Origin of the sequence: Paractinoplanes lichenicola, from assembly GCF_016785085.1 — a bacterium.
Classification (GTDB): domain Bacteria; phylum Actinomycetota; class Actinomycetes; order Mycobacteriales; family Micromonosporaceae; genus Actinoplanes; species Actinoplanes lichenicola.
Genome location: NZ_JAENHO010000011.1, coordinates 339,609 through 395,487 on the forward strand (window position 1 = coordinate 339,609; position 55,879 = coordinate 395,487).

Sequence of the window (55,879 nt, forward strand, 5' to 3'; positions counted from 1 at the left end):
CGGTGACCTCGCCGTTGCCGGGCAGGTTGTCGCAGGACACGACGGCCAGCGGGCCCGAACCGGCCAACCGGCGCGCGGCCAGCCCGTTGACCAGCCGGTCGGCCACCACCCCGGACGGCGCGTAGGCGGCCTCGGTCATGGTGAGCGTGACGATCGCCGTCGACTGCGCGGAGATGAGCGTTCGCCACGTCGCGGCGTCGCTTCCCGGATGCGCGGACACGAGCGATTCCTGCACCTGCAGCTCGTCCGACGACGGCCCGCGCACAACGAGCGTGTAGCGACAATCCTGCGCACTCAAAGCGTCCGCCAGCGCGGCCGAGCGGCCGGTGAACGCCGCGATCCCCCAGCCGTCGGAGCCGGAGTCAGTGTCAGAGTCGGCGCCGGAGTCAGCGGCGGCGCCGGTGTACCAGGCCTGGTGGGCGCGGAAGAACCCGCCGAGCCCGAGGTGCACGATGCGGATCGGCGGCCTCACAGCTTGAACACCTCCCGGGGCTGGGTGACGACGAGCGCGGTGAGCGTTTCGAGCGCCTCGTCCTCCGCCAGCCGGTGCGTGGCGACCAGTTCGGCCAGGAAGCCCGCGTCGAGGCGGCGGGACATGTCGTGCCGCGCGGGAATCGAGCAGAACGCGCGCGTGTCGTCGATGAACCCGGACATCCGGCTGAACCCGGCGATCTCGGTGACCGCCCGCTGGTACTGCCGGATCTCGCTCGGGTTGTCGAGGAACCACCACGGCGCCCCCGCGTAGACGGCGGGGTAGAAGCCGGCCAGGGGCGCGATCTCGCGGCTGTAGACGTCCGGGTCGACGGTGAACAGCACGAGGTGCAGGTTCGGGTGCGTGCCGAAACGCTCGAGCAGCGGCTGCAACGCGGCCGTCAGTTCCACCTGTACGGGGATGTCGTGCCCGGTGTCCGGCCCGAAGTCGGCCAGCGTGGCCGGGTGGTGGTTGCGCCACACGCCGGGGTGCAGGGTCATGACGAGGCCGTCGTCGCACGACATGCGGGCCATCTCGAACGTCATGTGCCGGCGGAAGGCGGTCGCCTCGGCCGGCGTGATCGTGCCGTCGACCGCGGACCGATAGATGCGCTCAGCTTCGCTCAGGTCGAGCGGCTCGGTTCCGGCGTCGAAGTGCCCGTGATCGGCCGACACCGCGCCGAGCGAGATGAAGTAGCGCCGGCGCTCCTCCAGGGCCGCGATGTAGCCGCCGTAGCTGCCGACGTCGCCGGGCAGTTCCTTGATCAGCTCGGGCCAGCCGGGACGGCCCAGCTCGAGGTAGCGGTCGGGCCGGAACGTCGGTGCGATGCGCGTCCGCACGCTGTCGTCCTCGCGCAGGGCCCGGTGGGCCGCGAGGTCGTCGGCCGGGTCGTCGGTGGTCGCCAGGAAGTCGATGTTGAACCGGGAGAGCAGCGCGCGCGGGCGATGGCTGTCCTGGCCGAGCTGAGCGGCGATGGCGTCGTACAGGCGGTCGGCATTGCCGGAGCTGGGCCGCTCGGTCACGCCGAACACCTCGCTCAGCGACGACTCGAACCAGAAGCGCACGGGCGTGCCGCGCAGCAGGTGCCAGTGGGAGCAGAACAACCGCCAGGCCTCGCGCGACCGCTCCGAGGAGAGCGGCCCCTCCCCCACGCCGAGCGCCGTCAGCGGCACCCCGCCCGAGTGCAGCAGCCGCGTCACATAGTGGTCGGGCTGGATGAACAGCGAGGCCGGGTCGGCGAACGGCTCGTCGTCGAGGATCAGCCGCGGGTCGACGTGCCCGTGCGGGCTGATGATGGGCAGGCCCTTCACCTGCTCGTAGAGAGCGCGGGCGATCGAGCGGACCCCCGGTTCGGCGGGCAGCAGCCGATCGGGGTGCAACGTCAGGGCAGCCATGCGCCCGAGCCTGTGCGCAGACATTCACCCCAGGCAATCAGTTGCCAATTGTTGCCTGCACGTCGCGGCAACAACTGGCAACTGATTGCGCTCCGGTTAACGGGAGACACACAGTGACCCCGATCACTCCCTACCGCAAGCGGCTCAGAGGAGACAACTTTCATGAATGCGAAACGGTTGACTGCGCTGGCCGCGGTGACGGCTTTGGCGCTGGGTGTGGCCGCGTGCGGCGGCGACGACGAGGGTGGCGAGGGCGGGGCCGGCAAGACGCTCAACGTGCTGATCGGCGCGAACACCCAATACCCCGACGAGTTCCAGGCCTGGCAGAAGGACATCAGCGCAAAGTTTAAGGCGGCGACCGGCGCCGAGGTGAAGTTCGAGACTTTTGCCAGCGCCAACGACGAGCTGACCAAGATTCAGACCTCGGTGGTGTCGGGTTCCGGGCCCGACGTCTACGCGGTCGGCACCACGTTCACCCCGACGGCCTATTCGACCGGCGCCTTCGTCAAGATGGGCGACGAGGAATGGCAGAAGATCGGCGGCAAGGAGAAGTTCAACCCGGCCACGCTCGGCATCTCCGGCCCGGACGAGCAGAACCAGGTCGGCATTCCGTGGGTCAGCCGCCCGTTCGTCATGGCCTACAACACCGACCTGCTCAAGGCGGCCGGCATCGAGAAGCCCGCGACCACGTGGGACGAGCTGACCGCGCACGCCAAGCAGCTGACCAAGGGCGACCAGTACGGCCTGGCGATCGCCTACAAGGACAACTTCGACCCGTGGAAGTTCGTCTGGGGCATGTCCACGCAGGCCGGCAACCCGCTGGTCGACGGCAAGACCGCGAAGCTGCAGGACCCGGCCGTGCAGAAGGCGTACCAGACGTACTTCGGCTGGCTGGCCAGTGACAAGGTGGTCGACCCGGCCGCCGTCGGCTGGACGAACCCGCAGGCCGTGGCCGCGTTCGCCAAGGGCAAGACCGGCTACTTCCTGCTCACCACGACGACCGCGACGAACTCGCTCGATCAGGGCGCGGTCAAGGGCAAGTGGAAGTTCGCGCTGCTGCCGACCGTGCCGCCCGGCGCGACCAGCCGGCCGGCCAACGGCGTCGAGGCCGCGAGCATCCTCTCCGGTGACAACCTGCTGATCGCGGACTACTCGAAGAACAAGGACCTCGCCCTCGAGTACGTCAAGCTGGTCACCGATCAGGACGCGCAGCTCGACTACTACAAGAAGTTCGGCAACCTGCCGGCCAACGCGGCCGCCCTGCAGACCCTCGCGTCGGACCCGCAGCTCGAGCCGGTCACCGAGGCGGCCAAGAAATCGGTGGCGACCCCGTTCACGGGTGCCTGGGCCGACATCCAGCTCGCGCTGACGAACGTGGCCGTGCAGACCCTGCCCGAGCTGACCAAGGGTCCGATCAACACCGGACAGCTCGACTCGCGCATCGCCGACGCGCAGAAGGCCGCGCAGAGCTCGCTGGACAGGGCCAAGTAAATGGCCACCCTCGCGCCACCCGAGCAGAAAACGCCAACCGAGCGCGTACGCCGGAAGGGGGTGACGGAGCAGCAGCGCCCGCTGTGGCTCCTCACCCCCGGCGGGGCGCTGATGACCGTGGTCATCGTTCTGCCGCTCATCCTGGCCCTGTGGATCTCGATGATCGACCTGGACCAGTACACGCTGCGCCGATGGGTCGAGGCGCCGTTCATCGGGCTGGACAACTACGTCGAGTCGTTCAGCTCGGGCCTGCTCAACTCGATCTGGATCAGCGTCTCGTTCGCCGTCATCTCGACGATCGCGACCGTGCCGATCGGCATCGCGGCCGCGCTCGTCACGCAGAACAAATATCGGGGCCGCGGCCTGGTCCGGGCGGTTTTCCTGATCCCGTACGTCCTCCCGTCGTTCGTCGTCGCGTCGGTGTGGCGCACCATGCTGCAGCCGGACGGCATCGTCAACGCCTGGCTGGCCAAGGTGGGCATCGACGGCGGGCTGTGGCTCAGCGGCCCCACCTCGTACTGGACCCTGATCCTGGTCGAGATCTGGGCGGCCTGGCCGTTCATCTACCTGATGTCGCTCGCGGCCCTGCAGTCGGTCGACCACGAGGTGCACGAGGCGTCGGCGGTCGACGGGGCGCCCTGGTGGCCGAAGCTGCGCCGGGTGATCCTGCCCTACCTGCGCGGCCCGGTACTGCTCGCCTGCCTGCTGGCCACGCTCAACCACATCAACAACTTCACGTTGCCGTTCGTGCTGTTCGGGGCGCCCGCCCCGGAGGACGTCAACGTGATGCCGATGATCGTCTACGTCACCAGCTTCCAGAGCCTGCGGTTCGGGCTCAGCGCGGCGATGGCGGTGCTGTCGCTGGTCCTGATCGCGATTCCGCTGTTCATCTACCTGCGCGCCGTGCGGCTGGACGTGCATGAGGAAGGAGGCCGCAAGTGAGCACCACTTCCGCTTCGGCCGAGGCCACCCGGCTGCTGCCCCGCTGGATGTTGTTCGTTTTGACGGCCGTATTGGTCGCCTTGGTGCTCGTTCCGGTGCTCTACATCGTGCTCGCCTCGCTCAACAGCGACGTCGGCGTGGCGTCGGGCGAGTTCTGGCCGAGCTCGTGGAGCCTGGACAGCTACAGCCGCATCTGGACGACCGCCGACCTGTCCACGGGCATCCTGAACAGCCTGATCGTGTGCGCTTTCACCGCGGTGGCGTCGGCCGTCCTCGGCACCACCACCGCGTACGTGCTGGTCCGCTACACGTTCTTCGGCCGGCTGACGATCCTGCGCGGTCTTGTCGGTTTGCAGAGCATTCCGGGCACGCTGATGCTGCTGCCGGTGTTCGTGCTGTTCTCGTCGGCCGGCAACTATCTGGGCGTCACCGTCATCGGCACCCGCTGGGGCCTGTTCATCGCGTACCTGACGTTCGCCCTGCCCTTCTCGACCTGGGTGATGGTCACCTATCTGCGCGGCCTGCCGCGCGAGCTGGAGGAGGCGGCGCGCACCGACGGCGCGTCCACGCTGGTCATCCTGTGGCGGATCATCTTCCCGCTCAGCCTGCCGGCGATCGTGGTGTCCGGGATCTTCGCGTTCCTGCTCGGCTGGAACGACGTCCTGTTCGCCTCGGTGCTCACCCGGCCGGAGACGCACACCGCCGCCGTCGCCCTGCAGATCGTCGGCTCGTCGCAGGAGGGTGGCGCGCTTCCCGTCTATTCGCAGATCATGGCCGCCTCGCTCATCTGCGCGGCCCCGGTCGTCCTGCTGTATCTGGCGTTCCAGCGCTACCTGGTCGGCGGCCTGACCGCGGGCGGCGTGAAGTGATCGCTCCGCCGAGGGTTGCCGTCGTCGGGCTCGGGGATGTCTCCGTGGTGCACCTCGCCGCGATCGAGAAGCTGGGCGCCCCGCTCGTCGGGGTGTGCGACTCGCGCGGCGACTATCGCGCGCTGCTCGACGAGGTGCGCCCGGACGTCGTCCACATCTGCACGCCGCACGACCAGCACGTGCCGGTGGCGCTGGCCGCGCTCGAGCGTGGTGTGCACGTTCTGCTCGAGAAGCCGGTCGCGAACACGATCGAGCAGGCCGACCTGCTCGTGGCGGCGGCCAAGGACCACCCCGCGCTCAAGGTCGGCGTGTGCCTGCAGAACCGCTACAACCTGACGTCGCAGGCCGTCCACGAGCTGCTCACCTCGGGCGAGATGGGCCGCGTACGGGGTGCCTCAGCGTCCGTCCTGTGGCACCGGGACGCAGCCTACTACGCTGCGCGACCCTGGCGGGGTGTGCGCGAACGCTCGGGCGGCGGCGTGCTCATCAACCAGGCCATCCACACGCTCGATCTCGTGCAGTGGCTGCTCGGGGAAGTCACCGCCGTGCGCGGGCACGCCGGGCAGTACGGCGGAGCGTCCGGGGACGTGGAGGACACTGCGCATTTGGTGCTCGACCATGCGGGCGGCGCGCGCAGCGTCTTCTTCGCCACGACGACCAACGCGGTCGACTCGCCGGTCACGATCGAGATCACGGCCGAGCGGGGCACGCTGCTCATCCGCGGCGACCTGACGGTGGCGTACGCCGACGGGCGGGTCGAGACGATCGCCGAGCTCGCCCCGGAGGGAGGCGGACGCGCGTACTGGGGCGCCTCGCACGAACTGCTCATCGCCGACTTCTACCGATCCCTGAACGACCCCGGACCGTTCTGGATCGGACTCGAGGAGGCGCTCAAGAGCCAGCACCTGCTTGACGAGATCTACCGCCAGCACACCTGAGCTGCAAGGAAGGGCACCGCCCATGTGGACTCTCTCCGGATTCTCCGACGAGATCTCCCCCGACTTCACCGAGCAGTGCGAGGTCGTCTCGGGGCTCGGCATGAAGTACGTCGAGGTGCGCAGCGCCTGGGACGTGAACATTCTCGACCTCTCCCCCGATCAGCTCGACACAATCAAAAAGACCCTTTCCACGTACGGGCTCAAGGTGTCCTCGATCGGGTCGCCGATCGGCAAGATCGCCGTCACGGACGACTTCGCGCCGCATCTCGAGCGCATGAAGCACGCCGCCGAGGTGGCCAAGCTGCTCGAGGCCCCGTACATCCGCATCTTCTCGTTCTTCATGCCCGCCGGCGACGACCCGGCCACCCATCGCGCGGAAGTGATCGATCGAATGCGCGCACTTGTGCGCGTGGCCGAGGACGCCGACCTGATCCTGCTGCACGAGAACGAGAAGGAGATCTACGGCGACGTGCCCAGCCGCTGCCTTGACCTGATCCGCTCGGTCGGCTCGCCGTACCTGCGGCTGGCCTGGGATCCGGCCAACTTCGTGCAGGTCGGCGTGCGGCCGTACACGGACGGATACGCGCAACTTCGGCCACACGTCGAATACGTGCAGATCAAGGACGCCCTGCTCGCCGACGGGACCGTGGTGCCGGCCGGGCAGGGCGACGGCGAGGTGGCCGCCACCCTGCGGGCGCTGCGGCACGACGGGTTCGACGGGTTCTTCTCGCTCGAGCCGCACCTGGCCGCGGGCCACACCACCGGCGGGTTCTCCGGGCCCGAGCTGTTCACGACCGCCTGGCGGGCCTTCACCGGCCTGCTCGACACCGAGGAGATCGAGTACGCATGAGTGTTCCGAGGATGGCCCTGGTCGGCGCGGGCGTGATCGGAAAACACCACGGCCGGGTCATGAGCGAGCTCGCCGACCGGCTCGAACTGGTCGCCGTCGTCGACGTGGTGCTCGATCGTGCGCGTTCGCTCACCGGCGAGCGCGGCGGGCGGCCGTACGGGTCGCTCGAGGACGCGCTGGCCGCCGAGCAGGTCGACGTCGTGGTCGTGTGCACGCCGACCGGGCTGCACGGGGCGGTCGCGATCGAGGCGCTGGGCGCGGGCAAGCACGTCATCATCGAGAAGCCGGCCGAGACAACCGTGGCCCGTACGGACGAGATCATCGCCGCTCGTGACAAGGCGGGCCGGCTCGTCACCGTCATCTCGCAGCACCGGTTCGACCCGTCCACCGAGCAGACGCTGGCCGCGATCAGGGCAGGCGAGTTCGGACGGGTCAGCTCGGGGATCGCGGCCATCGACTGGTGGCGTGGGCAGTCCTACTACGACTCCGGCGACTGGCGCGGCACCTGGGAGCTCGACGGCGGCGGCGCGCTCATGAACCAGGGCGTGCACACGGTCGACCTGCTCGTGGCCGCGCTCGGCAAGCCGGTCGAGGTGTTCGCCTACGCGGGCACGCTCGCGCACGAACGCATCGAGGTCGAGGACGTGCTGGCCGGAGTTGTGCGGTTCGAGTCGGGCGCGCTGGGTGTGCTGCACGCTTCCACTTCCGCCTATCCGGGGCTGAGCGCGCGGCTGCAGGTGCACGGCGACCGGGGCTCGGCGGTCATCGACAACGACCAGCTGGCGTTCTTCCACTCCACGCCGGTCGGCGCGCCGATCGAGGAGAAGCTGATGGGCAAGACGCAGGTGGTGTCGGGCGGCGGGACGGACACGGCGAGCAGCAACCCGGGCATGCTGTCGGACGCGCACCGCCTGCAATACGTCAACTTCCTGGACGCCCTGGACGGAAACGCGCAACTCCGGGTCGACCTGGAGACGAACCGTCAGTCGATCGCGGTGATCACCGGCGCGTACGAATCCGCGCGAACCGGGAAGCCGGTGACCCTCGCATGAGCCGGATCGCCGCCAACCCCATCCCCTACTGGGCCTCGGCGGGCAAGACCAAGGAAGTGTTCGACGAGGCGTTCGCCGACTTCCACGCGATCGGCTTCACCGCGGTCAAGGCGGACGTCCCCGAGGGCATGACCGCCGGCGACTATCGCGCGTGGATCGGCGGGTACGGCCTGTCGCCGTCGCTCAGCCTGTTCAACTCGCCGTTCGACGACACGGTGACGGTGGAGGGCGAGGTGGAGAAGGCCAAACGGTTCGCCGCCGACCAGGTCGCGCTCGGTCTCGACCGTACGATGGTGTCGTCGATGGCCGTTGCTGCGCGTTTGGAGCGTCCGGCCGTCGGCGCCGAGCTCGACGAGGGCAGGCTGAGCCGCGCGATCGACATGTGCGGCGAGGTGTGCCGGGCGCTGGCCGCCGAGGGGCTGCGGCCGCTGCACCATTCGCACATCGGCGGGGTGTTCGAGACCGAGCACGAGATCACCCGGCTGCTCGACGAGCTGGGCCCGGAGGTGATCGGTTTCGGCCCCGACACAGGTCACCTGCGCTGGGCCGGCATCGAGCTGGCCGCGTTCATCCGGCGCTACGCCGACCGGCTGGGCGGCATCCACATCAAGGACGTCTTCCCCGACCATCTCGAAGGCTCGACGCTGTCGTACCGCGAGGCCACCGCGTCCAAGCGGCTGTGGGCCGAGCCGGGCCTGGGTGTAGTCGACTTCGAGGCCGTCCTCGACGCCATCCCGGCCGGCTACGACGGCGACTTCATGATTGAAGTGGACGAGCCGTCGGTCGAGTCGAAGCTCGAATCGCACGAGATGTCGTTCGCCTGGGCGAGGCGCGCACTCGCGGGCAGGGTTGTCGAGTAATGCGCATAGTCGTCCGTGGCGCGCAACCGAGCATCGCGTCCGCACAAAACGCGCAACCGAGCATCGCGGCTGGCTATCGCGCGCAACCGAGCGGCGGGGCCGGCCTCGGCGTGCAACGATTCTGAGCGACGAAGGGACCAGGCCATGACTTCGACGGTTGCGGGGCAGGCGGCGCGGCTCGGGGGCGCCGATCGGGTGCTCACCGAGGAGGAGGTCACGGCCTTCGTCCTCGAACAGCTCGGCCCGCTCGACGTGGACGGGCGCAGCGTGTGTGTGCTCGTGCCCGACGCGACCCGCACCTGCCCGCTGCCGTTGCTCGTCAGTGCCGTGCACCGCGCGCTGCACGGCCGGGTGTCGCGGCTGACCGTCCTGATCGCCTTGGGCACGCACGGCGCGATGACGGACGAGGCCCTCGCGGCCCACGTCGGCGTCTATCCGGACACCGAGGTGATCAATCACGAATGGTGGAAGCCGGAGACGTTCGCTCACCTTGGAACAATCCCGAGTGAGCGGATCGCCGAGCTGTCCGGCGGGCGGATGAGCGGAGACGTGCCGGTCCTGCTCAATCGCGCAGTCGTCGAGCACGACATCGCGATCGTCGTCGGGCCGGTGTTGCCGCACGAGGTGGTCGGCATGTCCGGCGGCAACAAATACTTCTTCCCCGGGGTGGCCGGCCAGCAGATCATCGACGTCTCGCACTGGCTGGGCGCGCTGATCACGTCCGCCGAGATCATCGGAACGACCGGGCTCACCCCCGTACGGGCCCTGATCAACGACGGCGCCGCGCTCATCCCGGCCGAGAAGTACGCGTTCTGCGTGGTCACGGCCGAGCTGCCGCCGGACGGCACGGACAGCGACAAGAGCAGCGCCCTGCACTCGATCTCGTTCGGCGACTGCATCTCGTCGTGGTCGAGCGCGGCCGAGATCAGCGCGGCCACCCACGTGACCTATCTCGACCGGCCCCGGCGGCGGGTGCTGTCGCTCGTGCCACAGATGTACGACGAGATCTGGACCGGCGCCAAAGGCTTCTACAAGGTCGAACCGATCGTCGCCGACGGCGGCGAGGTGATCCTGTACGCGCCGCACATCCGCGAGATCGCCACCAGTCATCCGCAGATCCACGAGATCGGCTACCACTGCCGCGACTACTTCGTGAAGCAGTGGGACGCGTTCAAACACGTGCACTGGGGAGTGCTCGCGCACTCGACACACTTGCGCGGGGCGGGCACCTACGACGCGCAAACGGGCATCGAGAAACTGCGCGTTGATGTCACTTTGGCGACCGGCATCCCCGAGGACGTGTGCCGCGCGGTCAACCTCGGCTACCGCGACCCCGCCACGATCGACATCGCCGAGTTCGCCACCGACCCGAACGCACTCGTAGTCCCCCGAGCCGGCGAGGTCCTCTTCCGCCTGAGCTGAGACGGCCGGGCTGCCCTGACTTGCGGGAGCCCTGACGCGGGCGGCCTGACACGCGGAGGTGCCCTGCCCTGACTGCGCGGTTGCCTGACTCGAACGGCTGTCCCGGCGTGGGCGGCTGTATCAGCGTGGGCGGCTGCCCGGGGCCGTGCGTTGGCGGGGCACAGCCGTGGCGCCGCGGGGTGGGGCGGTCGACTTGCGGACCACCAGCCGCACCGGGAGCACGAGGGGCCGGCCGCTCGTCCGGGCGCCCTGGGCCACCGCGATGCAGTTCTGCATGCCCGTGAAGCCCATCCGGTAGAGCGGCGACGCGATCGTCGTGAGCTGGGGCTCCACCAGCTCGTCGAAGATGATGTTGTCGAAGCCGACCACGCTGACCTGCTCGGGAACGGCTACGCCGAGGCGGCTCAGCCCCTTGACGATGCCGATCGCGAGCTGATCGTTGTAGGCCTGCACGGCCGTCGAGTCCGTCTCGGCCACGCGCAGCGCCGCGCTGATCCCGGCCAGCACCGTCGGCTCGTTAGGTCCGAGCCTGCGCGCCTCCAGCCCGAGGTCGGCCGCGGCCTGCCGCAACGACCGCCACCGGACGCCGTCCGACCAGCTCGTCTCCGGCCCCGCCACGTACGTGATGCGCTCATGACCGAGAGCCGCCAGATGCTCGACCGCGCGCCGGATGCCCCGCTCGGCGTCGTTGAGCACGCAGTTCGCCTCCGGGATGATCCGGTTGAGCAGCACGACGGCCTTCTGCTTGGCGACCATCCGCAGCGCCGAGTCGGTCATCCGCGAACTGGCGATCACCACCCCGTCGACCTGGGCCAGCTCCTGCTCGATGGTCTGCCGTTCCACCTTCGGCGACTCGTTCGTGTGCGACAGGATCAGCTGATAGCCGGCCTCGCGCGCCGCCTCGTACGCCCCCTTGATGATGTCGCCGTAGAACGGGTTGGTCACGTCGGCGACCACCAGCGCGATCGCGTTCCGCACGACCCCCGGGCCGGGCCGCCGGGCCTGCGCCCCCGTCCGGTAGCCCAGCTTCTCGGCCGCCTCGAAGATCTTCTGCGCGGTCTCCGCGTTGACCCGGCCGGGCCGGGCGTAGGCCCGCGAAACGGTGGAGGCGGCCACCCCCGCCTCCCGCGCCACGTCGTAGATAGTCGGGCGGTTCATGTCCAGGATGTTAAATCCGCGGGCCCTCACGAAACAGCCCCGCCGCCCGTCGCGGTTGTCCCCCGGTGGTTGATCCCTGACATAGTCGGGTCCAGCGGTTTGGTTCCAGGAGGTTGAATCGGTCATCGTGCGCGTCCTCACAGTTGCCGTCCTGGCCGTCCCGCTCCTCGCCGTTCCCGCTCCTGCCGCCGTCGCCTCCAGCCGGCAGGCGGCGACGGTCTGCACCGTGCGTGACGAGCGGCTCGACGAGCTGTCCGGAATGGTGGCCGTCGGCTCCGGCTACGTCGTCGTCAACGACGGTTCCGACTTCGCCGAACGCCGGAAGGTCTTCTTCCTGAACGCGGCCTGCAAGGTGACGAGGACGGTGTCATATCCGTCGCGCCCGCGGGACACCGAGGACCTGGCTCGCGGCACCGACGGCACGCTCTGGGTCGGCGACATCGGGGACAACAGCGGCAGCCGCAGCTCGATCGCGGTCTGGAAGCTGGGACCCGGGGCGAAGAGCCCGGCCCTGTTCCGCATGTCGTACCCGGACGGCGCCCGCGACGCCGAGGCCATGCTGGTGACGGCCGGCAACACGCCCGTCGTCGTGTCGAAGGAGGGCGGAACGGCCGGCCTCTACGTGCCGACCGGCCCGCTGAGCCGCAAATCCACCACGCCGATGCGCAAGGCCGGCGAAGTCACCCTTCCCACCACCACGACGAGCAACCCGTTCTCGTTCCTGGGCCGCGCCGTGATCACCGGCGCCGCCGCCTCACCCGACGGCCGCCACGTGGTCCTGCGCACCTACGCCGACGCCTTCGAGTTCGACGTCCCCGACGGCGACGTGATCCGGGCCCTGACCACCGGGCAGCCCCGCCAGATCCCGCTGCCGGACGAGCCCCAGGGCGAGGCGATCACCTACAGCGCGGACGGACGCTCCCTGCTCACCGTCTCCGAAGCGTCCGGCGAGTCCGCGGCCAAACCCCAGATCCTCCGGTACGCCCTCCCGGACCGCCCCGCCGTTACGTCGGAGCAACCCGCCGAAGCGCCGTCCCCGACGCCCAGCGGCGGCCCTCGCACGGTCGCGGCCGAGGACTCACCACCGTTCGACTACATCACCGTGGTGGTCGGCCTGATCGCCGTCCTGGCCCTGCTCCTGGCCGGGATCGCCTTCGCCCTGTCCCGCCGAGCACGACGCGGCCGGTGAAAGGGGGCGGCCGGTGAAAGAGGGCAGCTGGGAAACGAAGGGCGGCCGGTAGAAGAGGGCAGCTGTTAAAAGAGGGCAGCTGGTAAGAGGGCAGCCGGTAAGGGTAGGAGGCGCCAGTAAGGGTAGGAGGCGGCTCACGCAGCCTCGCGCAAGGTGTGACCTGCGACGACGGAGGGCGGTTCGGACTCAGTCGGGCTTGGTGCGGCGGATCCTGCGCATGAGCATGGACAGCACGCCGTAGCCGGAGCCGATGTTGCCCGTCGCGACGCCGGCCGCGGTGCCCATGAAGAGCGCGTTCGCGCAGTCCGGGCAAACCTCGCGGCCCGTCACCGTCTTCTGGAACGGCTGCTTCACCCGTCGCTTGCAATCCGGACAGTCACGTCCTCCGAACGCCATGCGCCACCTCCGAACGTGTGATGTGAGAGCCCGGCGCGGATGGCCGGCTCGTTCAGCCCGGCGAGCGGCATCCGGAACCGCAGCTCGCCACGAAGGCGCTTGCAGGGTGCACGCCGGCCGGCCCGGTCGACGGGCACGATTCGCGCACCTTCGGACGCGCTGACGAACACGTCGAGCATTGTGATCGGCCACCAGGCGCGCATCCGGATGCGCGTCACCGCGTCGTACGGCACGACGACTCCGTCGCAGCGTGCGGCGGCCAGCTCGATGCGGTCCGGCGCGAAGGTCAGCACCGGCGGCCGCTTGCGGGCCGCGAGGAACGAGAAGCCCGTGAAGAAGACCGTGTAGGTGACCGGGTAGACGACCGCGAACACCACGGACGGAAGGTTCCACCGGCCGAGCACCGCGGAGTAGAACAGCCAGATGGCGATCAGTCCCAGCGCGGAGGCCAGGACGGCCAGGCCGACGCAAGCGAGCAGGAAACGCCAAGGTGACCACGCACGCCCGGCCGATTGCCACTCATCGCTGCTCACGGTCAGATCATGACAGCCTCGCGCACGTATGAGCATCGGCCTCCTGTCGGATCCGGGACACGGGAGGCTGATTCGACCGACTTCGCTCACCGGCTCACAGCGGACTCACAGGCTTACGGCTTCGATGGGCGAACGTCCATTCGGAGCGCACTGGGGGGTTTGTTGTGGGACGGGCACGTAGGTGGGGGCTCGCCGCCGTCGCGGGAGTCATGCCGGCGGCGCTGGCGTTCGCCGGGATCCAGGTGGCCGACGCGGCCACCAACGACGGCGTCAAGCTGGTGTCGGCGGGCAAGAACATCAAGGCCGAACGGTACGACAACGGGGACGGCTTCGCGGTCGACCTCGACCTCGGTCTCAACATCATCGCAGGTCAGGAGCCGCTCGAGATCAGGGCGAGCCGGAAGTCGTACGCGGATCCGATCGTGGCCCACCTGGTCACGAAGAAGGGGAACGTGACGCTGCCCAAGGCGCTCGTCACGGACCTCTACACGCTCAAGCAGTTCACCACGGTGACGATCAAGAACGCCAAGGGCGCCGTGGTCAAGCGCTACTGGACGAACTTCTGCCCCAACTCGTACGACTCGGTGCGCACCCGCCCCGACGCGCCGGCCCAGTCGCCGTACCCGATGGGCTGCCCCTCCGGGAACCCGTTCACGCTCGGCACGGTGTGGGGCGTGCAGGCGGGCTGGAACGCCAAGACGAGCGATGTGCCCACTCATGGCAAGGCGTTCGACCTGCCGCCCGGGAAGTACTCGGTCGGCGTCACCGTCAACCCCCCGTACCAGAAGCTCTTGAATCTGACCGCCAAGGACGCGACCGTCGCGCTCAACTTGACCGTGGTCAAGGGGTCCGTCGAGAAGGAAGCGCGCACAAACGCGCATCAGCACGGTCAGCAGGTGTCCGAGACGCACTCCGAATATCGGGTGCCGGCGAAGCGGCCCACCGCCCGTGCGGCCGCGCCGGCGAGCGGTCCGCGGCCCGACCTGCGCTCGCTGCCCGCCTGGGGCATCTCGATCAGCAAGGGCGCCAAGAGCAAGTGGTACGTCAACTTCGGCGCGACGGTCTGGAACGCGGGCGACTCGCCGCTGCTGGTCGACGGCTTCCGGCGTAGCGGGCAGGGCCTGATGGACGCCTACCAGTACTTCTTCGACGCCCAGGGCAACCAGGTCGGCGCCGTGCCGGCCGGGACGATGGAGTGGGACCCGCGCGCCGGGCACAACCACTGGCACTTCACCGACTTCGCGCAGTACAACCTGCTCAAGTCCGACCAGAAGCAGGTCGCGCGCAGCGGCAAGGAAGCGTTCTGCCTGGCCAACACCGATCAGGTCGACTACACGATCCCGCTCGCGAAGTGGCGTCCGTTCAACACCGATCTCGAGACGTCGTGCGGCATGCAGAACTCGGTAGGCGTGCGCGAAGTGCTCGACATCGGCAACGGCGACACCTACACGCAGGATCGGCCGGGACAGTCGTTCGACGTGACGTCGCTGCCCAACGGCACCTACTACATCCAGGTCAAGGCGAACCCGGCCGGCAAGCTGAGCGAGCGGAGCACCGGGAACAACACGTCCGTCCGCAAGATCGTGCTCGGCGGCACGGCGAAGAAGCGGACTCTCACCGTGCCGCCGGTCAACGGCATCAAGGGCTGAGGGTTCAGCCGGCCCGCGGTGGCTGGTCCGGGTCGAATCCCTCGACCCGGGCGGCACCGCGGGCCGACGACGAGCCGTAGACCGTGCCTCCCGCCGGGCGGGCGGGCCCGGCCTGGGGAACAGCTTGCCGGGGTGCCTCCGTACGGAGGCTGGGGTTGATCTCGGTGTTGATCGGGACGGCGGGACCGCCCGCGCCGGCCAGCGCGGGAGTGGCGAGCCGCGGCCACAGCGACGCCTTGCGCTTCGCCGACACGTCCTCGACCCAGCCGAAGACGAGCACCGCCCCGAGCACCATGACCGTCTCGAGCACGAGCATCCAGACGATGTACTGGAACGTCGCCCACGGCACCTGGTAGTGCTCGAGCACGGCCGCCCCGACGGTGATGAGCGGGAAGTGCCACAGGTAGATCGTGATGGCGCGCGCGTTGATGACCCGGACCGACTCGGACAGCCACTTCACCTTGTCGAGCACGGCCATGGTCGGACGGAAGCGCAGCACGATCAACACAAAGGCGAGAGACCACAGCGTACGGGCGATGGGCTCTTCGTTGAGGTCGAAGCCCCACGCCGTCGGGTGCGTGAACAACCAGTACAGGCCGATGCCACCGATCACCGCGGTGACCGCCACCCAGACCGCGACCGGCAGCCGGTGCAGTCGTCCGTCGCGATGCGCGAAGCCGGCCATCCAGCACGCGGCGTAGGTGACGAAGTCCCACATGATGCCGTCGATCGGGTCGGGCAGGCGGAAACCGGTCACGTGCAACACGGCGAGCACGGCCAGCGGCGCGGCCACGACGACCCAGCCGAGCTTCTTGTACGCGAAGTACAGGATCGGCGAGACCAGCACGAAGATCAGGTAGGCCCGGAGATACCAGAGGACCTCCCAGAACGGCTCGCCCCACGAGCTGCCCGGCGGGTCCTCCAGCGGGAACAGCCAGAAGACCAGGTTGAGCTTGTGCAGCGGGTGGTCCGGGTCGCTGGTCGACCAGCCGTGCCAGAACATCAACGGCAGCGCCACCGCGGCGAACGTCCAGAGCGCCGGCAGCAGCCGCCGGATGCGCGACCAGACGGCCTTGCGCGCACCGCCCTTGGCGAGCGACGCGGCCATGAGCGAACCGGCGATGGCGAACATGACGCCCATCGCGGGCAGCACATACGTCAGCCAGGCCCAGCCGAATGCGTGGTAGACGACCACCCGGACGATCGCCAGTGCGCGCAGACTGTCGATGTAGCGATTGCGGTTCGACGCCGGAGCCGGGGGCTTCTCCTGGACAGCGGGCGCCGCTGTGACGGGACTTGCAGACATGGATGAGGCCTCCGCCACGGTCGCGCTATTACACAGCCTTCGTACAGGATCATGGAGTATAGGGACGCGTAAACCACCCGTCCGGTCAGGCCTGGTGGGCCGACCGGGGGCCTATTTCCAGAAGCCTCTATGCACGTCAGCAGCACTGGCGAGCGCGGCCGGCCCGTCGATCACAATCGGCCGTCCGCCACGAGCGAAGACTTCCCGCGACGACAGCCGCAGCGGGGGCACGCCGTCCTCGTCGTCGACCATCGCGCCGAGCTCGTCGGACGAGAAGGCGAACACCATCCGCCCGATTCCGGACCAATAGATCGCACCCGCGCACATCGCGCACGGTTCGGTGCTCGTATAAAGGGTGCTTTCGCTCAGCACGGCCAATTCCCAGCTGCCGGTCACCCGGACCAGATTGGTCTCGGCATGTCCGGTCGGGTCGGCCTGGGTGACCGTCGAATTCATCGCCTCGGCCACGTTTCCGGCCGGCCCCACGAGCAGGGCGCCGAAGGGATGGTCCCCGCGTTTGCGGGCGTCCCAGGCGAGGGCCACCGCCCTTTCCAGATACGACTCGTCGATCGCCGAAATGGCACTGGACGTCACGAAAGTCATCCGACCTCCCCGTTCTCTCGCACTCTAGCCAGTTCCGCGATCAAGTCCACGGCCGTCGCCGCGCCGCACGAGGCCGGCCGCGATCCCCGCCGACGACCGTGACGAGCAACGCGCGCATCGACCCACTCCTCCGGCGGAACGTGTCGTACCCCCGGACTAGCTTGAGCGACGAGTCCCGAGGGGCGCATCGGCTCACCGGTCGAGAGCGTCCGCCGAAGGAGGCGAACATCCATGGCAGTCACCGGACGCATGATCGCCGAGGGCCTGCGGCCCGGCGCCGAGTTCGCGCCGCCGCACACGCGCATCGTCAAGGTGCTGCGGGTCGACGTGGGCGACTCGGCCGGTCCGGGCCAGCCCCGGTTCTGGACGATCATCGACTTCGCGGCCGACGACGCCGACGCGGTCGCCACCGCCCTGGCCGAGACCCTCGACCCCCGACGGCGGCTGGTATGCCGACCTTCAGGACGGCGACGACCACGTGGTGGTGTTCGCGCACAAGGTGTTCCGCTACGCCCCGGCCGACCGCGCGACGTATGAGGCCGCGGTCGCCTACGGGCGCAGCGTGGGCGTCCCCGAGCATCAACTCGACTGGGAGGGATGAACTCGTCGGGCAGGCGACACCACGGCTCGCCCGGGGCCGCCACACTGACCGCATGGGTGTGGATCTGGGCAGTGTGGAGTTCTACGCGGGGCCCTCCGTTCTCGGCGGGCCCGACGATCTCGACGCGGTGATCCGGGAGTTCATCGCCGGTGCCACCGACACGTTGCTGATCGCCGTGCAGGAGGTTGACTCGCGCGCGGTCGCCGAGGCGATCCTGGCGGCCAAGGCGCGCAAGGTCAGCGTGCAGATCATTCTCGAGGGTGACTATCTGGTCGAGGATCCGCCGATCGCCGACCCGTGGAGCCTCAGCGGCGACAACGAGAACAACCGGGTCATCCACTCGGCGCTGCTCCGGGCCGGCGTCGACCTGGTCACCGACCTCAATCCGAAGATCTTCCACCAGAAGTTCATCGTGCGGGACCCGGGCGCGCCGACCGCGGCCGTGCTGACCGGGTCGACCAACTTCACGCTCACCGACACGGGCCAGAACCCGGTCGGCGGCCGGTCCGGCGGCAACAACCTCAACCATCTGCTGATCCTGCGCGGCCAGACGGCCACCAGCCTGTATCTGCGCGAGTTCGAGCGTCTGCGCAGCGGCACGTTCGGCGAGTTGCGGGAGCGGCGCGAGCCCCGGCCGCGCGAATTCCGGCTCGGCGGCATCCGGGTCAAGCCCATCTTCGCGCCGCATCAGGGGCCCGAGATGGAAATCATGAAGCAGATGCTCAAAGCCGAGCATCGCGTCGACTTCGCCATGTTCACCTTCGCGCAGTCGTCAGGCATCGACGACACCATGTTCTGGCTGCTAAAGGCCGGGATTCCGGTGCGCGGCGTGCTCGATCGGGGGCAGGGCAGCCAGGCGTGGTCGGCCACGATCCCGCTCAAGGAGCGAGGCGCGCAGCTGTTCGAGAACACGCCCGGCAACGGTGTGCGCAAGGTGCACCACAAGCTGATGGTGATCGACGAGCAGCTCGTGATCGTGGGCAGCTTCAACTACACCGCGCCCGCGGCGACCCTCAACGACGAGAACATCGTGGTGCTCGGCGACCTGGAGGAGAAGGACCCGGAGGCGATCGCCGCGCAGCGCCGGCTGGCCGCATACGTGCTCGAGGAGATCGACCGGATCATCGCGAAGCTGTCGCGGCCGGTCACCGCCGCCGGGGAGCGATGAGCCCCGACTCGTAGGCCCAGACGACCAGCTGGGCGCGGTCGCGGCAGTGCAGTTTGGTCATGGCCCGGTTGACGTGCGTCTTCGCCGTCAGCGGGCTGATCACCATGCGCGTGGCGATCTCGTCGTTGGTCAGGCCCCGGGCCACCAGCTCGACGATCTCCTGCTCGCGCCCGGTCAGCACATCGCGGCCGGCCGCGGGGTCGGGCGGGGGTGGCCCGGTCACGAACTCGCTGATCAGCGTGCGGGTGACCGCGGGCGCCAGCAGCGCGTCGCCCCGGGCCACCACGTCGATCGCCTGCAGCAGATCGCCCGGGTCGGCGTCCTTGAGCAGGAACCCGCTGGCCCCGGCCCGCAGCGCGGCGAACACATAGGAGTCGAGCCCGTAGTTGGTCAGGATCAGCACGCGCACCCCGGCCAGCCCCGGTTCGGCGGCGATGCGGCGGGTGGCCTCGATCCCGTCGAGCCCCGGCATCTGCACGTCCATCAACACGACGTCGGGCCGCAGCACCCGGCATTGCCGCACGGCATCGGCCCCGTCGGCGGCCTCCCCCACCACCTCGACACCGTCCTCGGCCTCGAGCAACGCCCGGAACCCGGCCCGCATCAGCGCCTGATCGTCAACCAGCAGAACCCGGATCAACCCGCCCCATCCCCCGCCGCCCCGCTCAGACCCGCACCACCCCGCACCGCGCCACCCGCCGCCGCGTTGTCCGACGCCGCACCGCCATCCGCCGTGTTGTCCGCCGCCGGGCTATTGAGCGCCCCGCTGCCCTCTGGGGAGCCGCCTGCCGATCCGCCACCCGCCGTGGTGCTGCCTCTCGCAATGCGACCATGCGCCGACCCGCCCAGCGTCCCGCCGTCCAGCGTTGCGCCGTCCAGCGTTGCGCCGTCCAGCGTTGCGCCGTCCAGGGTTGCGCCGTCCAGGGTTGCGCCGTCCAGGGTTGCGCCGTCCAGGGTTGCGCCGTCCAGGGTTGCGCCGTCCAGGGTTGCGCCGTCCAGGGTTGCGCCGTCCAGGGTTGCGCCGGCGATTGGGAATGTTGCCCGCACGGCGAAGCCGCCGCCATCGCGCGGAGTTGCCTGCAGGGCGCCGCCGAGGCCGGTGACCCGCTCTCGCATGCCGCGCAGGCCCACGCCCGGCGCCACCGGGCAGTCGGGTGACGCCAATCCGTCGTCCGTGACTGCGACCGCCAACGATTCGGACGAGTAAGCGATGTGGACCTCGGCGGCCGCCCGGCCGGCATGGCGGGCCACGTTGGTCAGCGCCTCTTGCACGACGCGGTAGCCCGCCTGGTCGACCTCGGCCGGCAACTCGACGGGATCCCCGTCGACCACAACGCTCACGGGGAAACCGGCCGCTCTGGTCCGCTCGGCCAGCTCCTCCACCAGCGCCAGCCCGATGCCCTCCACATCGGAAGGAGTGCGCAGCACCTCGAGTGTCTCGCGCAGCTCCCGCATCGCCGCGCCGCCCGCCTCTTGGATCGCGAGCAGCGCGGCCGGTGGCTCCTCGCCGCGCTTGCGGGCCAGATGCACGGCTATCCCGGCCTGCACCTTGATCACCGAGATGCTGTGCGTGAGCGAGTCGTGCAGGTCTCGGGCGATCCGCAGGCGCTCCTCCCCCGCCCGGCGCAGCGCCACCTCCTCGCGGGTGCGCTCCGCCTCGGCCGCTCGCTGCTCGACCTGCTCGAGATAGGCCCGGCGCTGCCGACCGACCACGCCCGCGACGTTGGCCGCCACGAACCAGCCCAGCAGCAGCGACGTGCGCTCGACCAATTGCTGCGCGGCCTCCCCCGCAGGGGCCGCGGAGATGTCGCGCGCGAGGAAGCCGCCGAGGAACACCAGGCTGGTCAGGGCGGCGGGCAGGCGATGACCCCGCCAGGCGGTGAGATAGACCAGGCCGAGCACCGGGAACGCGGCGGCCACACCCGCATGCACTCGCAAGTGGAGCGCGAGCATCGAGGCGGTCACGACCAGGAGCGCGGGCACCGGATAACGCCTGCCGACGGCCACCCCCGCGGCCATGACGACGATCAGCAGCACCCCGACGGCCCCCACCGGACCCGAGTCGGGCGCGAGGGCGGCGTTGGCCAGCAGCAGCCCTCCCAGGAGGAGGCCGCCGGCGAGATAGGGCAGGTCGAGTCGCACGTTGGCACTGTAGGACGGCGGCCCGCCGGCAGGCATCCCCTCAGCGCGGTAGTTAGGGCGTACTGCGAACGCAGTATCAGGCGGTGCTCAGGTGCCTGCGCCGGCGGGACGTCTCGGCGCCACGGCCACCCGAGCATCGGACCATGACGTATCGCTTCTTCACCCCGCCCCGGCCCACCGGCCTGGCCGCCGAGGTCAACCGCCAGCTCCGCGAGGACTTCATCGGCCCGCTGCCGACGTTCCAGGCTCTGTCCGCGGTGCCGGAACTGATGGCCGCGACCTGGTCGTTGCTGCGCGAATCGCTGCTCGCCGACGCCGATCCGCCGGTCGGCCGGGTCGAACGCGAGCTGGTCGCGGCCGTCATCTCCCGGGCCAATCGCTGCCGGTTCTGTGTGGACGCTCACGTGACGTTGTTGCACGGCCTCGGCGAGCACGATCTGGCCGAGACGATCGCCCGCGGCGACCCACCACCGGGCTTGCGGCACGCCGAGCTCTCCGCCTGGGCCACGGCCAGCCGCACGCCAAGGGCAAAGACCTGGAGCAGCCCGTACGCTCCCCAGCTGACCGGCACGCTGCTGGCGTTCCACTTCATCAACCGGGTCGTGTCCGCGCTGCTGACTCCGGATCTGCTCCCCGGCGGCCTGCAGCGCTTCCCCGCCGTGCGCTCAGCCGGTGGACGGCTCGTCGCCCGGACCACCCGCGACCCCAGAGATCCCGGCCGCAGCCTGGCGCTGTTGCCCGCCACGACCCCGTCACCACCGGCCTGGGCCGCCGGAAGTCCCATCGGGACGGCGTACGCGGCCCTGATCGACGCGGCCGCGGGCGGTGGCGCCCTGCTGGGTGAGGCAGCCCGCGAGACCGTCGTGGCCACCGTGCGCTGGGAGGACGGCCGGCACCCCGAGCGTCCCGCCGATTGGGCGGCCGATCTGGTGCGCGAGCTGCCCGCCGCCGACCGGGTGGGCACCCGCATCGCCCTGCTGGCCGCCTTCGCCCCGCACGCGATCAGCCGGGGTGACGTGGGCCTGTGGCAGCTCTCCCGCCCCGCCGACGCCGATCTGGTGCGGCTGGTCGCCTTCGGCGCTATCACCGCCACCGCCCACGTAGCCCGGGCCCTGAACCCGGCTCACCGTTAGGACCGTCATCATGCGCAAGGCCTTCGCCGTCGTCAGCACCGCATTGCTGATCGTCTTCGCCCTGCAGTTCGTCTTCGCCGCCGTCGGCGCCTTCACCAAGCCCCAGGCCGATTCCTCGTACGCCCTGCACAGCCTCACCGGCATGGCGGTCATCCCGCTGCTCACGTTGCTCACCACGCTGTTCGCCTATCTGGCCAAGGCCCCCGGCCGGCTGATCGGCCTGAGCATCCTGCCGCTGGGCCTGACGATCCTGCAGGCCCTGCTGGCCATGCTCGCGAACGCGTTCACCGACGCCTCGGGCGGCAGCACGGTCGCGGGCCTGATCGTCGGCGGCCTGCACGCGGTGAACGGCATCGTCGCCGTGCACATCGTGGTCGCCGTAGTGCGCGGAGCGCGCAAACTTGCGCAGTCACCGAACGCAGTTGAGCGGGAGTCGGCGGCTGCCCCGTCCGTGGATGTCGCATGACGACCGGTTCGCTGCTCGCGGCCGATCTCGTCGTCGCGGTGCTGGTCGCCGCGGGGTGGCTCGCCGCCGGTGCCGTGGCGGCGGCCGGGCGGCGACGGATCGCGCTGGGGTTGGCCACTTGCGCACTAACGGCCACCATCGGTCGCGCGATAACGATCGTTGCGCTCAGCCGGGACGGGTGGTGGTTCGCGGCGGAGAAGGTGCTGATCGCCGGGCCGCTGCTGGTAGCCGGAGTGGCTGTCGCCGCCCTTGCGTTGTTGCGCAAACGGACAGAATCCGTCGCGCTTCTGTTCGCCGGGTACGCATCAACCGCCGCAGTGCTCGTAACGGTTCTGCACGGTTATCCGGTGTCGGGCGGGGTGGCCCTGTACGCGGTGTCGGGAGTTGCCGCAGCCACCGCGGTGACGTGGCGCGTTCTCGGGCCCCGGCCATCACCAACCGTGTCGCGCGCGGCCGTCGTGGTGGCGATCGCGGCGCTCGTGGCCGGCACCGGGCTGGCCGCGTCAGCGGGTGCGACCCCGGCTCCGCAGCATCAGCACGCGCCGGTGGCCGGGCCGGCCGTGAGCGAGCCGGCCGCGAGCGAGCCGGCCAGGCAGTTCACGCTCACGGCCGGAACCGCCACGGTCGAGGCCGGCGGCAAGAAGGTCGAGGCATGGGCGTTCAACGGCCAGGTGCCGGGCCCGGAGATCGCGGCCACGGTCGGCGACGTCATCGAGGTGAAGTTGCGCAACCGCGACATCGATCGGGGCGTGACCCTGCACTGGCACGGCTACGACGTGCCGAACGATCAGGACGGGGTGCCGGACGTGACCCAGGCCGCGGTGCTGCCGGGGCAGGAGTTCGTCTATCGGTTCCGCGCGGACCAGGCAGGCACGTACTGGTATCACACACATTCGGCCTCCGACGTCGGCGTCCGGATGGGGCTCTACGGCGTGCTCGTCGTTCGTCCACGCCCGGTGAGCGGCCTCGACGTGATCGTGCCGGTGCATACCCTGTCGGGCCAGATCCTGCCCGCACCGGCGGTCACCGCGGCCGCGCCCGGCTCCCCCGTGCGGCTCCGCCTGATCAACACCGACAGCACAACCCACCGGTACGCCGTCGCGGGCGCACCTTTCCGCGTCGCGGCGATCGACGGGATGGACCTCCGACATCCCTCCCCACTCTCCGAGCAGGCACTGCTGATTCCGGCCGGCGGCCGGTACGACGTGCTGACGACGGCACCCGCGGTGCTCTATGTCGACGGTCGCCAACTTTGGTCGACGGGCGCGCAGCCGGTCGAAACCGCGCACTGGCCGGTGTTCGATCCGCTCACTTATGGCACCGCTGAACCCGTGCCGTGGTCGCGGTTCGACCGCTCGTTCACGCTCGTGCTCGACCGTGGACTGGACCTGCGCGGTTTGCTGCCCCGATACGCGCATACGGTCAACGGCGCGGCCGACCCGGACATCCCCGTGCAGTTCGTCCGGCGCGGCGACATCGTCAAGTTCACGATCGTCAACCGCTCCTTGGTCGTTCATCCGTGGCACCTGCACGGTCACCATGTGCTCGTTCTTGCGCGCAACGGCCAACCGGCGACCGGAAGCCCGCTGTGGCTGGACTCGTTCGACGTGCGGCCCGGCGAGGTGTGGGAGGTGGCGTTCGAGGCGAACAACCCCGGCATGTGGGCCAACCACTGCCACAACCTGCCCCACGCCGGCGCGGGCATGATGCTGCACTTGGCCTACGAGTAGCCGCGGCGTGCCCTACCGTGGTGCGGTCACCAAGCCATCGGGGAGGCAGGCATGACGGAGTCCGGCTGGTCGCGCTTCGGATACGGGTCGTGGTCGGATCTCGCCTGGGTGCGGGCCCAGCTCGCGGCCGGCGCCGATCCGAACACCCTCGTACGGGGAAACGGCCGGCCGCTGCACCATGCCGCGCGGGAGGGCTCGGCCGAAGTGGTGGCCGAGCTGGCCGCGCTCGTCGACGACGTGGATGCCGTCGGCGACGGGCACACCGCGCTCTGGCTCGCCGTCCAGGCCGGCCGGCCCGCCAACGCCCGCGCACTCGTGGCGGCCGGCGCGGACCCCGAGCGGCCGATGATGGCCGGCTGGTCACCCGCGCGGCTGAGCCTGGCCGGCGCGACGCCCGACCTGTTCGAGACAAGCGCGGCACTGACCGACGCCGAGGTCTCCGCGGTCGCCGAGGCGCGCGAGCTCATCGATGCGCTCGCCGCGATCGACGGCGACGGCATGAGCCTGTGCTGCGTCGCGGGCATCGACGCCGCCGAGGCGGTGCGGCGCCTGGACGCCGCGGCGGTCCAGGAGTCGATCGCCGCCGAGGACATGTGGGACGCCACGGACGACGAGTCCATGCGAACGCTGGGTGTCACCGATGTGCCCGGTGGCTGCGTGGTCAGCCAACCGTGGGCTTACGGCGCGTCCATGCCGCTGGTCGCGCTGCTGCTGTCAGCCGGCACGACCTGTTACGGCATGTACGCCAACCCCAAGAGCGGCAACCAGGGCGCGTCGGTCCACGACGGGGCGATCACGGGTTGGGATCTGCATCCGGGCGGCGGCTGGTCCGCGGCCGACGCGACCGCCACCGAGATCCTGCGCGATTTCCTGTATCAGCATCACGCCGTCGCGTATTGCTGCGCCTACGCCGGAGTGCGGCCGGCCGGCGCTCGCCCGTTCACCGACCCCGACCGCTGGATCCGGCTCCCCGTACGCGACTGGTGGGCGACTTCGGCGAGCTAGTGGGCGTACGGGGAAAGGTTTTGCCGAAGGCCGCGGGGGAAACGTGGCGGGAATGCAGAAGCCGCAGGTAGTGACGGTCGAGGAGTGGGAGCGGGAGCGCGCGGACCTGCTCGTCGCGGAGAAGGAAGCGACGCGGCAGTTGGACGCGATCGCGGCACGACGGCGCCGGCTGCCCATGGTTCTGGTGTCGAACCACTACGTCTTCGACGCCAGCGACGGCAAACGCTCGCTGCTCGAGTTGTTCGAGGGCCGTCCGGAGTTGGCCGTTTACCAGTTCATGGACAACGGGCCCGAGCACTTCTGCCCGGGGTGCACGGCGTTCACCGACAACGTGCCCGGTCATGCGCTGGAGATGCTCGCCGCGCACGGGATCAGCTGGGCGACGGTGTCGAACATGCCGATCGAGCAGATCGAGTGGTACAAGGCCGAGCGTAAATGGACACTTCCGTTCGTGTCGTCGCGCAACACGACGTTCGCGGACGACTGCGGGGCCGGCGGCGGCTTCCTGTTCAGCATGTTCCTGCGCGACGGTGACGACGTCTATCGGACATACAGCACCACTCGGCGCGGCGTCGACCGGCTGCTGTTCTCGAACAACGTGAAGGATCTGAGCGCGTACGGGCGGCAGGAGGACTGGGAGGACTCGCCCGCGGGCTGGCCGCAGCACCCGACGTACGGGTGACGACGTCATGACTGCGGGCTAACCACGCGGCCGCGCAGCAGAAATTGTCGTACCCCGGGGCTAACTTGGCGATGAGTTCTCCGCACACCACTGGTCTTATCTACGGAGAGTGTCAGACGAAGGAGGAGATCCTCATGACCACCACCGCCCCGATCCTGACCGTCGCCCGCGCGGAAGCGCTGTTCACGAGCCACTTGTCCACCGGCAGCAAGCCCTCCTACGTCGCCGTCGAGCAGGCGATCCGTCACGCGGTGCGCATGCACGGCGGCGTCCGGGGATGCGCGGCCGACGTCGCCGGGGAGTACGGCGACCATCCCGAGTCCGCCGCTCCCCGCATGCGCTGGGCGCGCGGTGTCGTCGAGGACCTGTACGGGTCACGCTGGGTCCTGGCCGCCTGAAACACCCGGCGTGGCGAGCTTCACCGCTTGATCGCCACCCGGCCGGGGTAACGTTGCTACTCACCAGTAACAAGGGTGGAGGCGACATGCTCAGCGAACGACTCCAGGACGTTCTCGACGGCAGGTGGGCGCACGTTCGCAAGGCCGCGCGCACCGAGCTGGCCGGTGACAAGTTCGTCACCGTGTACGGCGAGACGATCGACGAGGCGCGCGAACGCGTCACCCGGCTGCTGCGTGAGTTGCCGTCCGACCCGGGCGTCGCGGCGGGCTTCCCGATCGAGTACGGCGGCCAGTCCGATCCCGGTGGCTCCGTGGTCGCGGCCGAGATGCTCGCGCAGATCGACCTGTCGCTCATGGTGAAGGCCGGCGTGCAGTGGGGCCTGTTCGGCGGGGCAGTCACCGCGCTCGGCACGAAATACCACCACGACCGCTACCTGCGAGACATCATCTCGGCCGACCTGCTGGGCTGTTTCGCCATGACGGAGACCGGTCACGGCTCCGACGTGCAGCAACTGCGCACCACGTGCACCTATGACCCCGCGACGCAGACGTTCGACCTGCACACCCCGCACGAGGCGGCCCGCAAGGACTACATCGGCAACGCGGCGCGCGACGGGCGCCTGGCGGTCGTGTTCGCCCAGCTCATCACCGGCGGCAAGCGCTATGGCGTGCACGCCTGGCTGGTCCCGATCCGCGACGAGGACGGCAACCCGATGCCGGGCGTGTCGATCGGCGACGACGGGCACAAGGCCGGCCTGCTCGGCGTCGACAACGGGCGCCTCGCGTTCGATCACGTCAGCGTCCCGCGCGAGATGCTGCTCGACCGCTATGGCCAGGTCGGGCCCGACGGCTCGTACACGAGCACGATCGACAACGACGTCCGCCGCTTCTTCACCATGCTGGGCACGCTCGTGCGCGGCCGCGTGGTGGTCGGCGGTTCGGCCGCGAACGCCGCCAAGAGCGCACTCACCATCGCCGTACGGTATGGGGAGTCGCGCCGTCAGTTCGGCGCGCCGGGCGAGGATCGCGAGATCGCGCTCAACGACTACCTGGCCCACCAGCGCATCCTCACGACGAACCTGGCCAACGCGTACGCGCTCCATTTCGCCCAGGACGAGCTGGTCAACGCGCTGCACGAGGTGCAGACGGCCGACGGCCCGGTCGACGAGCACCGGCAGCGCGAGCTCGAGTCGCGCGCGGCCGGCCTCAAGGCGGCCCAGACGTGGCACGCCACCCGCGCGATCCAGGCCGCGCGCGAGGCCTGCGGCGGCGCCGGCTATCTGGCCGAGAACAGGCTGCCCGGGCTCAAAGCGGACACCGACGTCTTCACCACGTTCGAGGGCGACAACACCGTACTGCTCCAACTGGTCGCGAAGGGCCTGCTCACCGGGTATCGCGACGCGTTCGGCTCGCTCGACGGCTGGGGCCGGGCCACGTTCGTCGCGGACCAGGTGCGCTCGATGGTCCTCGAGCGTACGGCGGCCCGGGGTGTGATCCAGAGGCTGATCGACGCGGTGCCCGGCCGGGACGAGGAGGTCGCGCTGACCCACCGCGGCTGGCACCTGGCGCTGTTCGAGGATCGCGAGAAGCACCTGCTCGAAGGCGCGGTGCGGCGGCTGCGCAGCGGCGCCGCCCAGAAGAAGGACCGCCAGTTCGACATCTTCAACGACGTGCAGGATCACGTGCTCGAAGTTGCTCGCGCGCACATCGACCGGATCGTGCTCGAGGCGTTCGTGGCCGGCCTCGACCGCACGGCCGACGACGAGGTCCGGGCGCTGCTGAGCAAGGTCTGCGACCTGTACGCCCTGACCACGATCGAGGCGCACAAGGGCTGGTATCTGGAGCACCAGCGGCTGACCCCGGCCCGTTCCAAGGCGGTCACCGGCATGGTCAACGACCTGCTCCGGCAGCTCCGGCCGCACATGACGACGCTGGTCGACGCGTTCGCCGTGCCCGACGAGTGGCTGAACGCGGCGATCCTGCGCGAGGAGCCGACCCGCCAGGACGTGATGGCCGAGCACGACGCGCACTGAAAGGGGCGGCGCGGTCGCGCCGCCCCTTTCGATCAGTTGCTGCCGTTGTTGTCGCCGCGGCCCCTGGCCCAGTCGCGAGCACCGCGCGCGGCCGAGCCCACCAGGTCGGCCGCCCCGCCCGCGGCCTTGCGGGCGAAGGTGACCAGCGGGTCGGGGGTGTCGCGGATCGTGTCGCGATAGCTGGCGGCCGCGTCCTTGATGTCGGCGGTCACCGAGGCGTCACGGTCGTCGTCGCGACGCGGGTAGTCGCCGCCCAGGATCCGGGCGTACTCCCCCGAGTCGACCCACTTCTGCAGCTCGGAGGCGCGCGCCACCGGCACCGGCTGGTCGCTGAACGCGGTCATGCCGATCTTGTGAATGCTGTCGCGGATGTCGCCGCCGCCCTCGTACTCCGCGGCCTGCTCCAGGAACGCCACGGTGTCGATCTGCGAGAGGTCGCCGCCGCCGGCCATCTTCATGAACAGGCGCAGCGACGCCGCCGGATCCTGCGCGGCGAGCAGGCCCGCCCGGTCGGCCGACAGCTCGGCCTTGCGCCACCACTCGTACATCGCCGCGATGATCGCCCGCATCGCGATCACGCCCACCGGCACCCAGCTGATGTTGGTGACCCAGCGGGTCAGGATCGTCATGATCGTCTGGTAGACGGCGTGGCCGCTGCGGACGTGGCCGATCTCGCGGCCGAGCAGCGTGCGCAGCTCCTCGTCGTCCAGCTTGTCGACCGAGCCCGTGCTGATCACGATGAACGGCCGGTCCATCCCGATCGCCTTGCCGCTGATGATCGGCGACTGGCTCACGAACAGCTCGGGGCGCTCGGCGACGTCGAGCGCGTCGGCGGCCTCGGCGAACAGGCCGTGGACGCGCGGATACTGCCGGTGGTCGACACGGATCGCGCCGGCCAGGTACGACAGGCGGAACCCCCGCTCGTTCCACATGCCGAACAGGCCGCGCACCACGTCGTCGAAGCCGCGCAGCTCGCGCAGCGCCGTCAGCGCGCCCCGGTCGGCGGGATGCTCCCAGGCCCGCGAGCTGATGCCGGTCAGGGCGACCCGCTGCCGCGCCGGCCGGTTGTCATCCTCGATAGTCATCGTGACCCTCCCGTGGTCGGTTCCGGAGTAGAGAATCCCGGAGCCGCAGGCATTCTCGCATCGGCTGTGAGCCGGAAACGTACCCGATCGACTGCGACTTTCGGCTGATGTCGAGGTACCGCCGGAGAAAGCCACGATTTCTTCCGGCGGCACCGATGAGTTCGGGCGGCACGGCAGGTCATACCAGCAAGACTTGAGCGACGAGAGGCACTGAAGTGACTGCTGAGACGCACACCCTGACCACGGACGGCGCCGAGATCACGTACGACGTGCGACCCGGCGACGGCCCCACCCTGCTGCTGATCGGCTCGCCGATGGATGCGAGCGGCTTCGCCACGCTGGCGAGTCACTTCCCCGACCGCAAGGTGGTCACCTACGACCCGCGCGGCATCACCCGCAGCACGTTCACCGGCGATCAGCGCACCGCGACGCCCGAGCAGCACGCCGACGACCTGAGCCGCTTGATCGACACCCTCGGCGACGGCCCGGTCGACGTGTTCGCCAGCAGCGGCGGCGCGGTCAACGGCCTGGCCCTGGTCACCGCCCACCCCAAGCAGGTGCGCACGCTGGTCGCGCACGAGCCGCCCGCCCTGACCACGCTGCCCGACCGGGAGAACGCGCTGGCCGCCGTGCAGGGCATCTACGACCTCTACCAGAAGTCGGGCTCGGGCCCGGCGATGGTCAAGTTCATCCTGAGCACCAGCTTCAAGGGCGAGTTCCCGGCCGGCTGGATCGACCAGCCCGGCCCCTCCCCCGAGGAGTTCGGCATGTCGTCGGAGGATGACGGCTCCCGCGACGACATCCTCATCGGGCAAAACCTCATTCCCTGTACGCACTACGAGCCCGACTTCGACAAGCTGCGCTCCGCCTCGACGCGCATCGTGGTCGGCGTCGGCGAGGAATCGCAGGGCGAGCTCGCCCACCGCGCCGGTGAGGCCGTGGCCGCCCGCCTCGGGCTCGAGCCGGTGACGTTCCCGAGCCACCACGGCGGCTTCCTGGGCGGCGAGTTCGGCCAGATGGGCGACCCGGACAACTTCGCGGCCAAGCTGCGCGAGGTGCTTGACGCGAAGTGATCCCCACGCCCGCCCGGGGCCGAGGAGACGGGGGTCCGGGCGGGCGAGCGGGTCAGCGTCGGGCGCGGGCCAGGGTGTCGCGCAGGGCGTAGTAGGCCGGCTTCTTGGCGAAGTCGTCCCACATCACCGTCGCGGCGCCCTCGGCCGGGAAGAAGACCGGCACCCAGGAGTATTTGTCGGTGAAGCCCCAGATCGTGAACGAGTTGCAGTCGTCGACCGCGAGGCACGCGTCCAGCACGGTCTTGTAGTACGAGGCCTGCGTGGTCAGCTGCTCCGCGGTGGGCACGCCGCCGGCGGGCAGGTCCATGCGCACGTCGAGCTCGGTGATCGCGGTCTCGAGGCCGAGGTCGTCGAAGCGCTGGAGCACGCCCGCGAGCTGGTCGGGCGCGCCGTAGCGCATGCTCAGGTGGGCCTGCGAGGCGAAGCCGTGCAGCGGCACCCGCGCGGCGAGCAGCTGCTTGGCCAGGGTCTCGTAGGCGTCGACCTTCACCCCGGGCCACTCGACGCCGTAGTCGTTGAGGAACAGCTTGGCCCGCGGGTCGGCCTGGTGGGCCCAGCGGAAGGCGTCCGCGACGATGCCCGGGCCGAGCTCACGGATCCAGATGTTCTCCTGGCGGTATTCGCCGTTCTCGTTGAAGATCTCGTTGGCCACGTCCCACTGCTGGATCTTGCCCCGGTAGTGGCCGACGACGGTGAAGATGTGGCTCTTGAGGATCTGCCTCAGCTCGGCCTTGGTGAAGGTGCCCTCGTTGAGCCACGCCGGGTTCTGGCTGTGCCACAGCAGCGTGTGCCCGCGCACGACCTGCCCGTTCGCCCGGGCGAAACGCACGATCGCGTCGGCCGGCCCGAAGTTGTATCTGTTGCGCTCGGGGTGGATGAACTCCCACTTCATCTGGTTCTCGGGCGAGACGGAGTTGAACTCCTTGGCCAGCACCCGCCGGTACGGCTTGTCGTTGGGGAACGGGTCCGGATACGGCTGGTCGACGTGATGACCGCCGCCGGCGACCGCGGTGCCGATCCGCAAGTCTCGGGGAGCTACCGAGCGAAGCGATCGGTCCTTGCCACCCGCCTGCACGGGTTGGACAACAAAACTGAGAGTTGCCGTGGCGGCGAGGACGGCCACCACGGCACGGGTTGCTCTCTTCACGTGGAACTCCTTCGAGGAACGTCGGTGGATTCGCTCCCGCAACTTCCGGAGGTTCCTCGTAAGTTATTTCGATCGAGTGGCGTACGTCAATGTTGTCTTTCCCGGACGATCGTGGTTCCGCTCTCCCCCGGCGCCTCCACCTCGCGGGGCGCGCGGCGCACCTCGGCGAACCCGGCCTTGATGGCCACCGCCGCCGACGGCTTGTTGGCTTCGTCGTGCTGGATGGCCACCCGGGTGATCCCCGGCAGAGTCAGCGCCACCCGCGTCAGCGCGTTGACCGCCGCCGTCATGTAGCCGCGCCCCGCGTAGGGCGACCGCATCCAGTAGCCGATCTCGAGCACGCCCGGCCCCATCCGGGTCATCAGCCCGATCGAGCCGACCAGCTCCCCCACGCTGGTGAAGATCGCGTAGTTGAACTGCTCGCCGTCGGCCCAGCCCTCCCGCGACCGCGTGATGTAGTCGACCCCGTCATCCAGGTTGTAGGCCTCGGTGGCCCAGGGCAAGAACTGCCGCAGCTCGGGCAGCGACTCCTTGATCGCGACCAGGAGCTCCGGGGCCCAGGCCGGCTCCCAGCGTTTGAGCACGAGCTCACCGGCGTTGATCATCTCGGGTGGTTCCATGCCGAGAGCCTCCCCGGACGACACGACTGACGCAAACGACATAGCCCGCGCCGGATTCACGACAGCGCCCGGCGGCGGCACCGCGTACGTTCGAGGTCCATGGTGGACATCGAGAGGCTGGACGGCCGGCCCGCCGAGGCGGAGGCGCTCACGGCCCCGCTGATGCTGGAATACCTGGCCTGGTGCGGTGAGCGGCTCACGGCCGAGCACGGAGTGATCTTCGACGACTCGGCGGCGTCCGTCGCGGCGCACCACGCCGAGTTCACGCGCGAGCTGCCGCACCTGCTCGGCCCGCGCGGCCGGCTCCTGATCGCCCGCGACGACGATCGGACCCCGGTCGGCGTGGGCGCCCTCAAACCCGTGGACGCCGGCACGGCCGAGATCAAACGCATGTACGTACGCCCGCAAGCGCGCGGGCAGGGTGTCGGCCGGGCGATCCTGTTGCGCCTGCTGACCGACGCGCGAGCGAACGGCTACGCCACCGCCCGCCTCGAAACGGGCACCTTCATGCGCGAGGCGCACGGGCTCTACCGGTCGGTGGGCTTCCGCGACCGGCCGATCTTCGACAACACCGAGGCCGCCCTGTCCGGGCTCGGCAAGTTCATGCTGCACATGGAGATCGACCTGGTCACTCGAGGTTGATCCGGGCCACCGTGGCCACCTGGCCGTTCCGGATCGTCACCAGGGACGGGCGCGGGGAGATCTCGGACGACACCGTCACATAAGTGTCGAACGAGACCGCGCACGTGCCGGCATGGGTCTTCGGGTCGAGGCACTTGGCCGGATCGTGGCGAAAATCGAGGTAGCGCGGCTCGGCCACGATCGGCAGGCTGACCCGGGTCCCGCTGTTCACCGGCACCAGCTTCTTCGCGCACTGCGGCGAGGTCGCCGGCAGCGCGAAACGCTCGCAGTACTCGGCGCCGGTCACGTATTCGGCGGGCTCCAGGATCGCCACCTTGCCCCGGTCGTAGAGCATGTGCATCCCGGCCGTGAGCTGGGCGTCACCGGTCATGAAGGCCGGCTCGCCGGTGGCGTCGCCCGAGCGTAACTGCGCGTCGGTGAACGTGACGGTCGCCCGTCCGCCGCCGGTCGAGACCGCCCCGAGCAGCACTCGCCCGCCGGTCAGGGACGACTCGGTGAGCGGACCCCGTACGGCCTCCTTGCCGTCGACGGCGAGCGTGGCCTGCTCGTCGTCGGCGACCAGCCGCAACTCGTGCGCCGTCCCGGTCGTCGTGGCGACCGGGGCCGTGGCGATGACCGTCTCGAGGCCGTCGATCAGGCTGGCCAGCCGGACCGCGCCGGGGCAGACCGCGGCCCGGTAGCCGTCGGCGTACTCGTCGTTCTCCTTGTTCTCGGCGCGGAACGAGATGGTCGCGCACGACCGCGCGTTGCCCAGGGTGGCCGTGACGGCGACGCTCTGACTGGCAGGGAAGACGGTGTCGGTGTAGGGCCCGCATACCGAGGCCTTCGCCGCCTCCACGCGCAGCCCGTTGCGGTACGAGCAGTAGTCGGTCGTCTGGAAGATCGACTCCTTGCGCAGCGGGTCGAAGATGCTCGGCCCCGGGACGACCGGAGGCGCCACGGCGGACGAGGCCGGCGCGGGCGCGGGAGCCGGCGCCGCGGCGGGCGAGAGCGTCCGGAACCCGACGCCGGCCAGGGCGGCCATCGCGGTCGCCCCGGCCGCCAGCAGGACGACGGAGCGGCGGGAACGGCGCTTGCGTGACGACGTGGTGGAGAACCGGCCGGACTGCTGGGCGGCCGCCTCGGCCGAGCGCTGCAGCGGAGCGGGCAGCGGCGGCCCGCTCGGCGCGCCCGTGACCAGCAGCCGGTCGAGCAGCTCGCCCGCCGTCGGCCGGTTCTCGGGCTGCTTGTCGAGCGCCGCGTTGACCATCTCGGCCAGATACGGCGGCAGGTTCTCGACACGCGGCGGCTGGGTCAGGATCCGGGCCGCAGTCACGGCCGGGGTGTCGCCGCCGAAGGGGGTGCGGCCGTTCCCGGCGTACGCCACCACGGCGCCCCACGCGAACACGTCGACCGCCGGGGTGAGCTGCGACTCCGTGTCCGGGTCGAGGCGCTCGGGGGCCATGTAGGCCAGGGTGCCGACCACCTCCTCGGCGCGCGTGTGGAAGCTGGTCGGCTCGAGCGGCCGGGCGATCCCGAAGTCGATCACCTTGGGCTGGCCCAGGGCGAACAGCACGTTGCGCGGCTTGAGGTCCCGATGGATGACCCCGGCTCCGTGAATCGCGGCCAGCGCGGTGGCCACCCCGACGGCGACACCGTGCAGGCTGCCCCCGTGCAGCGGGCCGTTCTCGGCGACGACTTCGCTCAACGTCGGACCGTCCACGTATTCGACGACCAGGTAGGGCGTCGCGTGGTCGGGGTCGGCGTCGAGCACCTCGGCCGTGCAGAACGGCGGCACCTGCCGGGCCCGGCTCACCTCGCTGCGGAAACGTGCGCGGAAGTGTTCCTCGTGCGCGTACTCGGCGCGGATGACCTTGACGGCGACGAGCCGGCCGCTGGGCGCCTCGGCCAGATAGACCGAGCCCATGCCGCCCTCGCCGAGCCGGGACAGCAACCTGTACGGGCCGACGGACGGCGGGTCGGTGGGGCGCAAAGGGTCAGCCACGGATGGCCAACCTACCGCGCGGAGCGGGCGACGGCCCTGGCACCCCAGCGGCCGTCGGCAAATGTCACCCGGATCGGATGGTCGAAGGCGTCCGAGACATGCGCGGTCGTGAGCACTTCGGCCGCGGGCCCGGCCACGACGACGCGGCCCTCCCTGAGCAGCAGCGCGTGGGTGGTGCTGGTCGGCAGCTCCTCCAGGTGGTGCGTGACCACGATCGAGGCCAGCCGGGGATGCGTACGGTCGAGCAGGTCGATCGTCTCGAGCAGTTGCTCGCGCGCGGCGACGTCGAGCCCGGTGGACGGCTCGTCGAGCAGCAGCAGGCGCGGACGGCTGATCAGCGCGCGAGCAACAAGCGCGCGACCTCGCTCACCTTGCGACAACGTCGGCCAGCGCTCCTCGGCCCGGCGGGCCAGCCCGAACGTCTCGATCAGCTCGTCCGCCCGATCGACCTCCTCCGGCTCGGCCTTGCGGCGCGGCGGCGTCTCGATCGAGCCGTGCAGACCGGTCAGCACCACTTCCCGTACGGTCAGAGGTGAGCGCAACGGGTGCCGTGGGTTGACGTGGCCGATCGCCCGGCGCAGCTCCTGCAGGTCGACGCGCCCGAGCCGGTGGCCCAGCACGCTGACCACGCCGGAGGTCGGGTGGGTCAGCGCACCGCAGAAGCCGAGGATCGTGCTCTTGCCGGCCCCGTTCGCGCCGAGCAGCGCCCAGTGCTCACCTTCGCGCACGGTCAGGCTGACCCCGTGCAGGATCTCCTTGCCCTCGCGGCGGAAGGTGACGTCTTCGAGCTCCACGACCTTCATAAGGTCGCAATGTTGCCACGCAACCCCGGCAATGATCAGTGAGAGGGGTCACGACCGCTCAACGCGAGCGCACGATCGAGCATCGAAGCGTGCCCGGGAACGGCCACCGGTTGCGCGAAGATGCCCATCGCCCGCCCCTGGTCGCCCATCGCTGTCATGAACCGCAGCGTCGTCGCGGCCACGTCGTCGTCGACGTGCAGCTCCTGACCGGTGGCTCGCGCGAGGTCCCAGCCGTGGATCACCACGTCGCTGACCAGCATCGCGACAGCCATCTCGGCCGGCATCGGCATGCCACCCATCACCACCGGCCGCTGCCAGACCTCGGGCGCCTTCCAAGCGTCGGTGGCGGACACTCCGAACGAACGCGCATCGGCATCGACGGTGTCAAACAAACGCGCATCCGTCGCCGCGTTGCTCGACCGCGCACTAATCGCCGCGTCGGGCAAACGCGCATCCGCCGCCGCGTTGCTTGACCGCGCGCTCACCGCCGCCTCGGGCAAACGCGCAGCATCGCGCGACCAATGCTCGTCCGTGATCGGCTCGCCACGGCCGGCCAGCTCGAGCGCTTCCACAACCAGGAGCAGATGGTTCGAGAGCGCCCGCACGTCCCACTCGGCGCACGGCGTGGGCAGGCCCGACTGCGCGCGGGTGACGTCGCGGACGACCGCCGCCGATGATGCGAGGGCCCGGACCATGATGTCGTGAAGTTCCATGCCGGCCAGCCTAGGAACGACCCTCACCTGGGCTCTTGAAGAAATGCGACTTGTTAGGCTTCCCCGCGTGCCGGCGATCCTCAACCCGGGCCGCGGCCGGCGGAAGTTCGACTTCAGCGCGCCCACCGCCGCCCCGCAGCTGAGCCCGTACGTCGAGCACTACTGGATTGTGAACTGGGACCTGCGCGGCCAGGAGCCGTACGAGCAGCGTGTCCTCCCCTATCCCGCCGTCAACGTCACCTTCAAGCCGGGCCGCTGCCGGATCGCCGGGGTCGTCACGGGCCCGTTCCACGAAGTGCTCGAGGGCGCCGGACGCGTGTTCGGTGTGCGTTTTCGGCCGGGCGGCTTCCACCCCTTCCTGGGCGCTCCCGTCTCGACCATCACCGGCCGTTACGTGCCGGTCGGGACAGTGTTCGGCGACGACCTGGCCGAGCGCATCCTGACCGCGAACGACCAGGACGCCGTACGGGAAATGGACGTTTTTCTGTCCGAACGTGCACCCGAGCAGCCGGCCCCCGCCGCCGAACTGGCCGCCGCCGTCGTCGCGCGGGCCGCCGACGACACCGGCATCACGCGCGTGGACGACCTGGCCCGCGAGTTCTCGGTCGGCGTCCGGCAGTTGCAGCGGTTGTTCGCCGAATACATCGGGGTCAGCCCGAAATGGGTCATCCGCCGCGCACGCCTGCACGAGGCGTCCGACCGCATCCAGGCCGGCACGCCCGTCGACCTGGGCGTGCTCGCGGCCGAGCTCGGCTACAGCGACCAGGCTCACCTGACGCGCGACTTCACCAGCATGGTCGGCGTGCCGCCGGCGTCCTACCGGAAGGCGCAGGACCCCAGTTGAGGATCAGGATCGCCCGCGTGATCACCGAGGTGTTCGCGCCGGGGGTGCTCGTTGCCGTGCTGCTCATGGTGGTCGGCTTCCACGCGGGCGACCAGCCCGGCGTCTCCCGATGGTGGGGCGCGCCGGCTGCGGTGTTCGCCGCCGGCATCCCCATGGCGTACATAGTCCGGGGTGTGCGCCGGGGACAGCTCACCAATCACCACATCCCCGAGCGCGAGCACCGCCGCGGCCCGCTGATCTTCGGCGCGGTATCGGTCGCGATCGGCACGGCCGCCCTCGTCCTGCTGGGCGCACCGCGCGAGTTGCTCGCTCTGCTCGCGGCGGGCATCACCGGCCTGATCGTGTTCGGCGCCGTCACCGCGTTCTGGAAGATGTCGATCCACTCCGGGGTGGCCGCCGGGACCGCGGCCGTGCTGATCGCCGTCTACGGGCCGATCGCGCTGCTCGCCGTGCCGCTGGTGCCGCTCATCGGCTGGTCCCGGTTGGTGCTCGCGGCGCACACCTTCGCGCAAGTTGTGGCCGGAACGCTCGTCGGGGCCCTGATCGCGGGCACGGTCTTCCCGGTCCTGCGGTGAGCCGCCGCAGAACCGGGAAACCGCCCTTCTAGTCGCCCTTCACGTTGACGATCTGGCGCAGCGTGTGGCGCACCTCGACCAGGTCGTCCGCGTCCTGCATGACCACGTCGATCGGCTTGTAGGCGCCCGGGATCTCGTCCAGGAACGCGTCCGTGTCCCGGTACTCGATGCCCTTCATCGCCTCCCGCAGCTGCTCACGGGTGAACGTCTTGCGCGCCTTGGACCGCGACAGCTGCCGGCCCGCGCCGTGCGGCGACGAGTTGAGCGCGACCGGGTTGCCCTTGCCGACCACCACGTACGACGCGTCGCCCATCGACCCCGGGATCAGGCCCGGCCGGCCCTTCTCGGCGTTGATCGCGCCCTTGCGCGAGAGCCACACCTTCTTGCCGAAGTGCGTCTCCTGCTCCGTGTAGTTGTGGTGGCACTGCACTCGCTCAAGTTCGCGCACTTCCCCGCCTGCAAAGTGAGCGAAACAGTCCACGACGCGGTCCATCATCTCGTCGCGGTTGGCCAGCGCGAAGTCCTGAGCCCAGCGCAGCTGCCGGATGTACGCCCAGAACTCGTCCGTGCCCTCGGCCAGGTAGGCCAGGTCGGGATCCGGCAGGTCGATCCACCAGCGCTTGGCCGACTCCTGCGCCACCTTGATGTGATGCGTGGCGATCTTGTTGCCGACGCCGCGCGACCCCGAGTGCAGGAACAGCCAAACCTGGCCCTTCTCGTCCGCGGTGACCTCGATGAAGTGGTTGCCCGAGCCGAGCGTGCCCAGCTGCAGCTCCCAGTTACCGGCGTAGCGGCCCGGCTCGAAACCGGCCTTCTCCGCCTTCGCCGTGAGCACTTCGATGCGCGTACGCGCGGTGTCGCTCACGCTCGTGTTGTACGAACCCGCGCTGAGCGGCACGGCGTTCTCGATCGCCGTGCGCAGGCCGGCCAGGTTCGGCCGGAGCTCGTCACGGTGATACTGCGTGCGCACCGCGGCCATCCCGCAGCCGATGTCGACCCCGACCGCGGCCGGGATGATCGCGCCGAGCGTCGGGATGACCGAGCCGACCGTCGCGCCCTTGCCCAGGTGCGCGTCCGGCATGAGGGCGATGTGCGGGAAGATGAAGGGGAGGCGGGAGGCTTTCTCGGCCTGTCCCTTCGTCTCCGCTTCCAGCAGGCTGGCCCAGTTCACCAGTCGCTCGTTGATCTTCTCCACAGCAGTCACTCCTCCCGGATCTCAGCCCGCTAAAGGTAGCTAGCCAAGATCCGGGGCGCCTCCGATTAACTACTTCGCGACGACGGTGACCTGGCCACTCGTGCCGTAGGCGAGGGTCGTGCCGCCGGTCGCGACGACGCGCAGGGGCCAGGTGCCCTTGGCGAAGGCCTTCACGATCGCGTACGAGCCGTCGGCCTTGACGGTGCCGCCGGCGATCGTGACCCAGGTGGCGCCGGACTTGCGCTGCAGGCTGACCTTGACGCCGGCCTTGATCGGGCGGACGGCGCCGCTGATCGTGACCTTCTGGTTCGGCTTGGTCTTGGCCGTGCTCGCCTTGATCGAGACCAGGTAGCGCACGGTGACCGTCTTGGTCATCGTCGCGCCCCAGAAGTTCTGCGAGCCCGCGTACGTCACCCGATAGGCGGTCGTCTCGGCCGGCTTGGTGGCCAGGCTCCAGCGCAGGTTCGCGCCGCTGCGGACCGCCCCGACCCTGGTCCAGGCCGCGGTGCCGGACGCGCGTCGCTCGAGCGTCACGGTCTCGCCGGATCGCGGGGTGGCGCCGCTGAGGGTCACCGCCGAGCCGTAGACCACTGCCGTCGGCGCCGTGGTGAGCGCCAGGTCCGGCGCGTGCAGGACGGTCGGCGGGGCCGGAGTCTGCCCCTGCGGACCCTGGGCCACCACGAACACCGAATACTCACGATCGGGATTGAGACCGGTGAACCGGGCCGACCGGGCGGTGATGGGCAGGCTCTGCGTCGCGTCGGGCGTCGGCGGGCCCGGGGTCGGCGGGCTGGGCGACGGGACGGGCGTCTGACCCGGCGGCTTCGGCGGCAGGTAATGGCCCTGGAACCACACCCGATAGCCGGTGAACGTGGCGCCCGCGGTGGCCTCGACCTCGGACCACTCGACGAGCGCGGCGCCACCCGGCTGACCGGTGACGGTGAACTTGACCGCCTTCCCGACCGTTGGCGCCGGGGTGTAGAGCGCCTTGACCGGCGCCGCACCCGTGTTGGTCTCCGCCGAGGACTGCGCAGCGAAGTAGATCATTCCGGAGCCGAGCAGAGCGGCCGCCGTCGTTGTGATGATCGCGCCACGGACGCGATTGTTCCCGAACGCCATGAGATCCCCCGTTTCAAGACGTTGACGGCGGAACGCTACCGAACCGGCGTGGCCCCGCGCGTCCTCCGATCATCCGACCCCGTCCGAGCGGCCCCGATAATGGTCCGGTGACTCCCGATGCGCTGATCTTCGACTTCGACGGCCTGATCATGGACACGGAATCGACTCTTCTCGAGAGCTGGCGCTGGCTGTGGCGGCAGCACGGGCTCGAGCTGCCCGAGGAGGGTTTCTTCGCGGCCCACGGCGGCCCGGTGCCGGAGCGGTACACGGAACTCGCGGCCGCGGTCGGCGCGAGTTTCGACCGGGATGCCAGCCACGCGCGGCGCAACGCGTTCCGGGCCCGCCTGCACGAGACGCTCGAACCCGCGCCGGGCATCCGCGACTGGCTCGACCAGGCGTCCGCCCTCGGCTTGCGGCTGGCGGTGGCCAGCAGTTCGGCCCAGGAGTGGGTGCACGGCAACCTCGCGCGGGCCGGTCTGCTCGACCGCTTCGAGGTCACGGCCTGCGGCGACGAGGTGGCCGGGCACAAGCCCGACCCGGCCGTCTACCAGCTGGCGCTGCGCCGTCTGGGCATAGGCGCCGACCGGGGGCTGGCGTTCGAGGACACTCCGCACGGCGTTGCCGCGGCCCAAGCCGCCGGCCTGCGGTGTGTGGCCGTGCCGAACGCGTTCGTCCAGGTTGCGCACTTCGCGCAGGCGGATCTCGTGCTGACGAGCGCGGCCGACCTCACCCTGCAAACGGTGATCGACAAAATCTCGTGAAACCTGGCGGCCCGCCCGCGGGTGTTGCTGTATGACGACGCCGAGAGGGGGCGGGGTGGCCGATCACAGCGGCTTCGAGGAGTTCTACGCCGGAACCCGGCATCGACTGGTGACCTACCTGTACGCCATGACCGGCGACCGGTCCGAGGCCCAGGACGCCGCGCAGGAGACGTACGTACGGGCATGGCAACGGTGGCCGGCCGTGTCCGGGTACGACGATCCGGAGGCGTGGCTGCGCACGGTGGCGTTCCGGTTGTGCGCGAACCACTGGCGCAAGGCGAGGAACCGGCTCCGGGCGTACGTGCGGCACGGGCCCGCCGCCGACGCACCGCCGCCGCACCCCGACATGGTCGCCCTGATCGCCGCGCTCAAGCAGCTGACCGTGGGTGAGCGTCAGGCGATCACCCTGCACCACCTCATGGACCTGTCCGTCGCCGAGGTCGCGGCGCAGACCGGTGTTCCCGTCAACACGGTCAAGACCCGGCTCGCCCGGGGCCGTCGCGCTTTGGCCGGACTGCTGGACGAGGAGTACGACCATGCCTGATCGCCACTTCCGTTCCCTGTACGCCGAGACGGAGCACACGCCGTGGGAGCCGGTCGAGGGCGTGCGCCGCCGGGCCCGCCGCCGCACCACTGCGCAGGCCGGGATGGTGGGCGCCGTCGTAGCGATCGTGCTGGTGTCGGGCGGGGTCGCCTTCGCCCGGGCCGATCGCTCGCCGCAACCCTCGCCCGCGCCGGCCGCATCGGCCGCTGTCTCGTCGGCGCCGGCTCCCTCGAATCCGCCGTCTCCAGTTGAGACCTCACCGTCTCAAGACGAGACACCACCGTCTCACCTGGGAACGTCACCGTCTCTCCCCGAGACGCCGTCGTCCGACATCACGCGCGCGATGATGCTGCAGCCCGCGGACGTCGGCCCCGGTTATCTGCCCGCCGACGGCACCGGGGACGGCGATTGGAGCTTCGAGTTCAACGCGGCGGCGCTCGGCTGCCCGGCGGGGTCGAGGCCGGAGGCGATCGACGGACGGGAGCGGGCGCTGCGCAAGGGACGAGAGGTGTACGTCCTGCAGGAGACGACCCGGTTCACCGAAGGCGGGGCGAGCGCCTACCTTGGCGGCGTACGGGAAAGGGTGTCGAACTGCAAGGCGCCGGCCGGGCAGTCCGTGCGCATCGCGAGCCAGCACTTCGCCGGTGACGAGTCGCTGCTGGTGGTCTTCCACTACGGCGACGACTATTTGACGCAGATCGTGCTCGTGCGCAAGGGCGACGTGCTGACCGAGATCTTCAGCAAGCCCAACCCGGACGAGTCGGTGAGCCGGTCACTCGGCCAGAAGGCGGCCGCACGGTTCTGAGGTGCGGGGGCCGGGCGTGAACCCGGCCCCCCACCCTTTATGGAGGGTCAAGCGCCGCCTTGCTCGGGCGAGAGCCGCAGGATGCGGTCGTCGCCGTCCCGCACGTCGCCCCGCCCGTCCGTGTTCGACGTGGTCACCCAGAGCGAGCCGTCCGGGGCGACCTCGACCGTACGAAGCCGGCCGAACTCGCCGTCGAGGATCGCGCGCGGCTCGCCCAGGCCGTCACCCTCGATCGGAATCGTCCACAAACGCTCACCGCGCAACCCCGCCGCGTACAGGGTGTTGCCGGTTATCGCCAGCCCCGACGGGGAGGCGTCGCTGGTCGGCCAGGTGACCAGCGGATTGGTGAAGCGGCCGCCGCTGGTATCGCCCTCGCCCTCGACGTCGGGCCAGCCGTAGTTCTTGCCCGGCTCGATCAGGTTGACCTCGTCGACGTCGTTCTGGCCGAACTCGGTCGCGAACAGCCGATCCCGGTCGTCCCAGGCCAGACCCTGCACGTTGCGGTGACCGAGGCTGAAGACCGGGGACCCGGCCGTCGGGTTGCCGGGCGCCGGATCGCCCTCCGGGGTCAGCCGCAGGATCTTGCCGTTGGGGCTGTCCGCGTTCTGCGAGCGGCCGGTGTCGCCCGCGTCGCCGGTGCCGACGTAGAGCATGTCGTCCGGGCCGAACGCGATCCGCCCGCCGTTGTGGTTGCCGGCCTTGGCGATCCCCTCGAAGATCACCTCGGGCTGCGCGTTGCCCTCCAGCTTGAACCGGACGATCCGGTTGTCGTCGGCCGCGGTGAAGTAGGCGTAGACCCAGTCGCCGGTGGTGGCCAGGCCGAGCAGGCCACCCTCGCCGCCGGCGGCGACACCCGGCACCTCGTACACGGGCTCGGGTTGTCCTCCGCCCTCGGCCACGCGCAGGATGCGGCCGCTGTCACGCTCGGCGATCAGGGCGCCGCCGCCGGGCAGGAAGGCCAGGCCCCACGGCACATCGATGCCGGTGGCGATCTCGTCGACGCCGCTGCCTTGCGGTGCGCTCGGTGGCGCCGTCGTCGGGGTGGGGTCGCCGGGGTCGGCCGTGCTGCCACAGGCGGTCAGGGCCAGGACCGCGACCAGGGCGGGGAGTGCTCGCAAGTGAAACCTCCGTCGTCGTTACCGTCCATGCTCGCCGCCGCCCCCGAAATTCCGGCGAAAGGCGGTCCGCGTACGCAGACGTCACGAGCCACAAATCGGGTTCCCGCTCGTTGATCAAGACATGATCCGCGTACGAGCCGCCGCCGTCGCCCTCGCCGCGGCGCTCTCCTTGGTGGCGCACCCAGCCCTTACGCCACCCGCGTCCGCACACCCCGCCTCCGCGCCGGCCTCGCCCCCGCTCCTCGCAGCCCAGCCCGCCGCACCCTGTCTCACCGCGCCTCCTCACACCGCGCCTATTCCCCACTCGCCTCCTCTCACGGCGCCCTCTCTCACGGCGCCCCCTCGCAACGCACCCTCTCCCGTCGTGTCCGATTTGTCCCCGGCGGCGGGCAGGATCGAGCGGGCGGTCGATGGCGTCCTGGCCGACCCGGCGCTCGCCGGAGCGCAGGCCGGTGTCGTGGTGGCCGATGCGCGAACCGGCGCGACCCTCGTCGATCGCCGAGGCGCGCGTCGCCTGCTGCCCGCGTCCAACGCGAAGCTGTTCACCTCGGCCGCGGCCCTGGCGATCCTCGGCCCCGGGCATCGTTTCGTCACGGAGGCCAAAGCTTCAGGCGTACGCCGGGACAGCTCACTCGCCGGCGACATCTATCTACGCGGCAGCGGTGACCCAGCGCTCTCCCCCGGCGACCTCGACCGGCTGGCCCGGGACGTGGCCGCGACCGGGCTCCGCGAGATCACCGGCAACCTGGTGGCCGACGACACCTCCTTCGACGCGCAACGGCTCGGACTGGAATGGGCGTGGGACGACGAGAAGGATCCCGGTGCGGCTCCGATCTCGGCGCTCACGCTGGCGCCGGACGAGAACTATCTGGCCGGGACGGTGACCGTCAAGGCCATTCCGGCGGCTGTGGACAACCGGCCGGCCCGCCTCACGGTCAGCCCGCCGAGCAAGTTACTGAAGGTCATCAACCGGACGGTCACGGTCGGTGCGGCGCCCGGCATCGAGGTGACGCGCGGCCACGGCACGAACGAGCTCACGGTCACCGGCCGCGTCCTGAGGAGCGCCCCGCCGGTCACCGAGGCGGTCACGGTGTGGGACCCGACGGCGCTGGTCGCCGACGTCTTCCGTACGGCGTTGGCTCGTCACGGCGTACGGGTGAAGGGTCTGGTCGTCACCGGGAAAGCCACCCCGGCCGGAGCGACGGCGCTCGCGCGGCACGCCGGACGACCGCTCCGGGAGCTGATGAAACCGCTGCTCAAGAGGTCGAACAACGCCATGGCGGAGCAGCTGACCAAGGCAATCGGGCTCGCGGCGGCCGGCACCGGCACGTGGCCCGCGGGCACGAATGCGGTCACCGCCTACCTGACCCGGGTCGGCGTCGACACGACCACGCTGCGGCTGGTCGACGGCTCCGGCCTGTCCCGGCGCAACCTCGTGCCGCCCGCCGCAATCGTCCGGTTCCTGCTGGCCGTGCGGTCCGAAACCTGGTTCCCGCTCTGGTACGACGCGCTGCCCGTGGCGGGCAACCCCGATCCCCTCATCGGCGGCACACTGCGCCAGCGGATGCGCGACACGCCCGCCGCCGGGAACGTGCACGCGAAGACCGGAACGCTCACCGGCGCGTCGGCCCTGTCCGGATACGTGACCGGCCCCGATGACCGTCCGCTGGTCTTCTCCGTGATCGTCAACAACCAGCTGTCACCGACCGTCACGCTGTTGCTCGACCGGATCGCCGTCGCGCTGGCGAGTTGTCCACAGGGGCCGGAAAGTGTCGGGGCGGCCTTGTAAGTTCGCCGCATGTCATCTCTGCTTCCCGAGACAGGCCGCGCGCTCCGCCACCGTCTAGCCACCGCGCAGGTGTCGGCGCGGGCGCCCTCGGTCGTGGCCGCAGTGGTGCGTGACGGCGGCCAGGTGTGGCGCGAGGGCTGGGGCAGCGTCGACGGCGTCACCCCCGGCGGCGACATGCAATATCGGATCGGCTCGATCACCAAGACGTTCGTGACCGTGCTGGTGCTGCGCCTGCGCGACGAGGGCCGGCTCGCCCTGGCCGACCGGCTCGACCAGCATCTGCCCGGCACGGCGATCGGCGACGCCACGATCGGCGCCCTGCTGGCCCACACCGCGGGGCTGGCCGCCGAGCCACCGGGCCCGTGGTGGGAGCGCTCGCCCGGCGCGCTGCGGCCCGAGCTGACCGACACCCTGCCGCGTGAACCCCGGGTCTTCCCGCCCGGCCACCGCTTCCACTATTCCAATCCCGGCTTCGCGGTGCTCGGCGCGCTGGTCGAGCGGCTGCACGGCGAGGCGTGGACCGAGGTGCTCACGCGCGAGATCCTCGAGCCGCTGGGCATGACCCGCACGGGCCCGCGGCCGTCGGCGCCGCACGCGTCGGGCTGGGCCGTGCATCCGTGGGCCGACGTGCTGCTGCCCGAGCCGATCCAGGATTACGGCCCGATGGGTCCGGCCGGCGAGCTGTGGTCCACCGCCGACGACCTGGCCCGCTTCGCCGCGTTCCTGCTCGACGGCGACGAGCGGGTGCTGCGGGCGGAGTCGCGCGCCGAGCTGCGCTTCCCGTCCTCGGCCCCCGAGGCGACAGCATGGAATTCCTCGTACGGTCTGGGCACCCAGCTGCTGCGCCGGGGCGAGCGGCTGCTGTCGGGGCACACCGGCTCGGTTCCTGGGTTCGTAGCGACGGTTTGGGTCAGCCACGACGACGGGCTCGGCGCCGTGCTGCTGGCCAACACCACGTCGGGCCTGCCGGTCGGCACGGTGACGGCCGACCTGCTCGACCTCGTGGCCGAACGCGAGCCTCGCATCCCGGCACCGTGGACGCCCCTGACCGACCTCGATCCGGCCGTACTCGAGCTGGCCGGCCCCTGGTATTGGGGCCCCACCGCCCAGATCGTCCGACCCGTGGCCGACGGCGGCCTCGAACTGGGCACGCTGACCGGCGGCGGCGGGCGCGGGGCCCGTTTCCGCGCATCCGGCGACGGCACGTGGATCGGCCTGACCGGCTACTTCGCGGGCGAACGCCTCACGCCACACCGCGACGCGAACGGCATGCTCACCCACCTCGACATCGGCACCTTCGTCTTCACCCGCCAGCCCTACGACCCGGCAGCCCCGGTACCGGGCGGCATCGACCCGGCAGGCTGGCAGCCACACCCGGGCACCGTCGAGTCAGCAGACCCGCCACAACATCCGACCAGCATCGAACCGACGGGCTGACAAACCACACCCCGGCAGCGCCGACCCCACCAGCCGACCACCACACCCCCGCAGCCCCGACCCCACCAGCCGACCACCACACCCGGCGGCCCCGGCCACAACCCGGGTTCGCCTTATGATCGGCCCTGTCGCGCCGGGGCGCGGAGCCGCGGCTCTCATGGGGGAGGCAAAACGATGAAACGGGCCTGGATCCCGGGTGTGGGTCTGACAGCGGTCGCGATCGGCGCGGCCGGCTGGTTCGCGCTGCCGGCCGAGGCGGCGACGGGCGGACTGGCCTCGGTCACGTCGAGCACGGTGGTGCAATACGCGGCCGCGGCCAAGGCGGTCAACAACGTCGTGATCACACGGTCGGGCCGCACGATCACGATCGACGACCGGGTCGCGGTGCGCGCGGGCAAGGGTTGCGCGGCGGTCAAGGGCGACTCGACGAAGGTCCGCTGCACCACGGCGGCCACGCCGGGGCAGGTGCGCGTGTTCACGTACGACGGCAACGACACGATCGTCAACAACACGAACGTGCCGCTGACGGCGAACGGCGGGCCCGGCAGCGACCGCATCACCGGCGGCTCGGCGGCCGACTACATCATGGGTGACGTGCTGGGCGCGGCCGGCTCGGGCAACGACGCCATCTGGGGCCTGGGCGGCGACGACAAGCTGTTCGGCGGCGGCGGCGACGACGCGATCTCCGGCGGCGACGGCAACGACTCGGTCAACTGGCCCACGAGCTTCGACCCGGGCCTGGGCAACGACCGCGTCTACGGCGGCAACGGCGACGACTTCCTGCTCGGCGGGGCCGGCAACGACCAGCTCTTCGGCGGGCCGGGCAACGACACACTGCAGTCGGGCTCGGGCAGCGACCGGATCGAGGGCGGCACCGGCAAGGACTATCTCGACGGCGGGGCCGACCTCGCGCCCGACGTGATGCTGGGCGGCCCCGGCGAGGACACGGTCGCCTACCTCGGGCGGACCAAGCCGCTGCACGTCAGCCTGGACGGGGTCAGCGGCGACGACGGCGAGGCCGGCGAGCGCGACACGCTGGGCGCGGACGTCGAGAACATCAACGGCGGCAAGGGCGACGACGTGCTGGTCGGCAACGCCCTCGCCAACCGGATCATGGGCCTGAACGGCAACGACACGGTCCGCGGCGGCGCCGGGAACGACGAGGTCGGCGGGGGCGACGGCGCCGACAAGGTGTACGGCGAGGCGGGCGACGACGTCCTGACCGCCGGCGAGGAGTGGGAAGGCGCGCCCAACACAGCCGTCGATCTGCTCGACGGCGGCCCGCACGGCCCGGTCGGCGACCGGTGCATCGCTCCCGAGGGCGACACGATGGTCAACTGCGAGCTCTTCGGCATCCGCCGCGACTGACCACCGCGCACCCCGAGGCCGACGTCCGGCCCGCAACGCGCCACACCCCAAAGCCGGCGCCCGGCCCGCAACGCGCCACACCCCAAAGCCGGCGCCCGGCCCGCAACGCGCCACACCCCAAAGCCGACGCCCGGCCCGCAACGCGCCACACCCCAAAGCCGACGGTCGGCCCGGCAACGCGCCGCGCCCCCGAGGGCGGCGTCCGGCCAGGCAACGCAGCAGCCCCGCACTCGCTTTTCGCGAGGGCGGGGCTGCTCAGTTTCGTGCGGGCCGGCGCTGCCGTCTTTGCCGGCCGGGCGTCAGCGCTGCTGGCGGCGCAGCGCGGTGTCGATGGCCTCGATGATGCGCGGCCGCATCTCGGTGGCCTTGATGACCGCGTCGACCGAGCCGACCTCGACCGCTCGCTCGATGCTGTGCACCCGGTCGAACTCCGCGGCCACCTCGCCCAGCTTCTCGGTGCGTACGGAGTTGCGCAGCTCCTCCAGTTCGGCCGCGAGCGCACCCCGGTCGGCGCCCGACGCGGCGGCCAGACGCTCCTCGGCCTCCTTGACGCGCGGGTCGGCGGCGGTGCGCCGGTTCACGTCGCCGGTGAAAACCACGGCCGCGGCCGGGGCGCCACCGAGCACCGAGGCGAACGAGCCCTCCAGCGCGAGCACGGTCATGTTCGGGTTGAGCATCTTCGAGAAGACCACGAACGCGCCGCCGTGATAGCGGGAGATCACCGTGAAGACGATCGGGCCGCGGAAGTTGACGATGGCCCGGCCGATCTCGGCCCCGTACTCGAGCTGCAGCTTGCGCATCGACTCGGGCGACCCGTCGAAGCCCGACAGGTTGGCCAGCACGACCAGCGGCCGGTTGCCCGACGCCGCGTTGATCGCCCGGGCCGCCTTCTTCGACGACCGCGGGAACAGGGTGCCCGCCGTGTACGTGTCGGGGCCGTCGGTGGGCGGGAAGCCGCGCCGCGGCACCGACCGCGACTCGATGCCGAGCAGACAGACCGGGATGCCGCCGAGGTGCACGTCCTGCACGACGGCCGTCTCGGCGTCGGCCATGCCGGCCCAGCGCTCCAGCACGGCGTGATCCTGGTCGGCCAGCGCCCGCATCACGACCCGGATGTCGAACGCCTTCTTGCGGTCGGGGTTGGCCGTGGCCGAGAAGATCTCGCCGACCGTGGTGAAGTCGCTGCCGGCCACGGTGTGCGGGAACGACGAGATGTCGCGGGTGACCGGGTCGGTCGTCGTGGCCCGCCGCGGGAACGCCTCGCCGGGCACGATGTAGGTGTGGTCGTAGTGCGCCATCAGCACCTCGCGGGCCGCGGCCAGGTTGGGCGCCCAGTACTGCGCCTGCCCGTTCGGGCCCATCACCCGGTCGTAGCCGCCGATGCCGAAGTTGTCCTCGGCCGAGACGCCGCCGGAGAAGTCGAGCGACTGCTTGCCGGTCAGCACCATGGCCGAGTCGGGCGTCATGACCAGGATGCCCTTGGTGTGCATGAGCATCGTGGCCTCGGCGTTCCAATACGGCTGGGCGCCGACGTTGATCCCCGCCACCACGATGTTGATCTCGCCGCCGGCCTGGGTGAACTCGACGATCCGCTTGAGGGCGGCCGCCACCCAGTCCATGTTCTCGGTGCCGGACTCCATCGAGATCCGGGCGCCGGCCGACAGCGCGTACCACTCCAGCGGCACCCGCAGCCGGTCGGCCAGGTCGAGCGCGGCGATCACGCGGCGGCATTCGGGCTCGGACAGCGCGCCCAGGGACTTGGTCGGGTCGCCCAGCAGCACCACGCGGGTGATCCCCTCGGGGTGGCGCTCGGTGCGGCTCGTGACCACACCGGCGACCAGGGCGGCCGTGTTTCGGCCCTTCGGCCGGTCGACGGGCACCAGTGCGTGCGACTCGTCGAGATCGTACTCCTCGAAGTCGCCGAGCAGCCGCGTCAACTCGTACGGGTAAACGGTGTTGCGGGCGACGGCGCGCAGGACTTTGAGCCGGTAGTTGTCGAGGGGCTCGACCGGCTCGTCCGTGGGCTCGCCGACGGTCAGCATCGGGGCGAAAGTCGCGTCCCGCGAGACGCGCACGGCGACCTTGGCCAGCTGACCCGACTGCGGGTCGCGCCACCGGCCGATGAAGAGGATCTCTTCCAGGCCCGCGCCCGCGCTCGTCGGCAGGACGCGCCGGACGATCATCTCGATCTCCTCGCGGGTGATCGAGATCGGCGGCCACACGTAGATGACGATGCGGTTGGTGCTGAACCGCTTGTCGGAGGGCCGCTGCGACTGGGCCCGGCGGATCGAGTCGAGGCAGGCCGCGATCGTGTCTTCGGCCGTGGGCAGCGAGACCAGGCGGCCGTCGTGCTCACGCAGCTCGGTCAGGTCGCGCACCTGGGCGAAGGCGATCAGCCGGTCGTCACCGGGGTTGTCCCGGGCGACGCCGCGGAACAGGTATACCTCTTCGTCGGAGGACGGCAGGCGGGTCAGGTCGAACTTGCGCAGCCGCTCCAGCTGCATGCGCTGCGCGATGTACGGGTGCAGGCCGCGGATCAGCCGTTCCTCGGTCAGGCCGGTGCTCGACGGACGCCACGTGAAGTGGTGATGCATGACCGCGCCGCCGCGACCGGCGACCGTGGTGGTCAGCCGGCGCACCTGCGAGGGCAGCGGGTGGGCGCTGACGATCTCGTGCAGCGCGGCCGCCATGGCGTCGGGGTCGGTCGGCTGGCCCTCCCATGACAGGTAGATGTCGGCGTCGATCGCCGCGTCGCCGGCCAGCGCGGCCAGCCCGTCGAGCGCGGCGCCCAGGCCGTCGAACGGCACGGCGGCCGAGGCGATCCATGAGCCCTCGCGCTCGGCGACGACGAAGATCCCCGACGTCCGCAGGCTGGTCAGGCCCTTGTTGCCGTAGTAGCGGCGGGTCAGCACCTCGAGCATGACCGAGTTGTCGAGGTTGTTGCGCACGAGGCGCTGGCCGAGCAGGCGGACCAGCGGCTCGGTGCTGCGGACCATCTCGGCGATGCGCTCGCCGCGGTCGGGCGACTGCGGCTCGGCGTCGAGGTGGCGCAGGTGCTTGCGGATGCCGGAGTAGACGCGGGCCCGGTTGCGCAGCAGCAGCGGCTGGCCGAACCACGAGAACACGACGCCGCGGGCGAGGTCGGCCAGGGCCGGATAGCGCACCTGGGTGGCCGCGATCAGCCGCTCGAGGGCCAGACCGGCCGGCTCGCGGAGCGTGTCGTCGGGCGGGGACGTCGTCAGCCAGGCCCGCAGCAGGGTCGCGATCACCGCGGCGTCGGCCGACGCGCGCTGCTGGGCCAGGAAAATGCGGAAGACGGCGGCCTCGAGCTCCGGCGTGCGCTCCAGCTCCTGTACGCCGTAGTGGCCGACCGCCTTGGACAGCCGGGCCTGGAACGACTCGGGCAACCCGGCCCGCTCGACGTCGAGGCTCTGCAAGTAGGTGTGGAAGAACTCGCGCGCGCTGTGCACGTGGGTGTCGCTGAGGCCGTCGTCGCCCGCGGAGCGGTTGCGGCTGAGCTCGGCCAGGTCGGCGAAGACCTCGATCAGCTCGACCTCGCCGGCCAGCGGACGGCGGGACTCGGCCGCGGCGGCCGTCACGTAGTCACCCAGCACGCGGCGCTCGTCGAGCGGGTCGACGTCGAACCCGAGCAGCAGGCTGCGCAGGTCTTCCTGGCCCCGGGCGACCCGCTGAGCGGCGGTCGGCTCGGCCGGGGCGGCGGGCAGGTCGATATCGATGTCGCCCGCGGCGGCCTCCTGCTCGGCCTCGTCGTCGCCGATCGGGTCGAGGCGCAGCAGCGCGGCCCCCGAGTCGACCTTGGCGCCGACGGTGACCAGCACCTCCTTGACGCGGGCCTTGAACGGCGCGCGGAGCACGGCCTCCATCTTCATGGCCTCGAGCACGAGCACGGGCGCGCCCGACTCGACCTCGGCGCCGACCTCGAGCGGGGTGGCGATGACCAGGGCCGGCATCGGGGAACGGAGCACGCCGCCCTCGTCGCGGCTGATCCGGTGGGTGACGCCGTCGACCTCGACCAGGTGGATCGCGCCGTGCGCGCCGGTGAGCACCCGGTGCCGCTCGCCGTTGACCGTGATGCGGCCGGTGTGCTTGTCGAAGCGCTCGAGCTCGACGTCGGCCGTGCGCACCTCGTGACCGGCCTCGATGCCGACGCGGAACCGGCGGGCGCCGACCCGGGCGACCCGGACGCGATAGGCAGCGCCACGCAGCTTGAGGTCGAGGGGCGTGCCGCTCTCGTGCCGCACCTGGGGGCGCCCGCCGAACGCGGTCGACAACAGCCGCTGCTGCTCGGTGCGCTCCTCCTCCTCATACGCCTCGATCGCGGCCGCGGCCAGCGCGACGGCGGAGTGCTTGTGCGAGACGAGCCGGCCCTCACCCCGTACGCGGTCGATCCACCCCGTGTCGGCCGAGCCGTCGATCACCTCGGGCTGGTCGAGCAGGTCGAGCACGAAGCTCTTGTTGGTCGCCCCGCCCTCGATGACCACGGTCGTGTCGGCCATCGCCCGGCGCAGCCGCCCCAGGGCCTCGTCACGATCCTTCCCGTACGCGATGACCTTGGCGATCATCGAGTCGAAGTCACCGGGGATCGTGTCGCCCTCGCTCACCCCCGTGTCGACGCGGATGCCGGGGCCGGCGGGCAGGTCGAGCCGGGCGATGCGGCCCGGCGACGGGGCGAAGTCGCGGTCGGGGTCCTCCGCGTTGAGGCGGGCCTCGACGGCGTGACCGCGCTCGCGGGGCGGCTCGCCGGTCAGCCGGTTGCCCGACGCGACGTGCAGCTGGGCCTTGACCAGGTCGAACCCGGTGGTCGACTCGGTGATCGGGTGCTCGACCTGCAGGCGCGTGTTGACCTCGAGGAAGGCCAGCAGGTCGTCGCCCGGGTGATAGAGGAACTCGACCGTGGCCGCGCCGCGATAGCCCACCGCGACGGCCAGGCGCTCGGCCGACGCCTTGAGCTCGAGCACGCGCTCGGGCGGCAGGACCGGCGACGCCGACTCCTCGATGACCTTCTGGTTGCGCCGCTGCACCGAGCAGTCACGCACGCCAAGCGCCCACGCGGTGCCCTCGCCGTCAGCGATCACCTGGACCTCGACGTGCCGGGCGCCGGTGACCAGGCGCTCGAGGAAGACGACACCGCTGCCGAACGCGCGGGCGGCCTCCTGGCTGGTGCGCTCGTAGGCGTCGGCCAGCTGGTCGGGGTCGCGCACGACGCGGATGCCCCGGCCGCCGCCACCGGCGGTGGCCTTGAGCATGAGGGGGTAGCCGATGTTGCCCGCGGCGGCCAGCGCGGCCTCGAGCGTCTCGACCGGGCCGCGGCTCCACGGCGCGACCGGCACCCCGACCTCCTCGGCGATCAGCTTCGCGCCGATCTTGTCGCCGAGCTTGCGCATGGCCTCAGGGCTGGGACCGACGAACGTGATGCCGATGCGCTCGCACAGCTCGGCGAACGCCGGATCCTCGGCCACGAAGCCCCAGCCGACCCACGCCGCGTCGGCGCCGGTGTCGACCAGCGCGCGCTCGAGCGTCTTGAGGTCGAGATAGGGCCGGGCGGCGGCGGGGCCCAGGTCGTAGGCGATGTCGGCTTCCCGCACGAACGTCGAGCCTCGGTCGACGTCGGTGAACAGCGCCACCGTCTCGATCGGGGTCGCGGTCTCCGCGGACAGCTCACGGACCGCGTGGATGAGCCGCATGGCGGCCTCACCACGGTTGACGATGGCAATGCGACTGAACACCGGAAAGAGCCCCTACCTCACCTCGAAAAAGCTTCGTCAGGAGACTACAGGTGACGCCAAGTGAGGGACACGACCTTCGGTAGGGGGTCGCTTGAGCCGTTGGTACGGGGGTTCCTGCTAGCAGGAATGTGTACCCGGCAAAGACCTGGAAACCTTGGTGACGTGACCCTGCGCTGCCTGCTCGTCGACGACAACGACCACTTCCTCGCCGCCGCGCGCGACCTGCTCGAGCGCGAGGGCGTGGAGGTTGCGGGCACCGCCTCGGACATCGCGGGTGCGCTCGGCCGGGCCGGGGAACTCATCCCGGACGTGGCGCTCGTCGACGTCAACCTCGGGTCGGAGAGCGGCTTCGAGCTGGCCCGGCGCCTCTCCCCCACGCCTGTGATCATGATCTCCACGCACGCCGGGGACGACTACGCCGATCTGGTCGAGGAGAGCCCGGCCATCGGTTTCCTCTCGAAGCTGGACCTTTCGGGCGCGGCGGTGCGCCTGCTGCTCAGCGCGCCTCCAGGAAAGTGAGCACGGCCAGCACCCGGCGGTGATGATCGTCGGTCTCGGGCAGTTTGAGCTTGGACAGCACCGCGCGGACGTGTTTCTCCACCGTGCCCTCGGTGATCCACAGGCGGCGCGCGATGCCGGAGTTGGACTGACCCTCGGCCATCTGGGCCAGCACCTCCCGCTCGCGGGCGCTGAGCACGGCCAGCGGGTCGTCGCGGCGGCGCGCGGTGACCAGCTCGGAGACCAGTCCCGGGTCGATGACCGAGCCGCCGGCGGCGATCCGCTCGACCGCGCTCAGGAATTCCTGCACGTCGGTGATCCGGCTCTTGAGCAGGTACCCGATGCTGCGCCCGCCGGCCAGCAGCTCCATGGCCTGGTCGACATCGGCGTACGCGGAGAGCACCAGCACGCCGGTGCCGGGCAGCTCGGCCCGGATCTCGCGGGCGGCCTGCAGACCCTCGGTCGTGTGCGTCGGCGGCATCCGCACGTCGGCCACGACGAGGTCCGGCTTGGTGGCCCGGACGAGCTTCATCAGCTCGGCGGCGTCACCGGCCTGCCCGAGCACGTCGAGCCCCTCGCGCGTGAGCAGGCTGGCGATCCCCTCGCGCAGCAGAACGTCGTCCTCGGCCACAACCACCCTGAGCCCCGTCATGGCGGAATTATGCGGCTACCGGGTAGCCGGTATCGAACAGTGGGGGTGGCCTCGATGTGCGCGGCGCCCGATTTCACGACGCTATGAGCATGTGTACGCACACTCCCGAGTGCCCGCCGATCGACCAGCCGGGCTGGGACACCGCAGCGTTGCTCGTCCACCACGACGACCTGGGCTGGCGCATGTTGTGCAACGGCGCGATCCTGCTCGACGCGGCCGTGAAGCCGGAGCCCGCGCCCACGGTGACGGTCACCGAGATGCCTTTCCGAGCCAACCGCACCCGTACGCGTTCCCGCGCCCGCGCCGCCCGCCGCGCCCCCGCCGCAGGCCGCCGCAAACCGGCCGCCCAGCCCCTCGCCGCCTGACCGCACACCTCCGCGCACCCAACACCGTCCGCCGCGTGATCGCGCAACTCCGCGCACTCGACGCCACTCGCCGCCTGATGCGCACCTCCGCGCACTCGGTGCCGCGCGCTGGTCGTTTCGCGCGAGTCAGGTCCGGTTCGCCGCTTGGCTGCTCGTCTCCGCGCGGTCGGCGTAGGCGGCCCGGCTGGCCTCGATCGCGGGCACGTGCTGCATCGCCCAGCCGGCCAGCGCGAGCGCGGGCGGGATCAGGCTCCGGCCCATCGGCGTGAGCTCGTACTCCACCCGCGGCGGCACCTCGGCGTGGACCGTGCGCGAGACCAGCCCGTCCCGCTCGAGATTGCGCAAAGTCAGAGTGAGCATCCGCTGCGAGATGCCCGGGATCTGGTGCTGCAGGTCGGTGAAGCGGACCCGGCTGCGCTCGAGCGTCGCGACCACCAGCAGCGTCCACTTGTTGCAGATCTGGTCGAGGATCGCGCGCAACGTCTTGCCGCCGTCGCCGCGGATCATGCACGT

At 70.6% G+C, this 55,879-nt stretch carries 52 protein-coding genes (2 of these 52 only partly in view); 31 read left to right on the forward strand and 21 right to left on the reverse strand.

Features of this window, described 5'->3' with window-relative positions; genetic code table 11:
• Positions 1-472 carry the beginning of a mannitol dehydrogenase family protein gene (locus tag JKJ07_RS50440; RefSeq protein WP_307834568.1) on the reverse strand. It extends 788 nt beyond the left edge of the window, so the window shows 472 of its 1,260 coding nt (coding positions 1-472); the start codon lies at positions 470-472; its stop codon lies beyond the left edge, outside the window.
• The gene (uxaC, locus tag JKJ07_RS35340) at positions 469-1,866 is read right to left on the reverse strand and encodes a glucuronate isomerase (RefSeq protein ID WP_202996293.1); all 1,398 of its coding nucleotides are present in this window, start codon (positions 1,864-1,866) and stop codon (positions 469-471) included. The genes JKJ07_RS50440 and uxaC overlap by 4 nt, the downstream gene beginning before the upstream one ends.
• Positions 1,867-2,028: 162 nt before the next feature.
• Between uxaC and JKJ07_RS35345 the strand changes: the two genes are divergently transcribed.
• The 8 genes from JKJ07_RS35345 (at position 2,029) to JKJ07_RS35380 (ending at position 10,290) form a co-directional block, all read left to right on the forward strand.
• The gene (locus tag JKJ07_RS35345) at positions 2,029-3,357 is read left to right on the forward strand and encodes an extracellular solute-binding protein (RefSeq protein WP_202996294.1); all 1,329 of its coding nucleotides are present in this window, start codon (positions 2,029-2,031) and stop codon (positions 3,355-3,357) included.
• 60 nt (positions 3,358-3,417) lie between these two features.
• Positions 3,418-4,299: a carbohydrate ABC transporter permease gene (locus tag JKJ07_RS35350; RefSeq protein ID WP_307834569.1), complete on the forward strand. Its 882-nt coding sequence runs from the start codon at positions 3,418-3,420 to the stop codon at positions 4,297-4,299.
• Positions 4,296-5,168, forward strand: coding sequence for a carbohydrate ABC transporter permease (locus JKJ07_RS35355; protein WP_307834570.1), 873 nt, complete (start codon positions 4,296-4,298; stop codon positions 5,166-5,168). Before JKJ07_RS35350 ends, JKJ07_RS35355 begins: the two co-directional genes overlap by 4 nt.
• Before the next feature lie 44 nt (positions 5,169-5,212).
• A complete protein-coding gene (locus tag JKJ07_RS35360) occupies positions 5,213-6,106 on the forward strand; it encodes a Gfo/Idh/MocA family protein (RefSeq protein WP_307834571.1) in 894 nt (297 codons plus the stop codon).
• A 22-nt stretch (positions 6,107-6,128) separates the two neighbouring features.
• Complete coding sequence (locus JKJ07_RS35365; protein WP_202996296.1) at positions 6,129-6,956, forward strand: sugar phosphate isomerase/epimerase family protein; 828 nt, start codon at positions 6,129-6,131, stop codon at positions 6,954-6,956.
• The gene (locus JKJ07_RS35370; protein WP_202996297.1) at positions 6,953-8,008 is read left to right on the forward strand and encodes a Gfo/Idh/MocA family protein; all 1,056 of its coding nucleotides are present in this window, start codon (positions 6,953-6,955) and stop codon (positions 8,006-8,008) included. Before JKJ07_RS35365 ends, JKJ07_RS35370 begins: the two co-directional genes overlap by 4 nt.
• Positions 8,005-8,868: a sugar phosphate isomerase/epimerase family protein gene (locus JKJ07_RS35375; RefSeq protein ID WP_202996298.1), complete on the forward strand. Its 864-nt coding sequence runs from the start codon at positions 8,005-8,007 to the stop codon at positions 8,866-8,868. The genes JKJ07_RS35370 and JKJ07_RS35375 overlap by 4 nt, the downstream gene beginning before the upstream one ends.
• 144 nt (positions 8,869-9,012) lie before the next feature.
• A complete protein-coding gene (locus JKJ07_RS35380; protein ID WP_202996299.1) occupies positions 9,013-10,290 on the forward strand; it encodes a lactate racemase domain-containing protein in 1,278 nt (425 codons plus the stop codon).
• Positions 10,291-10,410: 120 nt separating this feature from the next.
• Here JKJ07_RS35380 and JKJ07_RS35385 read toward each other — a convergent pair whose 3' ends face one another.
• Entirely contained in the window at positions 10,411-11,448 is a 1,038-nt protein-coding gene (locus JKJ07_RS35385; protein ID WP_202996300.1) for a LacI family DNA-binding transcriptional regulator, read from the reverse strand.
• A gap of 127 nt (positions 11,449-11,575) precedes the next feature.
• On the opposite strand from JKJ07_RS35385, the gene JKJ07_RS35390 reads away from it, so the two are divergent.
• On the forward strand, positions 11,576-12,637 hold the full coding sequence (locus JKJ07_RS35390) for a hypothetical protein (protein WP_307834572.1): 1,062 nt from the start codon (positions 11,576-11,578) through the stop codon (positions 12,635-12,637).
• A gap of 186 nt (positions 12,638-12,823) precedes the next feature.
• Here JKJ07_RS35390 and JKJ07_RS35395 read toward each other — a convergent pair whose 3' ends face one another.
• Positions 12,824-12,991: a hypothetical protein gene (locus JKJ07_RS35395; protein WP_236030403.1), complete on the reverse strand. Its 168-nt coding sequence runs from the start codon at positions 12,989-12,991 to the stop codon at positions 12,824-12,826.
• Positions 12,988-13,566, reverse strand: coding sequence for a hypothetical protein (locus JKJ07_RS35400; protein WP_202996302.1), 579 nt, complete (start codon positions 13,564-13,566; stop codon positions 12,988-12,990). Before JKJ07_RS35400 ends, JKJ07_RS35395 begins: the two co-directional genes overlap by 4 nt.
• A 209-nt stretch (positions 13,567-13,775) precedes the next feature.
• Between JKJ07_RS35400 and JKJ07_RS35405 the strand changes: the two genes are divergently transcribed.
• Positions 13,776-15,215 (forward strand): lysyl oxidase family protein, encoded by a 1,440-nt coding sequence (locus tag JKJ07_RS35405; RefSeq protein WP_202996303.1) that lies wholly within the window; start codon positions 13,776-13,778, stop codon positions 15,213-15,215.
• A 4-nt stretch (positions 15,216-15,219) separates the two neighbouring features.
• Here JKJ07_RS35405 and JKJ07_RS35410 read toward each other — a convergent pair whose 3' ends face one another.
• Entirely contained in the window at positions 15,220-16,521 is a 1,302-nt protein-coding gene (locus JKJ07_RS35410) for an acyltransferase family protein (RefSeq protein WP_202996304.1), read from the reverse strand.
• Positions 16,522-16,632: 111 nt separating this feature from the next.
• Positions 16,633-17,124, reverse strand: coding sequence for a nucleoside deaminase (locus JKJ07_RS35415; protein WP_202996305.1), 492 nt, complete (start codon positions 17,122-17,124; stop codon positions 16,633-16,635).
• A 231-nt stretch (positions 17,125-17,355) separates the two neighbouring features.
• On the opposite strand from JKJ07_RS35415, the gene JKJ07_RS35420 reads away from it, so the two are divergent.
• Both JKJ07_RS35420 and JKJ07_RS35425 read left to right on the forward strand, forming a co-directional pair.
• Positions 17,356-17,661 carry a hypothetical protein gene (locus JKJ07_RS35420; protein WP_202996306.1) on the forward strand — a complete coding sequence of 102 codons (306 nt, stop codon included), beginning with the start codon at positions 17,356-17,358 and terminating at the stop codon, positions 17,659-17,661.
• Positions 17,662-17,777: 116 nt separating this feature from the next.
• A complete protein-coding gene (locus JKJ07_RS35425; RefSeq protein ID WP_202996307.1) occupies positions 17,778-18,893 on the forward strand; it encodes a phospholipase D-like domain-containing protein in 1,116 nt (371 codons plus the stop codon).
• Here JKJ07_RS35425 and JKJ07_RS35430 read toward each other — a convergent pair.
• The gene (locus JKJ07_RS35430; RefSeq protein ID WP_202996308.1) at positions 18,871-19,533 is read right to left on the reverse strand and encodes a response regulator; all 663 of its coding nucleotides are present in this window, start codon (positions 19,531-19,533) and stop codon (positions 18,871-18,873) included. The two genes, JKJ07_RS35425 and JKJ07_RS35430, sit on opposite strands and share 23 nt — an antisense overlap.
• On the reverse strand, positions 19,530-21,035 hold the full coding sequence (locus tag JKJ07_RS35435) for a histidine kinase (RefSeq protein ID WP_202996309.1): 1,506 nt from the start codon (positions 21,033-21,035) through the stop codon (positions 19,530-19,532). Before JKJ07_RS35435 ends, JKJ07_RS35430 begins: the two co-directional genes overlap by 4 nt.
• 143 nt (positions 21,036-21,178) lie before the next feature.
• On the opposite strand from JKJ07_RS35435, the gene JKJ07_RS35440 reads away from it, so the two are divergent.
• The 7 genes from JKJ07_RS35440 to JKJ07_RS35470 all read left to right on the forward strand — a co-directional run bounded on the left by JKJ07_RS35440 (position 21,179) and on the right by JKJ07_RS35470 (position 28,482).
• Positions 21,179-22,168 (forward strand): carboxymuconolactone decarboxylase family protein, encoded by a 990-nt coding sequence (locus JKJ07_RS35440; protein WP_202996310.1) that lies wholly within the window; start codon positions 21,179-21,181, stop codon positions 22,166-22,168.
• 10 nt (positions 22,169-22,178) lie between these two features.
• A complete protein-coding gene (locus tag JKJ07_RS35445) occupies positions 22,179-22,634 on the forward strand; it encodes a DUF6220 domain-containing protein (RefSeq protein ID WP_236030404.1) in 456 nt (151 codons plus the stop codon).
• A complete protein-coding gene (locus tag JKJ07_RS35450; protein WP_202996311.1) occupies positions 22,631-24,364 on the forward strand; it encodes a multicopper oxidase family protein in 1,734 nt (577 codons plus the stop codon). Before JKJ07_RS35445 ends, JKJ07_RS35450 begins: the two co-directional genes overlap by 4 nt.
• A gap of 51 nt (positions 24,365-24,415) precedes the next feature.
• On the forward strand, positions 24,416-25,369 hold the full coding sequence (locus tag JKJ07_RS35455) for an ankyrin repeat domain-containing protein (protein WP_202996312.1): 954 nt from the start codon (positions 24,416-24,418) through the stop codon (positions 25,367-25,369).
• Between the two features lie 52 nt (positions 25,370-25,421).
• Entirely contained in the window at positions 25,422-26,051 is a 630-nt protein-coding gene (locus tag JKJ07_RS35460; protein ID WP_202996313.1) for a DUF899 family protein, read from the forward strand.
• A 134-nt stretch (positions 26,052-26,185) separates the two neighbouring features.
• The gene (locus JKJ07_RS35465) at positions 26,186-26,449 is read left to right on the forward strand and encodes a hypothetical protein (protein ID WP_202996314.1); all 264 of its coding nucleotides are present in this window, start codon (positions 26,186-26,188) and stop codon (positions 26,447-26,449) included.
• An 86-nt stretch (positions 26,450-26,535) separates the two neighbouring features.
• Positions 26,536-28,482, forward strand: a complete 1,947-nt coding sequence (locus JKJ07_RS35470) for an acyl-CoA dehydrogenase family protein (protein ID WP_202996315.1) — start codon at positions 26,536-26,538, stop codon at positions 28,480-28,482.
• Between the two features lie 32 nt (positions 28,483-28,514).
• Here JKJ07_RS35470 and JKJ07_RS35475 read toward each other — a convergent pair whose 3' ends face one another.
• Positions 28,515-29,567: a M48 family metallopeptidase gene (locus JKJ07_RS35475; RefSeq protein ID WP_202996316.1), complete on the reverse strand. Its 1,053-nt coding sequence runs from the start codon at positions 29,565-29,567 to the stop codon at positions 28,515-28,517.
• A 215-nt stretch (positions 29,568-29,782) separates the two neighbouring features.
• Between JKJ07_RS35475 and JKJ07_RS35480 the strand changes: the two genes are divergently transcribed.
• Positions 29,783-30,640: an alpha/beta fold hydrolase gene (locus JKJ07_RS35480; protein ID WP_307834573.1), complete on the forward strand. Its 858-nt coding sequence runs from the start codon at positions 29,783-29,785 to the stop codon at positions 30,638-30,640.
• A gap of 52 nt (positions 30,641-30,692) precedes the next feature.
• Here JKJ07_RS35480 and JKJ07_RS35485 read toward each other — a convergent pair whose 3' ends face one another.
• Positions 30,693-31,787 (reverse strand): endo-1,4-beta-xylanase, encoded by a 1,095-nt coding sequence (locus tag JKJ07_RS35485; RefSeq protein WP_202996317.1) that lies wholly within the window; start codon positions 31,785-31,787, stop codon positions 30,693-30,695.
• 86 nt (positions 31,788-31,873) lie between these two features.
• Positions 31,874-32,407 (reverse strand): GNAT family N-acetyltransferase, encoded by a 534-nt coding sequence (locus tag JKJ07_RS35490; RefSeq protein ID WP_202996318.1) that lies wholly within the window; start codon positions 32,405-32,407, stop codon positions 31,874-31,876.
• Between the two features lie 99 nt (positions 32,408-32,506).
• Between JKJ07_RS35490 and JKJ07_RS35495 the strand changes: the two genes are divergently transcribed.
• A complete protein-coding gene (locus tag JKJ07_RS35495; RefSeq protein WP_202996319.1) occupies positions 32,507-33,049 on the forward strand; it encodes a GNAT family N-acetyltransferase in 543 nt (180 codons plus the stop codon).
• On the opposite strand, the gene JKJ07_RS35500 is transcribed toward JKJ07_RS35495, so the two are convergent.
• From JKJ07_RS35500 to JKJ07_RS35510, 3 genes are read right to left on the reverse strand one after another with little or no spacing between them, the layout of a single operon-like run.
• Positions 33,036-35,033, reverse strand: coding sequence for a serine/threonine-protein kinase (locus JKJ07_RS35500; RefSeq protein WP_202996320.1), 1,998 nt, complete (start codon positions 35,031-35,033; stop codon positions 33,036-33,038). The genes JKJ07_RS35495 and JKJ07_RS35500 overlap by 14 nt on opposite strands.
• Positions 35,034-35,044: 11 nt before the next feature.
• Positions 35,045-35,836, reverse strand: coding sequence for an ABC transporter ATP-binding protein (locus JKJ07_RS35505; protein WP_202996321.1), 792 nt, complete (start codon positions 35,834-35,836; stop codon positions 35,045-35,047).
• Positions 35,837-35,871: 35 nt separating this feature from the next.
• A complete protein-coding gene (locus JKJ07_RS35510; RefSeq protein WP_202996322.1) occupies positions 35,872-36,549 on the reverse strand; it encodes a TIGR03086 family metal-binding protein in 678 nt (225 codons plus the stop codon).
• A gap of 67 nt (positions 36,550-36,616) precedes the next feature.
• On the opposite strand from JKJ07_RS35510, the gene JKJ07_RS35515 reads away from it, so the two are divergent.
• Complete coding sequence (locus JKJ07_RS35515; protein ID WP_307834574.1) at positions 36,617-37,393, forward strand: AraC family transcriptional regulator; 777 nt, start codon at positions 36,617-36,619, stop codon at positions 37,391-37,393.
• Positions 37,390-37,968 carry a phosphatase PAP2 family protein gene (locus JKJ07_RS35520; RefSeq protein WP_236030405.1) on the forward strand — a complete coding sequence of 193 codons (579 nt, stop codon included), beginning with the start codon at positions 37,390-37,392 and terminating at the stop codon, positions 37,966-37,968. The genes JKJ07_RS35515 and JKJ07_RS35520 overlap by 4 nt, the downstream gene beginning before the upstream one ends.
• A 28-nt stretch (positions 37,969-37,996) precedes the next feature.
• Here the strand turns inward: JKJ07_RS35520 and JKJ07_RS35525 are convergent, their stop codons facing one another.
• On the reverse strand, positions 37,997-39,163 hold the full coding sequence (locus JKJ07_RS35525; protein ID WP_202996324.1) for an RtcB family protein: 1,167 nt from the start codon (positions 39,161-39,163) through the stop codon (positions 37,997-37,999).
• A 69-nt stretch (positions 39,164-39,232) separates the two neighbouring features.
• A complete protein-coding gene (locus JKJ07_RS35530; RefSeq protein WP_202996325.1) occupies positions 39,233-40,282 on the reverse strand; it encodes a hypothetical protein in 1,050 nt (349 codons plus the stop codon).
• Between the two features lie 107 nt (positions 40,283-40,389).
• On the opposite strand from JKJ07_RS35530, the gene JKJ07_RS35535 reads away from it, so the two are divergent.
• The 3 genes from JKJ07_RS35535 to JKJ07_RS35545 are packed head-to-tail and all read left to right on the forward strand — an operon-like array spanning position 40,390 to position 42,392.
• On the forward strand, positions 40,390-41,043 hold the full coding sequence (locus tag JKJ07_RS35535) for an HAD family hydrolase (protein WP_202996326.1): 654 nt from the start codon (positions 40,390-40,392) through the stop codon (positions 41,041-41,043).
• A 31-nt stretch (positions 41,044-41,074) separates the two neighbouring features.
• A complete protein-coding gene (locus tag JKJ07_RS35540) occupies positions 41,075-41,587 on the forward strand; it encodes an RNA polymerase sigma factor (RefSeq protein ID WP_236030406.1) in 513 nt (170 codons plus the stop codon).
• Positions 41,580-42,392: a hypothetical protein gene (locus JKJ07_RS35545; protein WP_202996327.1), complete on the forward strand. Its 813-nt coding sequence runs from the start codon at positions 41,580-41,582 to the stop codon at positions 42,390-42,392. The genes JKJ07_RS35540 and JKJ07_RS35545 overlap by 8 nt, the downstream gene beginning before the upstream one ends.
• A 47-nt stretch (positions 42,393-42,439) precedes the next feature.
• On the opposite strand, the gene JKJ07_RS35550 is transcribed toward JKJ07_RS35545, so the two are convergent.
• On the reverse strand, positions 42,440-43,510 hold the full coding sequence (locus JKJ07_RS35550; RefSeq protein WP_202996328.1) for a PQQ-dependent sugar dehydrogenase: 1,071 nt from the start codon (positions 43,508-43,510) through the stop codon (positions 42,440-42,442).
• Between the two features lie 364 nt (positions 43,511-43,874).
• Between JKJ07_RS35550 and dacB the strand changes: the two genes are divergently transcribed.
• The 3 genes from dacB (at position 43,875) to JKJ07_RS35565 (ending at position 48,104) form a co-directional block, all read left to right on the forward strand.
• Positions 43,875-45,299, forward strand: coding sequence for a D-alanyl-D-alanine carboxypeptidase/D-alanyl-D-alanine endopeptidase (gene dacB / locus JKJ07_RS35555; RefSeq protein ID WP_202996329.1), 1,425 nt, complete (start codon positions 43,875-43,877; stop codon positions 45,297-45,299).
• Between the two features lie 9 nt (positions 45,300-45,308).
• On the forward strand, positions 45,309-46,736 hold the full coding sequence (locus tag JKJ07_RS35560) for a serine hydrolase domain-containing protein (RefSeq protein WP_202996330.1): 1,428 nt from the start codon (positions 45,309-45,311) through the stop codon (positions 46,734-46,736).
• Between the two features lie 174 nt (positions 46,737-46,910).
• Entirely contained in the window at positions 46,911-48,104 is a 1,194-nt protein-coding gene (locus JKJ07_RS35565) for a calcium-binding protein (RefSeq protein ID WP_202996331.1), read from the forward strand.
• Between the two features lie 299 nt (positions 48,105-48,403).
• On the opposite strand, the gene JKJ07_RS35570 is transcribed toward JKJ07_RS35565, so the two are convergent.
• Complete coding sequence (locus JKJ07_RS35570; protein WP_202996332.1) at positions 48,404-53,851, reverse strand: ATP-binding protein; 5,448 nt, start codon at positions 53,849-53,851, stop codon at positions 48,404-48,406.
• A gap of 162 nt (positions 53,852-54,013) precedes the next feature.
• Here JKJ07_RS35570 and JKJ07_RS35575 point away from each other — a divergent pair, with 162 nt between their 5' ends.
• A complete protein-coding gene (locus JKJ07_RS35575) occupies positions 54,014-54,370 on the forward strand; it encodes a response regulator (RefSeq protein WP_307834575.1) in 357 nt (118 codons plus the stop codon).
• On the opposite strand, the gene JKJ07_RS35580 is transcribed toward JKJ07_RS35575, so the two are convergent.
• Positions 54,348-55,001, reverse strand: coding sequence for a response regulator transcription factor (locus tag JKJ07_RS35580; RefSeq protein ID WP_202996334.1), 654 nt, complete (start codon positions 54,999-55,001; stop codon positions 54,348-54,350). The genes JKJ07_RS35575 and JKJ07_RS35580 overlap by 23 nt on opposite strands.
• Before the next feature lie 89 nt (positions 55,002-55,090).
• Here JKJ07_RS35580 and JKJ07_RS35585 point away from each other — a divergent pair, with 89 nt between their 5' ends.
• Positions 55,091-55,366, forward strand: coding sequence for a DUF5999 family protein (locus tag JKJ07_RS35585; RefSeq protein ID WP_202996335.1), 276 nt, complete (start codon positions 55,091-55,093; stop codon positions 55,364-55,366).
• Between the two features lie 126 nt (positions 55,367-55,492).
• On the opposite strand, the gene JKJ07_RS35590 is transcribed toward JKJ07_RS35585, so the two are convergent.
• A protein-coding gene (locus JKJ07_RS35590; RefSeq protein WP_307834576.1) for a winged helix-turn-helix transcriptional regulator crosses the window boundary here: on the reverse strand, positions 55,493-55,879 show its 3' portion. It continues 18 nt past the right edge of the window; only the last 387 of its 405 coding nucleotides appear in the window; its start codon lies off the right edge, out of view; its stop codon occupies positions 55,493-55,495.

Excerpts from the sequence above, each read along its gene's own strand:
- JKJ07_RS35565 (WP_202996331.1), top strand. The coding sequence starts at position 46,911 with ATGAAACGGGCCTGGATCCCGGGTGTGGGTCTGACAGCGGTCGCGATC.
- JKJ07_RS35465 (WP_202996314.1), top strand. The coding sequence starts at position 26,186 with ATGACCACCACCGCCCCGATCCTGACCGTCGCCCGCGCGGAAGCGCTG.
- JKJ07_RS35455 (WP_202996312.1), top strand. The coding sequence starts at position 24,416 with ATGACGGAGTCCGGCTGGTCGCGCTTCGGATACGGGTCGTGGTCGGAT.
- JKJ07_RS35445 (WP_236030404.1), top strand. The coding sequence starts at position 22,179 with ATGCGCAAGGCCTTCGCCGTCGTCAGCACCGCATTGCTGATCGTCTTC.
- JKJ07_RS35530 (WP_202996325.1), bottom strand. The coding sequence starts at position 40,282 with ATGGCGTTCGGGAACAATCGCGTCCGTGGCGCGATCATCACAACGACG.
- JKJ07_RS35415 (WP_202996305.1), bottom strand. The coding sequence starts at position 17,124 with ATGACTTTCGTGACGTCCAGTGCCATTTCGGCGATCGACGAGTCGTAT.
- JKJ07_RS35540 (WP_236030406.1), top strand. The coding sequence starts at position 41,075 with ATGACGACGCCGAGAGGGGGCGGGGTGGCCGATCACAGCGGCTTCGAG.
- JKJ07_RS35420 (WP_202996306.1), top strand. The coding sequence starts at position 17,356 with ATGGCAGTCACCGGACGCATGATCGCCGAGGGCCTGCGGCCCGGCGCC.
- JKJ07_RS35505 (WP_202996321.1), bottom strand. The coding sequence starts at position 35,836 with ATGAAGGTCGTGGAGCTCGAAGACGTCACCTTCCGCCGCGAGGGCAAG.
- JKJ07_RS35580 (WP_202996334.1), bottom strand. The coding sequence starts at position 55,001 with ATGACGGGGCTCAGGGTGGTTGTGGCCGAGGACGACGTTCTGCTGCGC.
- JKJ07_RS35460 (WP_202996313.1), top strand. The coding sequence starts at position 25,422 with ATGCAGAAGCCGCAGGTAGTGACGGTCGAGGAGTGGGAGCGGGAGCGC.
- JKJ07_RS35475 (WP_202996316.1), bottom strand. The coding sequence starts at position 29,567 with ATGACTATCGAGGATGACAACCGGCCGGCGCGGCAGCGGGTCGCCCTG.
- JKJ07_RS35440 (WP_202996310.1), top strand. The coding sequence starts at position 21,179 with ATGACGTATCGCTTCTTCACCCCGCCCCGGCCCACCGGCCTGGCCGCC.
- JKJ07_RS35510 (WP_202996322.1), bottom strand. The coding sequence starts at position 36,549 with ATGGAACTTCACGACATCATGGTCCGGGCCCTCGCATCATCGGCGGCG.
- JKJ07_RS35385 (WP_202996300.1), bottom strand. The coding sequence starts at position 11,448 with ATGAACCGCCCGACTATCTACGACGTGGCGCGGGAGGCGGGGGTGGCC.
- JKJ07_RS35345 (WP_202996294.1), top strand. The coding sequence starts at position 2,029 with ATGAATGCGAAACGGTTGACTGCGCTGGCCGCGGTGACGGCTTTGGCG.
- JKJ07_RS35410 (WP_202996304.1), bottom strand. The coding sequence starts at position 16,521 with ATGTCTGCAAGTCCCGTCACAGCGGCGCCCGCTGTCCAGGAGAAGCCC.
- JKJ07_RS35470 (WP_202996315.1), top strand. The coding sequence starts at position 26,536 with ATGCTCAGCGAACGACTCCAGGACGTTCTCGACGGCAGGTGGGCGCAC.
- JKJ07_RS35450 (WP_202996311.1), top strand. The coding sequence starts at position 22,631 with ATGACGACCGGTTCGCTGCTCGCGGCCGATCTCGTCGTCGCGGTGCTG.
- JKJ07_RS35425 (WP_202996307.1), top strand. The coding sequence starts at position 17,778 with ATGGGTGTGGATCTGGGCAGTGTGGAGTTCTACGCGGGGCCCTCCGTT.
- JKJ07_RS35495 (WP_202996319.1), top strand. The coding sequence starts at position 32,507 with ATGGTGGACATCGAGAGGCTGGACGGCCGGCCCGCCGAGGCGGAGGCG.
- JKJ07_RS35545 (WP_202996327.1), top strand. The coding sequence starts at position 41,580 with ATGCCTGATCGCCACTTCCGTTCCCTGTACGCCGAGACGGAGCACACG.
- JKJ07_RS35370 (WP_202996297.1), top strand. The coding sequence starts at position 6,953 with ATGAGTGTTCCGAGGATGGCCCTGGTCGGCGCGGGCGTGATCGGAAAA.
- JKJ07_RS35405 (WP_202996303.1), top strand. The coding sequence starts at position 13,776 with ATGCCGGCGGCGCTGGCGTTCGCCGGGATCCAGGTGGCCGACGCGGCC.
- JKJ07_RS35490 (WP_202996318.1), bottom strand. The coding sequence starts at position 32,407 with ATGGAACCACCCGAGATGATCAACGCCGGTGAGCTCGTGCTCAAACGC.
- JKJ07_RS35585 (WP_202996335.1), top strand. The coding sequence starts at position 55,091 with ATGTGTACGCACACTCCCGAGTGCCCGCCGATCGACCAGCCGGGCTGG.
- uxaC (WP_202996293.1), bottom strand. The coding sequence starts at position 1,866 with ATGGCTGCCCTGACGTTGCACCCCGATCGGCTGCTGCCCGCCGAACCG.
- JKJ07_RS35380 (WP_202996299.1), top strand. The coding sequence starts at position 9,013 with ATGACTTCGACGGTTGCGGGGCAGGCGGCGCGGCTCGGGGGCGCCGAT.
- JKJ07_RS35560 (WP_202996330.1), top strand. The coding sequence starts at position 45,309 with ATGTCATCTCTGCTTCCCGAGACAGGCCGCGCGCTCCGCCACCGTCTA.
- JKJ07_RS35365 (WP_202996296.1), top strand. The coding sequence starts at position 6,129 with ATGTGGACTCTCTCCGGATTCTCCGACGAGATCTCCCCCGACTTCACC.
- JKJ07_RS35375 (WP_202996298.1), top strand. The coding sequence starts at position 8,005 with ATGAGCCGGATCGCCGCCAACCCCATCCCCTACTGGGCCTCGGCGGGC.